The sequence below is a fragment of the Streptomyces sp. NPDC036813 genome (assembly GCF_055609245.1).
Map to the genome: position 1 here is coordinate 418,866 of NZ_JBVJPV010000004.1, position 56,564 is coordinate 475,429.

General features: G+C 73.1%; 53 protein-coding genes and 1 pseudogene (1 of these 54 only partly in view). 28 read left to right on the forward strand and 26 right to left on the reverse strand.

From position 1 onward, the window contains the following. Window positions 1-146: 146 nt before the first annotated feature. Window positions 147-956: an NAD-dependent epimerase/dehydratase family protein gene (locus ACZ67Q_RS11885; RefSeq protein WP_471179816.1), complete on the reverse strand. Its 810-nt coding sequence runs from the start codon at window positions 954-956 to the stop codon at window positions 147-149. Between the two features lie 260 nt (window positions 957-1,216). On the opposite strand from ACZ67Q_RS11885, the gene ACZ67Q_RS11890 reads away from it, so the two are divergent. Then, window positions 1,217-2,158 carry a 5-dehydro-4-deoxyglucarate dehydratase gene (locus ACZ67Q_RS11890; RefSeq protein WP_471179819.1) on the forward strand — a complete coding sequence of 314 codons (942 nt, stop codon included), beginning with the start codon at window positions 1,217-1,219 and terminating at the stop codon, window positions 2,156-2,158. Further along, window positions 2,155-3,312 carry a hypothetical protein gene (locus tag ACZ67Q_RS11895; RefSeq protein ID WP_471179821.1) on the forward strand — a complete coding sequence of 386 codons (1,158 nt, stop codon included), beginning with the start codon at window positions 2,155-2,157 and terminating at the stop codon, window positions 3,310-3,312. Before ACZ67Q_RS11890 ends, ACZ67Q_RS11895 begins: the two co-directional genes overlap by 4 nt. A gap of 137 nt (window positions 3,313-3,449) precedes the next feature. Here the strand turns inward: ACZ67Q_RS11895 and ACZ67Q_RS11900 are convergent, their stop codons facing one another. Further along, window positions 3,450-4,670 (reverse strand): MFS transporter, encoded by a 1,221-nt coding sequence (locus ACZ67Q_RS11900; protein WP_471179824.1) that lies wholly within the window; start codon window positions 4,668-4,670, stop codon window positions 3,450-3,452. A 164-nt stretch (window positions 4,671-4,834) separates the two neighbouring features. Here ACZ67Q_RS11900 and ACZ67Q_RS11905 point away from each other — a divergent pair, with 164 nt between their 5' ends. The 16 genes and pseudogenes from ACZ67Q_RS11905 to ACZ67Q_RS11980 all read left to right on the forward strand — a co-directional run bounded on the left by ACZ67Q_RS11905 (window position 4,835) and on the right by ACZ67Q_RS11980 (window position 20,933). Continuing rightward, window positions 4,835-5,425: a TIGR03086 family metal-binding protein gene (locus ACZ67Q_RS11905; RefSeq protein WP_471179826.1), complete on the forward strand. Its 591-nt coding sequence runs from the start codon at window positions 4,835-4,837 to the stop codon at window positions 5,423-5,425. Between the two features lie 42 nt (window positions 5,426-5,467). Then, window positions 5,468-5,587 (forward strand): annotated as a pseudogene (locus tag ACZ67Q_RS11910) (MBL fold metallo-hydrolase); the annotation flags it as partial. A gap of 391 nt (window positions 5,588-5,978) precedes the next feature. Beyond that, window positions 5,979-6,665, forward strand: a complete 687-nt coding sequence (locus ACZ67Q_RS11915; RefSeq protein ID WP_471179829.1) for a GntR family transcriptional regulator — start codon at window positions 5,979-5,981, stop codon at window positions 6,663-6,665. Then, window positions 6,662-7,573 carry a dihydrodipicolinate synthase family protein gene (locus ACZ67Q_RS11920; RefSeq protein WP_471179832.1) on the forward strand — a complete coding sequence of 304 codons (912 nt, stop codon included), beginning with the start codon at window positions 6,662-6,664 and terminating at the stop codon, window positions 7,571-7,573. Before ACZ67Q_RS11915 ends, ACZ67Q_RS11920 begins: the two co-directional genes overlap by 4 nt. Beyond that, complete coding sequence (gene araD / locus ACZ67Q_RS11925) at window positions 7,570-9,303, forward strand: L-arabinonate dehydratase (protein ID WP_471179834.1); 1,734 nt, start codon at window positions 7,570-7,572, stop codon at window positions 9,301-9,303. The genes ACZ67Q_RS11920 and araD overlap by 4 nt, the downstream gene beginning before the upstream one ends. An 82-nt stretch (window positions 9,304-9,385) precedes the next feature. Further along, entirely contained in the window at window positions 9,386-10,318 is a 933-nt protein-coding gene (locus ACZ67Q_RS11930; RefSeq protein WP_471179837.1) for a carbohydrate ABC transporter permease, read from the forward strand. Next, window positions 10,315-11,199, forward strand: a complete 885-nt coding sequence (locus ACZ67Q_RS11935) for a carbohydrate ABC transporter permease (protein WP_471179839.1) — start codon at window positions 10,315-10,317, stop codon at window positions 11,197-11,199. The genes ACZ67Q_RS11930 and ACZ67Q_RS11935 overlap by 4 nt, the downstream gene beginning before the upstream one ends. A 2-nt stretch (window positions 11,200-11,201) precedes the next feature. Next, window positions 11,202-12,395 carry a Gfo/Idh/MocA family protein gene (locus ACZ67Q_RS11940; protein ID WP_471179842.1) on the forward strand — a complete coding sequence of 398 codons (1,194 nt, stop codon included), beginning with the start codon at window positions 11,202-11,204 and terminating at the stop codon, window positions 12,393-12,395. Next, window positions 12,392-13,237, forward strand: coding sequence for a DUF6807 domain-containing protein (locus tag ACZ67Q_RS11945; protein ID WP_471179845.1), 846 nt, complete (start codon window positions 12,392-12,394; stop codon window positions 13,235-13,237). The genes ACZ67Q_RS11940 and ACZ67Q_RS11945 overlap by 4 nt, the downstream gene beginning before the upstream one ends. Further along, window positions 13,234-14,736, forward strand: coding sequence for a glycoside hydrolase family 43 protein (locus ACZ67Q_RS11950; protein ID WP_471179848.1), 1,503 nt, complete (start codon window positions 13,234-13,236; stop codon window positions 14,734-14,736). The genes ACZ67Q_RS11945 and ACZ67Q_RS11950 overlap by 4 nt, the downstream gene beginning before the upstream one ends. Window positions 14,737-14,769: 33 nt before the next feature. Beyond that, a complete protein-coding gene (locus tag ACZ67Q_RS11955) occupies window positions 14,770-15,249 on the forward strand; it encodes a hypothetical protein (RefSeq protein WP_471179851.1) in 480 nt (159 codons plus the stop codon). Window positions 15,250-15,298: 49 nt separating this feature from the next. Continuing rightward, window positions 15,299-16,639, forward strand: coding sequence for an ABC transporter substrate-binding protein (locus ACZ67Q_RS11960; RefSeq protein WP_471179853.1), 1,341 nt, complete (start codon window positions 15,299-15,301; stop codon window positions 16,637-16,639). A gap of 129 nt (window positions 16,640-16,768) precedes the next feature. Beyond that, window positions 16,769-17,542, forward strand: a complete 774-nt coding sequence (locus tag ACZ67Q_RS11965) for a rhamnogalacturonan acetylesterase (RefSeq protein WP_471179856.1) — start codon at window positions 16,769-16,771, stop codon at window positions 17,540-17,542. A 30-nt stretch (window positions 17,543-17,572) separates the two neighbouring features. Next, complete coding sequence (locus tag ACZ67Q_RS11970; protein WP_471179859.1) at window positions 17,573-18,895, forward strand: pectate lyase family protein; 1,323 nt, start codon at window positions 17,573-17,575, stop codon at window positions 18,893-18,895. Window position 18,896: 1 nt separating this feature from the next. Further along, window positions 18,897-20,000 carry a pectinesterase family protein gene (locus tag ACZ67Q_RS11975; protein WP_471179862.1) on the forward strand — a complete coding sequence of 368 codons (1,104 nt, stop codon included), beginning with the start codon at window positions 18,897-18,899 and terminating at the stop codon, window positions 19,998-20,000. Window positions 20,001-20,135: 135 nt separating this feature from the next. Continuing rightward, entirely contained in the window at window positions 20,136-20,933 is a 798-nt protein-coding gene (locus tag ACZ67Q_RS11980; protein ID WP_471179865.1) for an HAD family acid phosphatase, read from the forward strand. 105 nt (window positions 20,934-21,038) lie between these two features. Here the strand turns inward: ACZ67Q_RS11980 and ACZ67Q_RS11985 are convergent, their stop codons facing one another. From ACZ67Q_RS11985 to ACZ67Q_RS12015, 7 genes are all read right to left on the reverse strand, one after another. Continuing rightward, complete coding sequence (locus ACZ67Q_RS11985) at window positions 21,039-21,182, reverse strand: hypothetical protein (protein ID WP_471179868.1); 144 nt, start codon at window positions 21,180-21,182, stop codon at window positions 21,039-21,041. A 219-nt stretch (window positions 21,183-21,401) separates the two neighbouring features. Beyond that, complete coding sequence (locus ACZ67Q_RS11990) at window positions 21,402-22,853, reverse strand: peptidoglycan D,D-transpeptidase FtsI family protein (RefSeq protein ID WP_471179871.1); 1,452 nt, start codon at window positions 22,851-22,853, stop codon at window positions 21,402-21,404. 54 nt (window positions 22,854-22,907) lie between these two features. Next, on the reverse strand, window positions 22,908-23,567 hold the full coding sequence (locus tag ACZ67Q_RS11995; protein ID WP_471179874.1) for a response regulator transcription factor: 660 nt from the start codon (window positions 23,565-23,567) through the stop codon (window positions 22,908-22,910). Between the two features lie 84 nt (window positions 23,568-23,651). Then, window positions 23,652-24,911: a sensor histidine kinase gene (locus ACZ67Q_RS12000; RefSeq protein ID WP_471179876.1), complete on the reverse strand. Its 1,260-nt coding sequence runs from the start codon at window positions 24,909-24,911 to the stop codon at window positions 23,652-23,654. Further along, a complete protein-coding gene (locus tag ACZ67Q_RS12005) occupies window positions 24,908-25,960 on the reverse strand; it encodes a hypothetical protein (RefSeq protein ID WP_471179879.1) in 1,053 nt (350 codons plus the stop codon). The genes ACZ67Q_RS12000 and ACZ67Q_RS12005 overlap by 4 nt, the downstream gene beginning before the upstream one ends. An 80-nt stretch (window positions 25,961-26,040) precedes the next feature. Continuing rightward, the gene (locus ACZ67Q_RS12010) at window positions 26,041-26,511 is read right to left on the reverse strand and encodes a GNAT family N-acetyltransferase (protein WP_471179881.1); all 471 of its coding nucleotides are present in this window, start codon (window positions 26,509-26,511) and stop codon (window positions 26,041-26,043) included. A 41-nt stretch (window positions 26,512-26,552) separates the two neighbouring features. Beyond that, window positions 26,553-27,326, reverse strand: coding sequence for an IclR family transcriptional regulator (locus ACZ67Q_RS12015; RefSeq protein ID WP_361636390.1), 774 nt, complete (start codon window positions 27,324-27,326; stop codon window positions 26,553-26,555). A gap of 116 nt (window positions 27,327-27,442) precedes the next feature. Here ACZ67Q_RS12015 and ACZ67Q_RS12020 point away from each other — a divergent pair, with 116 nt between their 5' ends. Beyond that, window positions 27,443-28,972, forward strand: coding sequence for an aldehyde dehydrogenase (NADP(+)) (locus ACZ67Q_RS12020; protein ID WP_471179883.1), 1,530 nt, complete (start codon window positions 27,443-27,445; stop codon window positions 28,970-28,972). A 267-nt stretch (window positions 28,973-29,239) separates the two neighbouring features. Here the strand turns inward: ACZ67Q_RS12020 and ACZ67Q_RS12025 are convergent, their stop codons facing one another. After that, window positions 29,240-30,619 carry an MFS transporter gene (locus ACZ67Q_RS12025; protein WP_471179885.1) on the reverse strand — a complete coding sequence of 460 codons (1,380 nt, stop codon included), beginning with the start codon at window positions 30,617-30,619 and terminating at the stop codon, window positions 29,240-29,242. A 71-nt stretch (window positions 30,620-30,690) separates the two neighbouring features. Between ACZ67Q_RS12025 and ACZ67Q_RS12030 the strand changes: the two genes are divergently transcribed. The 3 genes from ACZ67Q_RS12030 (at window position 30,691) to ACZ67Q_RS12040 (ending at window position 33,679) form a co-directional block, all read left to right on the forward strand. Further along, on the forward strand, window positions 30,691-31,680 hold the full coding sequence (locus ACZ67Q_RS12030) for a GlxA family transcriptional regulator (RefSeq protein WP_471179888.1): 990 nt from the start codon (window positions 30,691-30,693) through the stop codon (window positions 31,678-31,680). 116 nt (window positions 31,681-31,796) lie between these two features. Then, window positions 31,797-32,513, forward strand: coding sequence for a DsbA family oxidoreductase (locus tag ACZ67Q_RS12035; protein ID WP_471180114.1), 717 nt, complete (start codon window positions 31,797-31,799; stop codon window positions 32,511-32,513). A gap of 104 nt (window positions 32,514-32,617) precedes the next feature. Further along, on the forward strand, window positions 32,618-33,679 hold the full coding sequence (locus ACZ67Q_RS12040) for an aminotransferase class V-fold PLP-dependent enzyme (protein ID WP_471179890.1): 1,062 nt from the start codon (window positions 32,618-32,620) through the stop codon (window positions 33,677-33,679). 90 nt (window positions 33,680-33,769) lie between these two features. Here ACZ67Q_RS12040 and thpD read toward each other — a convergent pair whose 3' ends face one another. From thpD to ACZ67Q_RS12070, 6 genes are all read right to left on the reverse strand, one after another. After that, window positions 33,770-34,675: an ectoine hydroxylase gene (gene thpD, locus ACZ67Q_RS12045; protein WP_471179892.1), complete on the reverse strand. Its 906-nt coding sequence runs from the start codon at window positions 34,673-34,675 to the stop codon at window positions 33,770-33,772. Window positions 34,676-34,680: 5 nt separating this feature from the next. Further along, on the reverse strand, window positions 34,681-35,085 hold the full coding sequence (locus ACZ67Q_RS12050; RefSeq protein ID WP_361636407.1) for an ectoine synthase: 405 nt from the start codon (window positions 35,083-35,085) through the stop codon (window positions 34,681-34,683). Between the two features lie 64 nt (window positions 35,086-35,149). After that, window positions 35,150-36,421, reverse strand: coding sequence for a diaminobutyrate--2-oxoglutarate transaminase (gene ectB / locus ACZ67Q_RS12055; protein WP_471179895.1), 1,272 nt, complete (start codon window positions 36,419-36,421; stop codon window positions 35,150-35,152). A gap of 13 nt (window positions 36,422-36,434) precedes the next feature. Next, complete coding sequence (gene ectA / locus ACZ67Q_RS12060) at window positions 36,435-36,950, reverse strand: diaminobutyrate acetyltransferase (protein ID WP_471179897.1); 516 nt, start codon at window positions 36,948-36,950, stop codon at window positions 36,435-36,437. Between the two features lie 345 nt (window positions 36,951-37,295). Further along, window positions 37,296-37,823 (reverse strand): DinB family protein, encoded by a 528-nt coding sequence (locus tag ACZ67Q_RS12065; RefSeq protein ID WP_471179899.1) that lies wholly within the window; start codon window positions 37,821-37,823, stop codon window positions 37,296-37,298. 1,279 nt (window positions 37,824-39,102) lie between these two features. After that, window positions 39,103-40,203, reverse strand: a complete 1,101-nt coding sequence (locus ACZ67Q_RS12070; protein ID WP_471179901.1) for a pyridoxal-phosphate-dependent aminotransferase family protein — start codon at window positions 40,201-40,203, stop codon at window positions 39,103-39,105. A 226-nt stretch (window positions 40,204-40,429) separates the two neighbouring features. On the opposite strand from ACZ67Q_RS12070, the gene ACZ67Q_RS12075 reads away from it, so the two are divergent. The 5 genes from ACZ67Q_RS12075 (at window position 40,430) to ACZ67Q_RS12095 (ending at window position 45,092) form a co-directional block, all read left to right on the forward strand. Next, window positions 40,430-41,281 carry a transporter substrate-binding domain-containing protein gene (locus ACZ67Q_RS12075; RefSeq protein ID WP_471179904.1) on the forward strand — a complete coding sequence of 284 codons (852 nt, stop codon included), beginning with the start codon at window positions 40,430-40,432 and terminating at the stop codon, window positions 41,279-41,281. After that, window positions 41,278-42,111: an amino acid ABC transporter permease gene (locus ACZ67Q_RS12080; protein WP_471179906.1), complete on the forward strand. Its 834-nt coding sequence runs from the start codon at window positions 41,278-41,280 to the stop codon at window positions 42,109-42,111. The genes ACZ67Q_RS12075 and ACZ67Q_RS12080 overlap by 4 nt, the downstream gene beginning before the upstream one ends. Beyond that, window positions 42,108-42,899, forward strand: a complete 792-nt coding sequence (locus tag ACZ67Q_RS12085; protein WP_471179908.1) for an amino acid ABC transporter ATP-binding protein — start codon at window positions 42,108-42,110, stop codon at window positions 42,897-42,899. Before ACZ67Q_RS12080 ends, ACZ67Q_RS12085 begins: the two co-directional genes overlap by 4 nt. Before the next feature lie 44 nt (window positions 42,900-42,943). Next, window positions 42,944-44,035, forward strand: a complete 1,092-nt coding sequence (locus tag ACZ67Q_RS12090; RefSeq protein WP_471179911.1) for an amidohydrolase family protein — start codon at window positions 42,944-42,946, stop codon at window positions 44,033-44,035. Window positions 44,036-44,177: 142 nt separating this feature from the next. Beyond that, a complete protein-coding gene (locus tag ACZ67Q_RS12095; RefSeq protein ID WP_471179913.1) occupies window positions 44,178-45,092 on the forward strand; it encodes an SCO1860 family LAETG-anchored protein in 915 nt (304 codons plus the stop codon). A gap of 192 nt (window positions 45,093-45,284) precedes the next feature. On the opposite strand, the gene cobC is transcribed toward ACZ67Q_RS12095, so the two are convergent. From cobC to cobM, 6 genes are read right to left on the reverse strand one after another with little or no spacing between them, the layout of a single operon-like run. Beyond that, complete coding sequence (cobC, locus tag ACZ67Q_RS12100; protein ID WP_471179920.1) at window positions 45,285-46,328, reverse strand: Rv2231c family pyridoxal phosphate-dependent protein CobC; 1,044 nt, start codon at window positions 46,326-46,328, stop codon at window positions 45,285-45,287. Further along, window positions 46,318-47,226: a sirohydrochlorin chelatase gene (locus ACZ67Q_RS12105; RefSeq protein ID WP_471179927.1), complete on the reverse strand. Its 909-nt coding sequence runs from the start codon at window positions 47,224-47,226 to the stop codon at window positions 46,318-46,320. Before ACZ67Q_RS12105 ends, cobC begins: the two co-directional genes overlap by 11 nt. After that, on the reverse strand, window positions 47,223-47,816 hold the full coding sequence (locus tag ACZ67Q_RS12110) for a precorrin-8X methylmutase (RefSeq protein ID WP_471179929.1): 594 nt from the start codon (window positions 47,814-47,816) through the stop codon (window positions 47,223-47,225). Before ACZ67Q_RS12110 ends, ACZ67Q_RS12105 begins: the two co-directional genes overlap by 4 nt. Then, on the reverse strand, window positions 47,813-49,513 hold the full coding sequence (gene cobJ, locus ACZ67Q_RS12115) for a precorrin-3B C(17)-methyltransferase (RefSeq protein ID WP_471179931.1): 1,701 nt from the start codon (window positions 49,511-49,513) through the stop codon (window positions 47,813-47,815). Before cobJ ends, ACZ67Q_RS12110 begins: the two co-directional genes overlap by 4 nt. Continuing rightward, the gene (gene cbiE / locus ACZ67Q_RS12120) at window positions 49,510-50,745 is read right to left on the reverse strand and encodes a precorrin-6y C5,15-methyltransferase (decarboxylating) subunit CbiE (RefSeq protein WP_471179934.1); all 1,236 of its coding nucleotides are present in this window, start codon (window positions 50,743-50,745) and stop codon (window positions 49,510-49,512) included. The genes cobJ and cbiE overlap by 4 nt, the downstream gene beginning before the upstream one ends. After that, entirely contained in the window at window positions 50,742-51,560 is an 819-nt protein-coding gene (gene cobM / locus ACZ67Q_RS12125; RefSeq protein WP_471179936.1) for a precorrin-4 C(11)-methyltransferase, read from the reverse strand. Before cobM ends, cbiE begins: the two co-directional genes overlap by 4 nt. Window positions 51,561-51,673: 113 nt before the next feature. On the opposite strand from cobM, the gene ACZ67Q_RS12130 reads away from it, so the two are divergent. Next, the gene (locus ACZ67Q_RS12130; RefSeq protein WP_471179938.1) at window positions 51,674-52,402 is read left to right on the forward strand and encodes a ZIP family metal transporter; all 729 of its coding nucleotides are present in this window, start codon (window positions 51,674-51,676) and stop codon (window positions 52,400-52,402) included. A 23-nt stretch (window positions 52,403-52,425) separates the two neighbouring features. Here ACZ67Q_RS12130 and cobI read toward each other — a convergent pair whose 3' ends face one another. The 4 genes in view from cobI to ACZ67Q_RS12150 are tightly spaced (each overlapping or abutting the next) and all read right to left on the reverse strand, a layout consistent with a single transcriptional unit that may run on beyond the window. Next, window positions 52,426-53,157, reverse strand: coding sequence for a precorrin-2 C(20)-methyltransferase (cobI, locus tag ACZ67Q_RS12135; protein WP_471179941.1), 732 nt, complete (start codon window positions 53,155-53,157; stop codon window positions 52,426-52,428). Then, window positions 53,154-54,497, reverse strand: coding sequence for a cobyrinate a,c-diamide synthase (locus tag ACZ67Q_RS12140; protein ID WP_471179944.1), 1,344 nt, complete (start codon window positions 54,495-54,497; stop codon window positions 53,154-53,156). The genes cobI and ACZ67Q_RS12140 overlap by 4 nt, the downstream gene beginning before the upstream one ends. Further along, complete coding sequence (gene cobO / locus ACZ67Q_RS12145) at window positions 54,497-55,096, reverse strand: cob(I)yrinic acid a,c-diamide adenosyltransferase (protein WP_471179946.1); 600 nt, start codon at window positions 55,094-55,096, stop codon at window positions 54,497-54,499. Before cobO ends, ACZ67Q_RS12140 begins: the two co-directional genes overlap by 1 nt. Further along, window positions 55,096-56,564, reverse strand: partial view of a putative cobaltochelatase gene (locus tag ACZ67Q_RS12150; RefSeq protein ID WP_471179949.1) — the 3' portion only. Its footprint extends 544 nt past the window's final position; the window shows 1,469 of its 2,013 coding nt (coding positions 545-2,013); its start codon lies beyond the right edge, outside the window — the gene reads right to left on this strand; it ends in the stop codon at window positions 55,096-55,098. The genes cobO and ACZ67Q_RS12150 overlap by 1 nt, the downstream gene beginning before the upstream one ends.

A 56,564-nucleotide genomic window follows, 5' to 3' on the forward strand; every position in this document is an offset into this window, starting at 1 on the left:
CCCGTGGGCGGGGGGGGGGCCCCGCCGCGCCCCCCCGCGGGGGGGGGGGGGGGGGGGGGCCGGGGGCCGGGGGGGGCCCCCACCGGGGGGGGGGGGGGCCCGGTGGGGGCCCCCCCCGCCCCCGGGAGCGACGATTTCCCGCCGGATCAGTACGGCCAGACCGGCGGGTCGGTGACGAAGTGGCCGCCCAGGCGGGCATGCGCCTCGTTGTCCGGCTCCAGCTCGCCCTGCTCGGCGATCAGCTTCGCAGCGTACGGTTCGGAGTCGTCCTGCGGCTCGTAGCCGAGCGCTCGCGCGGAGGTCAGGTCCCACCACAGGCGCGTGTTGGCGGAGGAGCCGTGGACCACGGTGTGGCCGACGTGCTCGGCGGTCAGGGCGGCGTGGAAGAGGCGGGCGCCGTCGGCCGGGCTCATCCACACCGACAGCATGCGCACGCTGGTCGGCTCCGGGAAGCAGGAGCCGATGCGCACCGAGACGGTCTCCAGGCCGTGCTTGTCCCAGTACAGCTGGGCGAGGTCCTCGCCGAAGCACTTGGACAGGCCGTAGAAGGTGTCGGGGCGGTGCGGGGTGTCCACGGGGATCAGCGGATCGTCGCCCTGCGGCCGGGGGGTGTAGCCGACGGCGTGGTTGGAGGACGCGAAGACGATGCGCCGCACGCCTTCCTGCCGGGCGGCCTCGTACAGGTTGTAGGTGCCCTCGATGTTCGCCGCGAGGATCTTGCCGAAGGGGGCTTCCAGGGAGATGCCCGCGAGGTGGATGATCGCGTCGACGCCCCGGACGGCCTCCCGCAGGGCGTCCGCGTCGGCGAGGTCGGCGGTGATCGCCTCCGGTGCGTCCTCGATCGGGCGGACGTCGAGCAGGCGCAGCGCGTAGCCGTGCCCGGGGAGCAGGTCCCGCATCAGGGTGCCGAGTCCGCCGGCGGCGCCGGTGAGCAGAACGGTACGGGGAGCGGGCATCCTCGGTTCTCCTTGCATCAACGGCCGCATGTGTGGCGGGTATTCACATGCGTGGACACGCTAAAGATCGGTGTGTCGCGCCGTCAAGGGGTGCGCGGAGCAGCGGAATCCACGTGAACTCGCGGCGCGACCGGCGTGCCGGCACCGGCCCGCGTGCTTGACCGGCGGCAAGCGGGCTCCCTAGGCTGATGATGTTCATGAATATGGACGTCGATCAGACACATAATCGATCAGAAACGCCAGTGCCCCAGGGAGTGCCCGTGTCGCCAGTCCCCCTCGCCGCTCGACTCGGCGTCCCCGGCGGGCCGTTGTTCTTCCCCGTCACGGCCTACGGCCCCGACGGCTCGGTCGACCTCGACACCTACCGCACCCATGTGCGCCAGGGCGTCGAGGCCGGGGCCGCCGCCGTGTTCGCCTGCTGCGGCACCGGGGAGTTCCACGCGCTGACGCCGCAGGAGTTCGCGTCCTGCGTGCGCACGGCCGTCGAGGCCGCCGACGGACGCGTCCCCGTGCTCGCCGGCACCGGGTACGGCACCGCCCTCGCCACCCACTTCGCCCGGCTCGCCGAGGACGCCGGGGCCGACGGGCTGCTCGTCATGCCGCCGTACCTCGTCGTCGCGGGGCAGGAGGGGCTGCTGCGGCACTACCGCGAGATCGCCGCCGCGAGCGCCCTGCCGGTGATCGTCTACCAGCGCGACAACGCCGTGTTCACGCCGGACACGGTGGTCGAACTCGCCCGCACGCACGGCGTCATCGGCCTCAAGGACGGCCTCGGCGACCTCGACCTGATGCAGCGCACGGTCAGCGCGGTGCGCACCGAAGTACCGGGCTCCTTCCTGTACTTCAACGGCCTGCCGACCGCCGAGCTGACCCAGAGCGCCTACGGTGCCATCGGCGTCCCGCTGTACTCCTCCGCCGTCTTCTGCTTCGCCCCCGAGATCGCCCTCGCGTTCTACCGGGCGTTTCAGGACGGCGACCGGGCGACCGCCGACCGGCTCCTGGACGGCTTCTTCGGCCCCTTGGTCGAACTGCGCGCCCGGGGCCGCGGCTACGCCGTCTCCCTGGTCAAGGCGGGCGTGCGGCTGCGCGGACTGGACGTGGGCCAGGTGCGGCCCCCGCTGCACGAGCCCGCCGAGGACCATGTCAAGCAGCTCGCGCGCCTGATCGAGCGCGGACAGGCCCTGCTGGAGGAGGACAAGTGAAGGCGTCGGCGTTCGTCTACCCCTGGGACGTGGTGGGGGACCCGCAGGCACCGGCCCGGATCGCCGGCCTCGGCGTGGACCAGGTGACGCTGGCCGCCGCCTACCACTCCACGCGCGCGTTGACGCCCCGCCACCCGCACCACCGCGTCGTCACCGCCGAGTACGCCGCCGTGCTCTACCCGCCGGGCGAGGCGTGGCAGGAGCACAGCCTGCGCCCGTACCCGGCCGGGGACTGGGCGCCCGGCGACGCCTACGGCGAGGCCACCGCTGCGCTCGCCGACGCGGGCCTTCAGGTGCACAGCTGGGTGGTCCTCGCCCACAACTCCCGCCTGGGCGCCGAGCATCCGCACACCTCGGTCGTCAACGCCTACGGCGACCGCTACCCGTGGGCCCCGTGCATCGCACAGCCCGCCACGCGCGCGTACCTCGTCGCGCTCGCCGCCGAGGCCGCGGTACGGCCCGGGGCGCGCGGCACCGAGCTGGAGTCCCTCGGCTGGTACGGGCTCGCCCATCTGCACGCCCACGACAAGACGGGCGGCGTCCGGCTGGGGGAGGCCGGGCAGTACCTGATGTCGCTGTGCTTCTGCCCGTCCTGCCGGGAGGGCTACGGCCGCCACGGGCTGGACGCGGAGGAACTGGCCGCCGCCGTGCGCACCGCGCTGGAGCCGGTGTGGCGCGAGGAGCCGTGCGAGCCCGGCTGGGCCGGCGTCGAGAAGCTGCTCGGCGAGTCCCCGGCCGCCGCCACGCGCGCGTACCGCGACGAGACGGCCCGCACCCTCCAGGAGGAGGCCGTCGCCGCCGTCCGCGCCGCAGCGCCCGAGGGCTTCCAGGTGCTGCTGCACGCCGACCCGGTGTCGTACCACTGCGGCGCCAACGCCGGCGTCGACCCGGCGCACATCCTCTCCGTCGCGGACGGCGTGGTCGTGCCCTGCACCGGCGGCCCGGACCTGCTGGCGCCCTTCGCCGAGCAGCGCCGAGGTGTGCTCGCCGCCAACCTCACCGTGGTCACCGGCATGGGCGGCAGCCCGCACACCCTCGTGGCGGACACGGCACGCGCGCGTGACCTGGGCGCGAACGAGCTCCGCCTCTATCACGCGGGACTGGCGTCGGACGCCGACCTGGCGGCGGTGCGGGAGGCGTTGAGCGGGGGCTGACCGGACCCCGCCGGCCGCGCCGCCCCGGCGGCGGCCGCACGGCGCCCACCGAGCGGGCTGCGGGGTCCAGCGCGGTGACGGCGCCCTGCACGGAGGCGACACCGGTGCCGGCCGGGAGCGGCCGAGGCACGGCGGTCTCACACCGGGCTCGCGTCCGGCGGTGAGCCGACAGCCGCGCGGGACGCCCTCAGCAGCCGTCGAGCCGGGCCTGCCAGCAGCGCCACGCCCAGCGCGAGAAGGACCGCCCGGTGGTCCGCCGGCTCCACCAGTGCCGCGCCGAGGGCCAGGCCGGCCACGTTCGGTGCGAAGAGGAGCGTGTGGGCCGTGGCGACCGCCCGGCCCAGCAGCGGGCCTGGCACCTGCCGCTGCACCGCGGTGAGCGCCGCGATCAGCGCGCACGGCAGACCCGCCCCGATCGCCGCGCTGCTCACCAGCGCCACGGCCTCCCGCGGCACCGCCCGCGACGCCACCGCGACCGCCGTGAGCGCGATGCCGTACGCGGCGAACCGCCGTTCGCCCAGCCGCCGCAGCGCGGCCCCCGAGGTCAGTCCCGCCACCACCGAGCCCGCACCCTGTACGGCGGCGAGCACCCCGGCGTACGAGGCGGGCCGTCCCAGGGCGTCCACCACGGCGTACACCTGGGCGCCGTTGAGGCCGGCGAAGAACATCGTCGTGCCGCCCGCGACGACGAGCGGCCGCAGCCCCGGATGCGCCCACAGCGCGCGGACACCCTCGGCCGTGCACGCCCGCAGGCCGGTGCGCGGCCCGGGCGCGGTCTCCTCCACCCGCAGCCGGGCGTAGAGCAGCGTGGCGAGCACGAACGTCGCCGCGTCCAGCAGCGCCACGGCCGGGCCGCCGCACGCCGAGTACAGGCCGGCGCCCGCCAGCGGGGCCAGCAGTTTCATGCCTTCGGTGGCCGTCATCCGCAGCCCGTTGACGTCGCCGAGGAGCTGCGGGCCGACGGCGGCGGCGACCAGTGCCGACTCGGCCGCGTCGTGGACGACGCCGACGGCGCCGTAGACCAGGAGCACCGCGAGCACCAGCCACACGCCGGCGGCGGAATCCACCCACAGCAGGGTGGGCAGGAGGGCGGAAAGGAGCAGGTTGCACCCGATGAGCAGTGGTCTGCGGGGGACGCGGTCGGCGAGGGCGCCCAGCGCCGGGCCGGCAAGGGTGGGCGCCCACATCGCCGCCAGGCACAGCGCCGCCAGGCCGTCCGAGCCGGTGAGGTCCTTCACCCACACCCCCGACGCCAGCCACAGGGCCGACGTGCCGAAACCGGAGACCACCACGGTGGTCAGACACAGGCGCGCGGTGCGGTCGCGCAGCACGCGGCCCACCGTCCAGGTTGTCGTCATGCCTGGTCATCGTGCGGCTAAGGCCCCGGGGACGGGATCGGGAAGGTGCCGTAATCCGTACCGTGGTCCGCCATCCCGGCACCGATGAGTTCCGCGGCCCGCCTCGGTCCACCTTCCGAGTGGCCCACGACCCGCGTGGCCTCGATCCGCTCCGGGAGCACCGCATGAGTGACGACACGCCGACCTTCGACTTCGGACCGCAGGCCCGGCTCGTGGCCCGCCTCGCGGAGGGCGTGCGCGACGAGCAGCTCGCGGATCCCACGCCCTGCCCGGACTACGCGGTCCGCAACCTGCTCGGCCACCTCGCCGGCCTCGCCGTCGCCTTCCGGGACGCCGCGCGCAAGGATCTCGGGCCGACCACGGACACCCCGCCGGACGCGCACGTGCCGGACATCGGGCCCCACTGGCGCGCGGCACTGCCCAAGGCCCTCGACGAACTCGCCGACGCCTGGCGCGACCCGGCCGCATGGACCGGCATGACCCGCGCCGGCGGCGTCGACCTGCCCGCCGCGGTCACGGCGGCCGTCGCCATCGACGAACTGGTCGTCCATGCCTGGGACCTGGCCCGCGCCACCGGCCGGCCGTACGAGCCCGACCCGGTCGCGCTCCGGGCGGCGCACACCTTCCTCCAGGCGTCCACCGACGGCAACGGCAACGGCATCTTCGGCCCGGTGATCCCGGTCCCCCAGGACGCCCCGCTCCTGAACCGCGCGGTCGCCCTGAGCGGCCGCGACCCGCAGTGGACGCCTCGGTGACCTGAGTCGGTCGAAGAGGGCAGCGAGCCCCTTCACTCAGAATGGGTGAGCGCCGGGTTCGGTACGTTCGCGGAGTTGCGGCGGCACACCGATCCGGCGCGGCTCACCGCCGTATGGATCTCCCATCTGCACGCCGACCACAGCGCCGACCTGCTCGCCGCGGACAGCTTCGCCGACTGACCGGGCGACCGCCGCAGGGCTTCCGCCGTCGCTGAAGTGCGGGCGCGTGATGGCTGGTCGCGCAGTTCCCCGCGCCCCTGAGGCGCTGCATCCGGCGTACATCCGCCACCCTCGTCGAGACCGCACGGAGCTCCAGGCGCCCCACCCTCCACCGAACTCGCCCGCGACGGGCGACCTGTTCCTGACGGCCACCGCCCGGGAAGGCGACACCCGCACCGTCTGAGAGCACCTCGACCCTCTTTTGTCAGAAGCATTGACGAAACACGCGCGCGCTCCTACCTTCATCGCGTCGTACCTCGTACGTCATATATGAGACGCGATATGTGAGATCCCATACGCGGACCCCGGTCCCGCGAAGATCCGAGAGGCGCGCATGACCTCTGTGCCCACGCCGATCCCCTCCCGTACGCAGTTCGTGCTGGAGGAGATCAAACGCCGCATCCTCACCGGCCGGTTGACGCCGGGTCAGGCCCTTGTCGAGACCGAGCTGGCCGCGCAGTTCGGGGTGTCCAAGACCCCGGTGCGCGAGGCGCTGAAGACGCTCGCCGGGACAGGTCTCGTCGTGATGAGCCAGTACAAGGGCGTCACGGTGCGCATGGTGGACGCGGACATGGCGCGCGAGGTCTACGACGTGCGACTGCTCCTCGAACCCGAGGCGCTGAAGCGGGCCGTGCGGCGCGGCGCCTCCCTCGACGCCGCCCAGGCCGCGCTGACCCGTGCCGACGACGCCACCGACACCGCCGAACGCTCCCTCGCCAACCGCGAGTTCCACCGCGCCCTGTACCTGCCGTGCGGCAACCCGCTGCTCGGCCGGATGCTCGACGAGGTCCGTGACCAGGCCGCCCTGGTCTCCGCCGTCGCCTGGGCCGCCGACCCCTCCTGGGAGCGGGAGGCCGCCGAGCACCGCGAGATCCTGCGGCTCGCCCTCGCGGGCGACGCGGACGGCGCGGGCCGGGCCCTGCACGCCCACATCGCGTCGTTCGTCCGGCGCGCGTTCCCCGAGGCCGGCCCCCTCACCGAAAACCAGGCCCAGGACCAGGACCAGGAAGGTCAGGCATGAGCAGCGTGGCGTTCGAGATCCAGCGGGCGGCCCTGGCCGACGTGGTGGCGATCCCGGTGACCCCGTTCGCCGAGGACGGCACGATCGACGCCGCCACCCACCGGTTGCTGCTGCGCCGCCTGCTCGACGGCGGCATCACCACCCTCACCCCGGGCGGCAACACCGGCGAGTTCTACGCCCTCACCCCCGACGAGCGCCGCCAGGTCACCGAGCTGACCATCGAGGAGGCCGGCGAGCGCGCCGTCATCCTCGTCGGCGTCGGCCACGACGTGCCCACCGCCGTCGCCTCCGCCCGGCACGCCCGTGAACTCGGCGCGCAGATGGTGATGGTCCACCAGCCGGTCCACCCCTACGTCTCGCAGTCCGGCTGGGTCGACTACCACCGCGCCATCGCCGAGGCCGTGCCCGAGCTGGGCGTCGTGCCCTACATCCGCAACCCGCAGCTCACCGGTGCCCGCCTGGCCGAACTCGCCGACGCCTGCCCGAACGTCATCGGCGTCAAGTACGCCGTCCCGGACGCCGCCCGCTTCGGCGCCTTCGCCCGCGACGCCGGCCTCGACCGCTTCGTATGGGTCGCCGGACTCGCCGAGCCGTACGCGCCGTCCTACTTCTCCGCCGGCGCCACCGGTTTCACCTCCGGGCTCGTCAACGTCGCCCCGGCCGTCTCCCGGAACATGATCGAGGCCCTGCGCGCCGGTGACTACCCGGCCGCCATGAAGGTCTGGGAGCAGATCCGCCGCTTCGAGGAGCTGCGCGCCGCCAACGGCAGCGCCGACAACGTCACGGTCGTCAAGGAGGCCCTCGCCTCCCTCGGCCTGTGCCGCCGCGACGTACGCCCGCCGAGCCGCCCGCTGCCCGAGCACGAGCGCGCCGAGGTCGCCGCCATCGCCGCCGGATGGTCCATATGAACACACCCCGCAAGAAGCCCGAAGAACTCAGAAGCCACCAGTGGTACGGCACCGACGGGCTGCGCTCCTTCAGTCACCGCGCCCGCACCCGTCAGCTCGGCTACCTCCCCGAGGAGCACCTCGGCAAGCCGGTCATCGCCGTCCTCAACACCTGGTCCGACATCAACCCCTGCCACGTCCACCTGCGGGAGCGCGCCCAGGCCGTGAAGCGGGGCGTGTGGCAGGCCGGGGGCTTCCCGCTCGAATTCCCGGTCTCCACCCTCAGCGAGACCTTCCAGAAGCCGACCCCGATGCTCTACCGCAACCTCCTCGCCATGGAGACGGAGGAGCTGCTGCGGTCGTACCCGGTCGACGGGGCCGTGCTGATGGGCGGCTGCGACAAGTCCACGCCGGCCCTCCTCATGGGCGCCGCGTCCGCCGGTCTGCCCGCCGTGTTCGTGCCCGCCGGGCCCATGCTGCCCGGCCACTGGCGCGGCGAGGTCCTCGGCTCCGGCACCGACATGTGGAAGTACTGGGACGACAAGCGGGCCGGCCTCATCGGCGACTGCGAGATGCAGGAACTGGAAAGCGGCCTGGCCCGCTCGCCCGGCCACTGCATGACCATGGGGACGGCGTCCACGCTCACCGCCGCCGCCGAGGCCCTCGGCGTCACCGTGCCGGGCGCGTCCAGCATCCCGGCCATCGACTCCGGACACGACCGGATGGCCGCCAGGGCCGGCATGACCGCCGTCGACCTGGTCCACAAGGACCGCAGGATCGGCGACCTCCTCACCCGGGAGGCGTTCGAGGACGCCGTCACCACCGTCCTCGGCCTCGGCGGCTCCACCAACGCCGTCATCCACCTGATCGCCATGGCCGGCCGGGCCGGCGTCGCCCTCACCCTCGACGACTTCGACCGCATCGCCCGCACGGTCCCGGTCCTCGCCAACGTCCGCCCCGGCGGACAGACGTACCTGATGGAGGACTTCCACTTCGCCGGCGGCCTGCCCGGCTTCCTCTCCCGCATCCCGGACCTGCTGCACCTGGACCGGCCGACCGTCTGCCACGACACCCTGCGCGAGCAGATCGCCGGGGCACGGGTGCACCACGACGAGGTCATCCGGCCACGCGACAACCCGGTCGCGAGCGAGGGCGGCGTCGCCGTACTGCGCGGCAACCTGTGCCCGGACGGCGCCGTCGTCAAGCACATCGCCGCCGAACCGCATCTGCTCAAGCACACCGGCCCCGCAGTCGTCTTCGACGACTACCGGACCATGCAGCGCACCATCGACGACCCCGCGCTCGGCATCACCGCCGACAGCGTTCTCGTGCTGCGCAACGCAGGCCCCAAGGGCGGCCCCGGCATGCCCGAGTACGGCATGCTGCCCATCCCGCGGCACCTGCTCAAGCAGGGCGTGCGCGACATGGTGCGGATCTCCGACGCCCGCATGAGCGGCACGAGCTACGGCGCCTGCGTGCTGCACGTGGCCCCCGAGTCGTACGTCGGCGGACCCCTCGCGCTGGTCGAGACCGGCGACCTGATCACCCTCGACGTCGACGCCCGCTCCCTCCATCTGCATGTGGACGACGACGAGCTTCAGCGCCGCCGGGCCGCGTGGACGCCGCCGCCCACCCGGTACGAGCGCGGTTACGGCGCGCTCTACAACGACCAGATCACCCAGGCCGACACCGGCTGCGACTTCGCGTTCCTCGCCCGGCCCGGCACGGTGCAGGACCCGTACGCCGGCTGAACTCCCCGCCACCGCACGCCTGCTCGACGCCTGCACCCCGAGAAAGCGCTTCCCGCACGACGTACCAGAACGGAGAACAGTCATGGCCCAAGCCGCAGCCGTGGCGAAACCGCCCGCGCCACCGAGGCGGCGCCGTGCCTCCGCCACGCCGCGCAGGCTGCCGTACCTGCTGATCGCGCCCGCCGCCCTGCTGATGCTCGGCTTCATCGCCTACCCCGTCATCAGCGTCTTCTACTACAGCCTGCAGAACTACAACCCCACCAAGCCCTGGCGGAACGGCTTCGCGGGCCTCGGCAACTTCGTCCACGCCTTCACCGACGACCCGCAGTTCTGGGACACCCTCACCTTCAGCGCCAAGTGGGTCGTCGTCGAGGTCGGGCTGCAACTGCTGCTGGGCCTGGCGCTGGCCCTCATCGTCAACCAGACCTTCGCGGGCCGGGCGCTGGGACGCGCCCTGGTGTTCTCCCCGTGGGCGGTCTCCGGCGTGCTCACCTCCGCGATCTGGGTACTGCTCTACAACTCCCAGACCGGCATCACCCGGTACCTGGCCGACCTCGGTATCGGCTCCTACGGCACCAGCTGGCTGTCGGACACCTCCACCGTCTTCCCGGCGGCCGTGGTCGCCGACCTGTGGCGCGGCGTGCCGTTCTTCGCGATCCTCATCCTCGCCGACCTCCAGTCCGTCTCGAAGGACCTGTACGAGGCCGCCGAGGTCGACGGGGCGAGCCGGCTCAAGCAGTTCTGGCACATCACGCTGCCGCACCTGAAGGACGCGATCGTCCTGTCCACGCTTCTGCGCGCGGTGTGGGAGTTCAACAACGTCGACCTGCTCTACACCCTCACCGGCGGCGGCCCGGCCGGCGAGACCACCACGCTGCCCCTCTACATCGCCCGCACCTCCGTCGACGCCCACAACTTCGGCTACGCGTCCGCCCTGACCACGGTCGCGTTCGTGATCCTGCTCTTCTGCTCGATGGTCTATCTGCGGCTGAGCAAGTTCGGAGGCGACAAGTGATCACCGAGATCGCTCCGGCACCCGAGCGCGTGGTGCCCGAACCCGCCCGGCCACGCGGGCGGCGCCGCGCATGGGACCAGGTCCCGCGCCGGCAGATCTACCTGCCCCTGTCGGTCTACCTGGTCTTCACGCTGGTCCCCTTCTACTGGATCCTGCTGTTCGCGCTGCGCCCCGCGGGCTCCACCTCGCTGGTGCCGTGGCCGCTGACCTTCGACCACTTCGAGAAGGTGTGGACGGAACGGTCCTTCGGCACCTACTTCGGCAACAGCGTGCTGGTGGGTCTGGCCACCCTGGTGATGACCACCGTCGTGGCGCTGGCCGGCGGCTACGCCCTCGCCCGGTTCGACTTCAAGGTCAAGCGGGGCTTCATGCTGGCGCTGCTGTGCTCGCAGTTCGTGCCCGGTGCGCTGCTGCTGGTGCCGCTGTTCCAGATCTTCGCCGAGCTGAAGATGATCAACTCGCTGGGCAGCGTGATCATCGCCGAGACGGTCTTCCAGCTGCCGCTGTCGATGATCCTGATCAGCAACTTCATCAAGAACGTGCCGTACTCGCTGGAGGAAGCCGCCTGGGTCGACGGCTGCAACCGGCTGCGGGCCTTCCGGGTCGTCGTGCTGCCGCTGCTGCGCCCGGGCCTGATCGCCGTCGGCTCCTTCGCCTTCGTGCACTCCTGGAACCACTTCCTGTTCGCCCTGATGTTCCTCAACAACCAGGACAAGCAGACCATCCCGGTCGGCCTCAACTCCCTGATGAGCGCCGACAGCGTCGACCTCGGCGCCCTGGCCGCGGGCGGCATCATCGCCGCCGTCCCCGTGGTCGTCGTCTTCGCGTTCATCCAGAAGTGGCTCATCACCGGATTCAGTGCGGGGGCGGTGAAGGGGTGAGCGTGCGACACTTCGCGCCGCGTGGGGAGGACACGGTGACCTGCGACGAGCCCCTTCCCGTCGTGCTGGCCGGCGCCCGCGGCCACGGGCTCTGGCACCTGGCGAACATCCGCCGCCTCCAGGACCGGGGCGTGGTCCGGCTCGCCGGTGTCTGCGAACTCACCCCCCTCACCGAGGAGGAATTCGGTGGCGGCCTGCCGCCCCAGTCGTCCGACCTCGCCGCCCTGCTGGACTCCACCGGCGCCCGGATCGCCGTCGTCTGCACCCCGATCCCCACCCACACCGACCTCGCGCTCGCCGCCGCCGAGCGGGGTGTGCACCTGCTGCTGGAGAAGCCGCCCGCACCCTCGTACGCCGCGTACCGCCGGATGGCCGACGGGGTCGCCCGGGCCGGTGTCGCCTGCCAGATCGGCTTCCAGTCGCTCGGTTCGCACGCCCTGCCCGCCATCCGCGAGATGATCGCCGACGGCGTCATCGGCGAGGTGCGGGGCGTGGGCGGCGCCGGCGCCTGGGCCCGCGCCGAGAGCTACTTCCGGCGGGCGCCCTGGGCGGGCCGGCGGCGGCTGGACGGCACCGACGTGGTCGACGGGGTGCTCACCAACCCCCTCGCGCACGCCGTCGCCACCGCCCTGGCGCTGGACGGCTCGACGGGCGCCGGCGACGTCACCGGCGTGGAGACCGAGTTGCTGCGCGCCAACGCCATCGAGTCCGACGACACGTCCTGCGTGCGGATCACCACCGCACACGGCCGCCCCGTCGTCGTCGCCGCCACGCTGTGCGCCGAGCAGCCCGACGAACCGTATGTCCTGGTGCACGGCAGCCGGGGCCGGATCACCTTCTGGTACAAGCAGGACCGGGTGCTGCTCCAGCGCGCCGGTCACGGACCGGAGGAGTTCGAGTACGGCCGCACCGACCTGCTCGCCAACCTCGTCGACCACCTCACCGACGGCGCCGGACTGCTCGTCCCGCCGGACGCCACCGGCGCCTTCATGAAGGTGGTGGAGGAGATCCGGCTGGCCCCCGACCCCCTCCAGCTGCCCGCCCACGCCTGGCATCTGCTGCCCGAGGAAGGCCGCCGGGTCGTCCACGGCGTGGACGGCCTGGTCGCCGCCGCCGCCGACACCCTCGCCCTGTACTCCGAACTCGGCGCCCCCTGGGCCCCGAGCGCACCGCCGAGAGAGGTGAGCACCCGATGACCGCCCACGACGGCCCCGTCCTGCGGGTCGCCGGCCGCCCCGTCGGCCGCTACGTCATCCGCCCCGAGCTGCCCGCCCGGCTCTCCCCGCGCCCCTACCTGCACCCCGTCACCACCCTGGCCGGCACCACGGTCACCGAGCTGACCCCCGCCGACCACGCACACCACCTCGGCGTCGGTGTCGCCGTTCCCGACGTCGAGGGGCACAACTTCTGGGGCGGACGCACCTTCGTACGCGACCGGGGCCCGACCGAGCTGGACAACCACGGCGCGCAGCGGCACACCGCGTTCCCGCTGCGCGACCCGGACGGCTTCGTGGAGGAGCTGCGCTGGGTGGCGGCCGGTGCGGAGCTGCTGCGTGAGCGGCGCACGGTCGCGGCCACCCACCTCACGTCCACCGCGTGGGCGCTGGACTTCACCTTCTCCCTCACCAACGTCACCCCCGGCCCGCTGTCCTTCGGCAGCCCCGCCACCAACGGCCGCCCCGGCGCCGGGTACGGCGGCTTCTTCTGGCGCGCCCGCAAGGAGGCCGAGCCGCCGGCGGTGTTCACCGCCGGCGCCGAGGGCGAGGACGCGGTGCACGGCCGCCGCGCCGACTGGCTGGCCCTCGCCGGCTCCGGCTGGACGCTGGTCTTCGCCGGCGCCACCGACGTGACCCGGCGCGATGCGTGGTTCGTGCGCGCCGCCGAGTATCCCGGCGTCGGCTCCTGCCTGGCGGCCGCCGGACGGCTCACGGTCCCGGCCGGTGACACCGTCGTACGGCGGATCGTCACCGTCGTCGCGGACGGCCGGCCGGACCGGGACGAGGCGGCGGCCCTGGTCAGAAAGGCGGTGGCCCAGTGACCACGTACGCCAACCCGGTCCTGAACGCCGACTGGTCCGACCCGGACGTGGTCCGCGTCGGCGACGACTTCTACCTCACCGCTTCCAGCTTCGGCCGCGCCCCCGGCCTGCCCCTGCTGCACTCCCGTGACCTCGTCAACTGGACCCTCGTCGCTCATGCCCTCGAACGCCTGGAACCGGAAGCCGAGTTCGCGCGGCCCCGGCACGACTGCGGCGTCTGGGCGCCGTCGATCCGCCATCACGACGACCGGTTCTGGATCTTCTGGGGCGACCCCGACCAGGGCATCTTCCAGGTCAACGCGCCCGGGATCCGCGGCCCGTGGACCCGTCCGCACCTGCTGAAGGGAGGAAAGGGCCTGATCGACCCCTGCCCGCTGTGGGACGACGAGAGCGGCGAGGCCTACCTCGTCCACGCCTGGGCCAGGTCCCGCGCCGGCGTCAAGAACCGCCTCACCGGCCACCGCATGCACCCCGACGCCACCTCGCTGCTCGACGAGGGCAAGCTGATCGTCGACGCCGACCGCATCCCCGGCTGGTTCACCCTGGAGGGTCCCAAGCTCTACCGGCACGACGGCTGGTTCTGGATCCTGGCGCCCGCCGGGGGAGTGGAGACCGGCTGGCAGGGCGCCTTCCGCGCACGGGACTTCTTCGGCCCGTACGAGGAGCGGATCGTCCTGGAACAGAAGGACACCGACGTCAACGGCCCGCACCAGGGAGGCTGGGTGCGCACGGCGGCCGGCGAGGACTGGTTCCTGCACTTCCAGCAGCGCGGCGCCTACGGCCGGGTCGTCCACCTCCAGCCGATGCGCTGGGGTGCCGACGGCTGGCCGGTGCTCGGCAACGACGGCGCCCCCGTCGCCGTACACACCCGGCCCGCCGTGGCGCCGCAGCCGCCGTCCGCGCCCGCCGGCGACGACGACTTCCCCGGCGGACGGTACGGACGCCAGTGGCAGTGGACCGCCAACCCCCAGGACGGCTGGGCCACCCAGCACTCCGGCGACGGCCTGCGCCTGACCTGCGTCCGTTCGGCCGACGCGCACGACCTGCGCACCCTGCCGAACCTGCTCACCCAGCGGCTGCCCGGCCTGCCCAGCGCCGTCGAGGTCGAGCTGCGCCTGGACGCCGAGGAGCCGGGGGCCCGGGCCGGGCTCGCGGTGCTCGGGGACGCGTTCGGCTGGATCGGGCTCGAACGGGGCGCCGACGGCGGTGTCCACCTGGTGCACCGGTTCGCCGAGCCGGTGGCGGAGGCCGAACGCGACGCCTCCCACCCGCGCCCCGCGCCCGAGGGCCGGGCCCGGCTGCGCATCGAGATCGGCGCCGGCGCGCGCTGCCGCTTCCTCTACGACACCGGGGCGGGCCTCACGCCCTCCGGCCCCGTCTTCGCCGCCACCCCGTGGCGCTGGGTCGGTGCACTGCTCGGCCTGTTCGCGCTGGCGCCCGAGGGCACGGGACACGCCGGCGCGGCGACCTTCACGCAGTTCCGCATCACCGCTCTGTAACCCCCTTTCTTCGTACGCCTGTTGGGAGCCGCCATGACACACGTCCCTGGCAAGCGCTTGCCGAGACCGGGAGTCGCCCTGGCCGCCGTCGCCGGCCTGCTCGCCGCACTGGGCCTCGGCGCGGCCGGCGAAGCGAAGGCCGGCACAGCCGGTGCCGCGGGGTCCGTCCCGGTTCCCGCCGCGGAGCGCTGGACCGACCAGCCGCACGGCTTCGCCACTCTCGCCGCCGGCACCACCGGCGGTGCCGGCGGCAAGGTCGTCACCGTCACCGACCAGGCCTCGCTCGCGCGGGGCACGGCCTTCGAGTCACGTAAGTTCTGCGCCTACCGCCTGGACCCGGCGGCCGCCGTCCCGGCCCTGGTCCAGCGCTTCTCCGGCCCGCAGAAGCAGATCGGCGACGCGGTGACACCACGGGTCCCCGGCACCTGTCCGACCGCGCAGTCCGCGGTGGACGCCGTGCCCGCCCCCACCGCCGGCAGCCACCCGGTGCGGGCGCCGCAGACCCGTCACTGATTGCCACCCCCTCATGTCCGACCCGGATCCGGAAGAAGAGAGCCGACCAATGAAGAGCAGCAATCGCAGAAGCAGGCGTGCCGCGCTGGCCGTCGCCCTGGGCTCCGCGCTCGCCCTGACCGCCACCGCCTGCGGCGACGACGGCAGTGGCGCGGGCGGGGACAAGGGGTCCGAGGGCAGCGGCAAGGGGGAGATCGTCTTCTGGGACAACAACGGCGGTGTCCGCACCGACATCTGGAAGGAGGTCATCGCCGACTTCGAGAAGGCCAACCCCGGCATCAAGGTCAAGTACGTCGGCATCGCCGCCAAGGAGTACCAGTCCAAGGTGGACACCGCGATCCAGGGCGGCGGCCTGCCGGACGTCGGCGGGGTCGGCGCGGCGACGCTCGCGGAGTTCTCCGCGCAGAACGCGCTGGAGCCGCTGGACGAGAGGCTCGCCAAGTCGTCGCTGAACGGCAAGCTGAACAAGGACATGGTCGCCTCGCTGAAGGCCGCGGGCGGCGGTGACGGCACCCTGTACTCCATCCCGGCCTCCGCCAACAACGGCGTGCTGTACTACCGCACCGACCTGTTCCAGAAGGCCGGGCTGGACGCGCCGACGACCTGGGAGAAGTTCTACGAGGCGGCGCAGAGGCTCACCGACGCCAAGAAGAACGCGTTCGGCTACACCATCCGAGGCGGCGCCGGGTCCATCGCGCAGGCGCTGGACGCGATGTACGGGCAGTCCGGGATCACGTCGTTCTGGAACGGCGACAGGACCACGGTGAACGACCCGAAGAACGTGGCGGCGCTGGAGAAGTACGCGGCGCTGTACAAGAAGGTCACTCCGGCCGCCGACGTGAACAACGACTTCACGAAGATGGTCGCCCAGTGGGACTCCGGCACGATCGGCATGCTCAACCACAACCTGGGCTCCTACCAGGACCATGTGAAGGCGCTCGGCGCCGCGAAGTTCCGCGGCATTCCACAGCCGACGGGGCCGGGCGGGAAGCGCGTCCAGGTCTCCAATCCGGTCGACGGGCTCGGGCTGTTCAAGAGCTCGAAGAACAAGGAGGCCGGCTGGAAGTTCATCGAGTTCGCCCTCTCGCACGCGGAGAACTCCAAGTTCAACGAGTCGGCGGGGCAGGTGCCGGCCAACACGGAGGCCTCCGGCGATGCGTGGATCCAGAAGGCGGAGCCGACGAAGCTGGCCGCTGCCGCGTTGAGTGACGGGTCCACGGCGATCGTGCAGTTGCCGTACTACCTGCCCGACTGGAACACGATTTCCAAGGCGGACAACGAGCCGGGCTTCCAGAAGGTGCTGCTCGGGAAGATGTCGGCGAAGGAGTTCCTGGACACGCTCGCCGATCAGCTGAACAAGGCTCAGGCCGATTGGAAACAGAATCACTGAGAGCTCGGGTGGTTCCGGTTCGTGGGCGGGCTCTTTGTGGTCGATCGCGCCCCGCGGTGGCGCCGCACATCGATACCGCCCCGCGCCCCTGAGGTCAGTTGCCCGCCCCTGCGCCGAAAGGCACTCCCTGTGTCCCTCAGCCGTAGATCCGTCCTCGCCGCCGTTCCTCTCACCGTTGCCGCAACTCCCTCCCCCAAGGAATCCCGCACCCTCTACATCGCCGGTGATTCCACCGCCGCGCAGAAATACGCCGATGCCGCGCCCGAGACCGGGTGGGGAATGGCGTTGCCGTTCTTTCTGCGCCACGACATCGCCGTCGCCGATCAGGCGATGAACGGGCGCAGTTCCAAGAGCTTCGTCGACGAGGGCCGGCTCGACGCCATCCTCTCCGTGATCCGGCCCGGTGACCTTCTGCTCGTCCAGTTCGCACACAATGACGAGAAGGCCACCGATCCCACGCGCCACACCGAGCCGTGGACGACGTACCGGGACTACCTGCGCCGGTATCTCGACGGGGCCCGGCGGCGCGGCGCGCGGCCTGTGCTCGTCACGCCCGTGGAGCGGCGGCGGTTCGACGCCGCGGGCAACGCCCAGCCGACGCACGGCGACTACCCGGCGGCCATGCGGGCGCTCGCCGAGGCGGAAAGGGTGGCGCTGCTGGACGTCCAGCGGCTGTCGCTCGCGCTGTGGCAGGAGCTGGGCGTCGAGGAGACCAAGACGTACTTCAACTGGACCGCGACCGAGCAGGACAACACCCACTTCAATCCGCCCGGCGCGATCGCCGTGGCCCGGCTCGTGGCCCGTGAGCTGCTGCGCACCCGGGTGCTCGCACCGCGCGACACGCGCCGGCTGGACGACGAGATCCCCGCGTCCTGGATCACCTGGCCGGACGCCACCGCCTGACCCGCCCCCTTCGAGAAGGAGAGCCGCACCATGCACGCACAACTATGGCATGTACATGCTATGAAGAGAGTCGCCGCGCTCGTCGGCTGCACCGCGCTCGTGCTGTCCGTCGCCGGGACCGCCTCCGCCCACGGGCAGCACCGCGACCCGGCACGGCAGGTGCTCGGCGCGCGGGACGGCTGGGGTGCCTTCGGGACCGGCACCACCGGCGGGGCCGCTGCCGACGCCGCGCACGTCTACAGCGTCGGCACCTGGGCGGAGTTCAAGGCCGCGCTCGCCGCCGGCGGCGACGCACCGAAGATCATCAAGGTGACGGGGACGATCGACGCCGTCTCCGAGGGCTGCGACGCCTTCGCCGCGCCCGGCTACGACTTCGCCGCCTACCTGGACACGTACGCGCCGGAGAAATGGGGGTACGACACCGACCTGGAGAAGGAGCCGGCCGACAGCCCCGAGGGCCTGCGCCGGGTGTCCGCCGCCGCCCAGGCCAACGAGATCAAGGCGACCGTGCCCGCCAACACCACGATCATCGGGACGGGCCCGGGCGCCGGCTTCAAGGGCGCGAGCCTGCAGATCAGCGGCGTCGACAACGTCATCGTCCGCAACCTCACCTTCGAGAGCCCGCTCGACTGCTTCCCGCAGTGGGACCCCACCGACGGCGCGAGCGGGAACTGGAACTCCGAGTACGACAGCGCCGTCGTCCACGGCTCCACCCATGTCTGGCTGGACCACAACACCTTCACCGACGGCGCGCACCCGGACTCGTCGCTGCCGGTGTACTTCGGCATGACCTACCAGCAGCACGACGGCGAGCTGGACATCGTCAAGGGCGCCGACTACGTCACGGCCTCCTGGAACGTCTTCGCCGACCACGACAAGACGATCCTCATCGGCAACAGCGACAGCGCCGCGACGGCCGCTGTGGACCGCGGGCATCTGAAGGTCACCTTCCACCACAACCTGTTCCGCGACCTGGTCGAGCGGGCGCCGCGTGTACGGTTCGGCCAGGTCGACTCCTACAACAACCACTTCGTGGCCGGCGACGGCTACTCCTACAGCTACGGCATCGGCATGGAGTCCCAGCTGGTCGCCGAGCACAACGCCTTCACGCTGCCCGCGAGCACCCCGGCCGGGAAGATCCTCAAGAAGTGGAAGGAAGCCCCGGTCACCGCCGCGGACAACTACGTCAACGGCCGCCCGACCGACCTGATCGCCGTGCACAACGCACAGATCCCGGGCGAGACACTCGTCTCCGGTGCCGGCTGGACGCCCGCCCTGCGTACCCACGTCGACCCGCCGCGCGCCGTGCCCGGCATCGTCGACCACGGCGCGGGCGCCGGAAAGGTCCGCTGACATGGAACCCCTCGTCACCGGACGCAGAGGCTTCCTGGCCGCGAGTGCCGGCGCCGCCCTGGCGCTGGGCCTCGCGGCCCCCGCGGGCGCGGCCCGGCGCACGCCCTTCGGCCGGTTCGGTTCGCCCGACGCCCGGCTCACCGAGCGCACCCTGTACGTCCACCCCGGCGGCGCCGGTGACGTGCCGAGCGTCGGCGCCGCCCTCGCCGCCGCGACCGGTCCCGGCTGGACGCTCGTCCTCGCGCCGGGCACCTACCGGGAGACCGTCACCGTCGACGCCGGCCGTACGGGGACGACCTGGATCGGCGCTTCGGAGAACCCGCGCGATGTCGTGATCGTGTACGACAACGCGGCCGGTACGCCCAAGCCCGGCGGCGGCACCCACGGCACCAGCGGCTCGGCCACCGTCACCGTGCAGGCCGACGCCTTCACGGCCCGCTGGATCACCTTCGCCAACGACTGGCTGCGCGCCGACCACCCCGGCGTCGACGGCACCCAGGCAGTGGCGCTGAAGGCGCAGGGGGACCGCGGCGCGTTCCACCACTGCCGCTTCCTCGGTCACCAGGACACCCTGTACGCCGACACCATGGCCCTCGGCACGTTCGCCCGCCAGTACTTCGCCCACTGCTACGCCGAGGGGGACGTCGACTTCGTCTTCGGGCGGGCGACGGCGGTGTTCGAGCACTGCCACTTCCGCACGCTCGAGCGGACCGATCTGCCCGCGCCGCCCTACGGCTTCGTGTTCGCCCCCTCCACGGCACGTGCCAACCCGCGCGGCTACCTGGTCGTGCGAAGCCACGTCACCAGCGCCGCCCCGGACGGCTGCTACAAACTGGCCCGCCCCTGGGTGCCCGGTTCCGACCCGAGCGCCCGCCCCATGCTCACCGTCCGCGACACCTGGCTCGGACCCGGCATCGACGCGGCCGCACCCTACGCGAACATGCGCGACACCTACCCCTGGCAGAGCATGCGCTTCTCCGAGTACCGCGACACCGGGCCCGGCGCCGTCGTCTCCGTGCCGGAGAACCGGCCGCAGCTCGACGCGGAGGCGGCCCGGCAGCACACCCGGCAGACCTACCTGGGCGACTGGAGACCGTACGCCTAGCGGTGTCACCGTCCTCGCCCGACGCCCCAAGGGCGCGGCGCAACCGTCGGCTTGACCGGATTTTTGCCTCCGAAAGAGGTATCGATCGGGCCACGGGCCTCGCGCCCGAGGGGGTGACGCGCGTAGAAACCTGTCATGCATAAGCCACTGCGTTTCGCGGCCGCCGCGGCCGCCTGTGCCGTCGCCGGTGCCGCCCTCTACGGCGCCGGCGCGGCCACCGCCGACCAGTCGACCGCCAACTCCACGCACGAGCCGTACAACATCGGCGTCCTGGTCAAGGACATCGACGCCTACTACGGCACGGCGCTCGACGGCAACGGCGTCTACCAGGCCTCGCCCACCAGCCCGTACGCCGACGACCTCGCCCGGATCGACGCGGCCGCCCGGAAGTACATCGACAAGGCCGCCCGCAAGGCGCTGAAGAAGGGCGAGAAGCCGGCCGTCGTCTTCGACATCGACGACACCCTGCTGCTCAGCCTCGACTACGAGAAGAAGACCAACTACACCTACAACGGCGCCACCTGGAACGCGTACGTGGACAAGGCCGACCGGCCGGCCGTCTTCGGCAGCCCCGAGCTGGTCCGCTACGCCGCGTCCAAGGGTGTCACGGTCTTCTACAACTCCGGCCTGAGCGAGGCCCAGCGCACCGCCGCCGTCGACAACCTGAAGAAGGTCGGCGCCGACGTGAACCTGGACGCGGGCCACATGTTCCTCAAGGACAAGGCCAACCCGCCCGCCTACCTCGGCGACTGCGCCACCCCCGGCAGCTGGAACTGCACCACCGTGCAGTACAAGGCGGGCACGCGCCGGCACATCGAGGACGACCTCGGCTACGAGGTCATCGCCAACTTCGGCGACCAGTACTCCGACCTCGAGGGCGGCTACGCCGACCGGACGTACAAGCTGCCCAACCCGACGTACTACGTGGGCTAGTCCCCGGGCACGTCAGCAGCGGGAGCGCCCCCGCCGGTCGTCACCGGCGGGGGCGCCCGTGCGGTCGCCGTCGGTGAGGACGGGGTTGCCGTGTCGGTGAGGTTTCTACGAGCCGCCGCCGTCCGGCGGGTGGGCCGCGAAGGCGCCGCCGACGGTGTACGGCCGCCCGGCCGCCGTCGCCGTGATCGTGTAACGGTCGCCCCCGGCGTCCCGGCCACCGCACCGGTGGTCGTACTGTCCCGCGAACACCCAGTCGCCGGCGCAGCGCCTGACGTACGTCGAACACGCCGGCGACGTCCGGGTTCTCGGGCAATCGAACGCGGGTGCGCCGGGAAGAGATCGGGAACGGGACCAGCGGTGTACGGGAATTCGAACACCGTATGGCGGACCGAACCTACCGCGGGAGTGCGGGCACGACATAGGGGGCAGCCCCCGAGCGGCTGCCCCCAAGTCCCCCCGTTCTGCGCCCTAGCTCTTCAGCGCGGCCTTCATCATGGCCTTGGCCACCGGCGCGGCCAGCCCGTTGCCGCTGACCTCGGAGCGCGCCGCGTCCGACTGCTCGACCATGACCGCCACCGCGACCTCCTTGTCACCGGCCTTGGCGTACGAGGTGAACCAGGCGTACGGCGTCTTGCTGTTGTTCTCGCCGTGCTGGGCCGTACCGGTCTTGCCGCCGACGGTCGCGCCGGGGATCCGGGCGTTGGTGCCCGTGCCGTCCTCGACGACCGTCTGCATCGCCGACTGGAGCTGCTCAGCGGTGCGGGAGCTGACGATCTCCTCGCTCTGCGCGTCCTCGTCGTAGTTGTGCAGCACGTCGCCGCCGCTGTCGGTGACCTGGGCCACCATGTGCGGCGAGACCAGCTTGCCGCCGTTCGCGATCGCCGCCGACACCATCGCCATCTGCAGCGGCGTCGCCGTCACGTCGAACTGGCCGATGCCGGTCAGCGCGGTCTGTGCCTTGTCCATGTCCTTGGGGTACACGCTCGGGTACGCCCGCACCGGCACGTCCTGCTGCTCGTCGTCGAAGCCGAACTTCTCGGCCATCGCCCGCACCTTGTCCTGGCCGAGGTCGACCGCCATCTTCGCGAAGACGTTGTTGCAGGAGTACTGCAGGGCGACCCGGATGGAAGCGTTCTCGCAGGGCGCCGACGGGTTCTCGTTGCTCAGGTCCCGCGTGGTGCCCGGCAGCCGGTACGGGTCCGGGCTCACCGTGCGCTGGTCCACCGAGGAGTACAGCCCGTCCTCCAGTGCGGCCGCGGCCACCACCAGCTTGAACGTGGAGCCCGGCGGCAGCGGCTGGCGCAGCCCCCGGTTGTTCAGCGGCTTGTCCGCGTCGGCGTTCAGCTCCTTCCACGCCGAGCCCGCGGTGTTGGCGTCGGTGAGCGCGGACGGGTCGTACGACGGCGCCGACACGACGGCCAGGATCCGGCCCGTCTTCGGGTCGATGGCGACGGCCCCGCCCTTCTTGCCGCCGAGCGCCTTGTACGCCGCCTTCTGCACGTCCGGGTCGATGGTCGTCAGGACGTCGCCCGGGTCGGCCCGCTTGCCGGTGACCGTGTCCATCACCGTCCGCAGCCGCGGGTCCGTGCCGTTGAGCAGCTGTGAGTAGATGCCCTCCAACTGGGTCGGGGCGTACGCCTGCGAGGCATAGCCCGTCACCGCCGCGTACAGCCTCCCGTCCGTGTACGTCCGCTTGTACGCCAGATCACCGCCCGACGTCCGCGTCGAGCCGGTCACGGAGCGTCCGGCCACGATGATGTTGCCGAGCGGCTCCGCGTACGTCTGGATCGCGTTGCGCCGGTTGTCCTTGTCGTCCGCGAGCGCCGTGCCGTCGTAGAACTGCACCCAGGTCGCCCGCACCAGCAGGGCGAGCACCAGGAGCAGCGCGAAGACCGATGCGCGCCTGATCGTCTTGTTCATCCCGATCAGAAGACGAGCGGGCGGGCGTCGATCGTTCCCTCGTGCCCGGTTTTCTCATCGTCCGCTCAGGAAGCCCGCCTCGTACGCCGCGATCACCGCCTGGGTGCGGTCCCGGGTGCCGGTCTTGGCCAGCACCGACGCCACGTGCGTCTTCACCGTCGCGGGGCCGACGCCCATGCGCCCGGCGATCTCCGCGTTGGTCAGCCCGGCCGCCATCAGGCGCAGCACCTCGCGCTCGCGGTCCGTGAGCCGCGTCACCCAGGGCGGGGGCGCTGCGGGGGCACCCGCGTGGGCGGACGCGAGCGTGCGCACGGCGGAGGGGAAGAGCAGGGTGTCGCTCCGCGCGACCAGCCGTACCGCCTGGACGAGTGTGTCGGCGTCCGCCCGCTTCAGCAGGAACCCGGCGGCTCCGGCGCGCAGGGCGTCGTACACATAGGAGTCGTTCTCGAAGGTCGTGACGACGACGATGCGGGGCCCGTCGGGGAGCGTGGCGAGGATCTGCTCGGTGGCGCGGATGCCGTCGATCTGCGGCATCCGCACGTCCATCAGCACCACGTCGGGCCGCCGGTCGCGCACGACGGCCACCGCCTCGGCGCCGGTCGCCGCCTCCCCGACCACCTCGAGGTCCGGCTCCGCGGACAGGATGGCGTGCAGCGCGGTGCGGACCATGCGCTCGTCGTCGGCGAGGACGATCCGGATCGGCTCACGGCTCATACGGGTCCCTTCGTCGGAGTCGTACGGTCACGCCCGGCACGGTCGTGCGCCGGCCCGGGCGGGCATGCGGTCGCTCCGGCGGGGTCATGCGGTGCCCCGCAGCGGCAGGTGGACGTGCAGCCGCCAGGCCTCGCCGGCCGGGCCGGCCTCGGCGCCGCCGCCCAGCAGCCGGGCCCGGTCGGCGATGCCGCGCAGGCCGTGGCCGCCTCCGGGCCGGGCGGCCGGGGCGCGGCGGGTGCCGAGGGAGTTGGTCAAGGTGATCTCCAGATGCGCGCCGGCGGCCACGATCCGCACGTCCACCGCGTTCCCGGCATCGCCGTGCTTCAGCGCGTTGCTCAGCCCCTCCTGCACGATCCGGTACGCCTCCCGGGAGACCAGGTCGGGCAGCGCGGCCGGATCCACGCCGACCTCGGCCCGCACCCGCAGCCCACCGGCGCGGGTGCGGCGCAGCAGGGCGCCGAGGTCGGCGGCGAGGGTGGGCGCGGGCGCCGTACCGGGGGCGTCACCGGCGCGCAGCACGCCGAGGACGGCGTCGAGTTCACCGACGGTGCGCCGGGTGGTGTCCTCGATCGCGGCGAGCGCCTCGCGGACGAACTCCGGGTCGCTGTCCAGCACCCGGCGGGCCGCGCTCGCCTGCAGGGTGACCGCGCTGAGGGCGTGCCCGACGGAGTCGTGCAGTTCGCGGGCGAGCCGGTTGCGCACGGCGAGGTCGGCGGCGCGCGCCTGGGCGGCCGCGAGCCGGTCCTCCGGGGTCGGCCCGAGCAGCGCGGGCGCCCACCGGGCCAGCAGCGCCCCGCAGCCGGCCGCGCACCCGGCGAGCGCCACCAGCATGGCCAGACCGGCGAGCGGGGCGAGCGCCAGGCCCCAGCCGTGGACGAGGGCTTCGGGAAGCCCCAGCCCGCTTCCGCGCAGCCCCGCGAACAGCGGCAGCACCATCAGGACGACCGCGAACGGCGGCACGGCCAGCGACATCCCGGACAGGATGCCGCCGAGCCCGAGATGCAGCGTGAACCAGGCCGCCGACCGGCCGCGCGCGGCGCGGCCCCGGGCCGGCGTGGGGGAGAGCGCGTCGGGGTCGATACCGCACAGGGCGCGCGCCGCGCCCGCCTCGAGCGGCCGGGTCATCGGGAACACGGCGGCGGTGAGCGCGGCCAGCGGCAACCCCACGGCGAACGACAGCAGTTGCAGCGGCAGATCGCCGAAGACGTACCGGGAGTCCATGGCCGGCCCGACGATCACCTCACCGACGAAGACGTACGGCATGGCGAGCGCACCACCGAGGATCAGATGAATCCAACGGCGCCGCGCCCGCCGCCCGAACAGCAGCCGGGCCCCGGATGTCACGCGCCGGGCTCCGCGGCCGCCGCCGGTCCGGCGAGAGCCGTCGCTCGCCCGGCGCCCGGCGTAGCCCCTCCGCCGAGCAGCGCGGACCGCTCCGCGAGGAACCACACGCCGACGGCGGCGACCAGCAGTCCGATGATCATGTGGCCAGCGTAGGTGAGGTTCATCAGCGCCGTGGGCCGGTCGGCCGCCTTCTCCACACCGGTCAGCGAGGCCAGCGCGAGCCAGCCGCCCCAGCAGGCCGTCGCGCCGGAGCCGAGCCAGGCCGCCGCGAGCGGCACCACGACGGGCAGCCGGCGGCCCCGGCGCAACGCCAGCAGCAGGCCGCCGACGACGGCCGACGCGAGGAAGACGACGTACAGGGCCTCCATGACGTGGAAGCCGCTGTCCCGGCCGGCGGCGCGGCCCGTGCTGAGGCCCGCCGTGCTGCCGCACAGCCACAGCAGGTGCGGTGCGACGACGGCGGGCGCGAGCACCGCGGCGGCACCCGCGGCCACCCGCTGGGCCCACCCCCGCGCCCCGGACGTCAGGTCGCCCACCCGGCCCCGCCACAGGCCGCCCCAGCGGTCGCGGGCGTACCGCACGAACAGCGTCCCCAGGCACAGGCCCTGCACGATGAAACCGGTGTACACCACGGCGAACACCCAGGCGTCCAGGAAGGGTTCGCCGCCACCGGCCGTGTGCGTGCGCCCGCCCACCGCCGTGACCAGCAGCTGGAGCGGGAACCCGGCCATGATCGGCGCGAGCAGACCGGTGGCCACCCACGCGGGGAGGGCCAGCGGCCAGGCCGGCACCCGCACCCCCCACGGCCGGGTCAGCAGCAGCGCCAGCACGATCACCGCGCCGTCCATGAGCACGGTGACCGCGTTGGCCACGACCATGGTCGTGCGGTGGTCCAGCAGCGGACTGCCGTCGGGAATCCCGAGGCGGCTCCCGGCGATCCAGGCGGCCTTGAGCGCGAGATACGGCACGCAGGCCGCGATCGTGACGGCCCGCAGGACGCGGCGCGGGCGGTCCGGGGCGCCGGACGTGAGGGCGAGTGACTGACTCATGCGCCCAGGCTCGCGCGCCCGGCCCGTCCCCGGCCTCCTGCGCGGTGACGATCCGCCTCCGCCGCGCGGGGGAGACCGCCTCAGACCGGCAGCCGGAGCACGACCTCCTCGATCTCCTCGCCGCGCGCCTGCGCGAACCCCGTGGCCCGGGCCGTCTCCTGGAAACCGCACTTGCCGAGCACCCGCAGCGAGCCCGCGTTGTCCGCCGCCGCCCGCGCGTACAGCGGGCGTTCGGGCACCTCGCCGACCAGGGCCCGCAGCGCGGCCGTGGCCACCCCGCGTCCCCAGTACGCCCGGTCCACCCAGTACGTCACCTCGCGCTCACCCGGCTCCCCGTACACGGCCGCCGAGCCGACCACGTCACCGTCGGCGAGGATCGTGCGCAGCACGACGGGGGACGCTCTCATCCGCCGCCAGTGCGCGTCGAAGGCGTCCCGGTCGGCCGGGTCCTTCGGCGTGAAGGCGGCCATGCGCAGCGCCTCCGGGTCGTTCATCTGCCGGAAGAACACCGGCAGATCACTGTCGTGGACCTCACGGAGTACGACATCCATGCCCCAGAGCCTACGGGCCGCCCCGGAGGAATGCCCACGTCTCAGAGCCGGCGGGTGGCCAGGGTCAGCCGGTCGCGGGCGTCGAACAGGGCGTCCTTCACCAGCTGTTCATGGGCGGGCGTGAGGCGTGCGACCGGAACCGAGCAGCTGATGGCGTCCCGGGCCGGGGTGCGGTAGGGGATCGACACACCGAAGCAGCGCAGCCCCAGCGTGTTCTCCTCGCGGTCCACGGCGAAGCCCTGTTCGCGCACCTGGTGCAGCTCCTCGATGAGCTTCTCCCGGTCCGTGATGGTGTTCTCGGTCAGCGCCGGCAGCGTCTCCGGAAGCATCTTGCGCACCTGCTCGTCGCTGTACGTCGCGAGGATCGCCTTGCCCAGCGACGTGGAGTGGGCGGGCAGCCGGCGGCCGACCCTGGTGAAGGGCCGCAGGTAGTGCTGCGACTGCCGGGTGGCGAGGTAGACGACGTTGGTGCCGTCCAGCCGGGCCAGGTGGATGGTCTCGGTGGTGTCGTCGGAGAGCCGGTCCAGCGTCGGCCGGGCCGCCGCGACCACCTCGTCGCCGTCGATGTAGGAGGTGCCGACCAGCAGCGCCCGCACCCCGATGCCGTACCGCGTGCCCGTGGCGTCGGTCTCCACCCACCCCAGGTCCACGAGGGTGCGCAGCAGCATGTAGAGGCTGGACTTGGGATATCCGACCGCTTCCTGCACCGACGCCAGGGAGTGCATGCCGGGGCGCGCCGCGAAGTACTCCAGCAGCTCCACCGTCCGTACCGCCGATTTGACCTGCGCCCCGCCGCCCGTCTCGCCTGCCGACATCGCCCTTGACCCCTTCGTTGGACGGGAAATAGTCTCCGAGCTGTTCATCATCAGAGACAGTGTTCAGTATATCGAACGCCCCTGGTGGGGCGGCGACGTACTGGGAGGGACCCACGGTGGCAGCAGCACCAGTCTGGAGTGTCGACCCCCGAACCGGGAAGCAGCGGGAACAGGTTGCGGTGGAGGCCACAGCCCAGGAGGTGGACGCCACCGTCCGCGCCGCGCACGCCGCCCGCGACTCGCTCGCCGACCGCACCGTCCGCGCCGCCTTCCTGCGTACCGCCGCCGACCGGCTGCACGCGGCGAAGGACCACCTCGTCGAGGTCGCCGACGCGGAGACCGCGCTCGGCCCGGTCCGGCTCACCGGCGAACTCGCCCGCACCTGCTACCAGCTGCGCGCCTTCGCGGACATCGTCGATGAGGGCGCCTTCCTCGACGTCGTCATCAACCACCCCGACGACACCGCGACCCCGCCGGTCCCGGACCTGCGCCGCTACAAGATCCCGCTCGGCGTCGTCGCCGTCTACTCCGCGTCCAACTTCCCCTTCGCCTTCTCCGTGCCCGGCGGTGACACCGCGAGCGCGCTCGCCGCGGGCTGCCCGGTCGTCGTCAAGTCCCATCCCGACCACCCGGCGCTGTCCGAGCTGGTCGCGAAGGTGCTGCGCAACGCCGCCGCGGAGCACGGCATCCCGGCGGGAGTCCTGGGTCTCGTCCACGGCTTCGAGGCGGGCGTCGAGCTGATCAAGCACCCGCTGGTCTGTGCCGCGGGCTTCACCGGGTCGGTGCGCGGCGGCCGGGCGCTGTTCGACGCGGCCGCGGCCCGTGAGGTGCCGATCCCGTTCCACGGCGAGCTGGGCTCGCTGAACCCGGTCGTGGTGACCGAGGCCGCGGCCGCCGAGCGCGCGGAGGCGATCGGTAGCGGGCTCGCCGGGTCGATGACGCTCGGGGTCGGCCAGTTCTGCGTCAAGCCGGGTCTGGTGCTGGTGCCGGCCGGCGGCGCGGGCGACCAGCTGGTGAAGTCGCTGACCGACGCCGTCAGCGACACCGACGCCGGTGTCCTGCTCGACCACCGGATGCGGGACAACTTCGTCGCCGGGGTGGCCGAGCGCGCCGGGCTCCCGGGTGTGGAGACGCCGGTGACGCCGGGCGCGGGCGGCGAGCACACGGTCAGCGCGGGCTTCCTCACCGTCCCGGCGAGCAAGCTGACCGAGGAGGGGGCGTACGACCTGCTGCTCGAGGAGTGCTTCGGCCCGGTCACCGTCGTCGCCCGCTACGAGGACGACGCGGAGGTCAAGGGCGTGCTGTCCCGGCTGCCGGGCAACCTCACCGCGACCGTACAGCTGTCGTCGGAGGAGGCCGCGGGCGAGGGCCGCGGGGCGGAGATCCTGCGGGAGCTGACCCCCCTCGCCGGACGCGTGCTGGTCAACGGCTGGCCGACAGGCGTCGCGGTGGCGCCCGCCCAGCATCACGGGGGGCCGTACCCGGCGACGACGTCCACGTCCACGTCGGTCGGCGGGACCGCCATCGAGCGGTGGCTGCGGCCGGTGGTGTACCAGGGGGCGCCCGAGGCGCTGCTGCCGCCGGAGCTGCGGGACGACAACCCGCTGGGGCTGCCGCGGCGGTTCAACGGGCGGTTGGAGCGGTAGGGCTTCGCCGGGCGGGTGGGGGTTCGCCGGGGCGGGTCCGGGTTCGCCGTGGGGGTGCGGGTGCGGTGCGGGCTGCGGGGTGTGGTGGGTTGCTCGCGCAGTTCCCCGCGCCCCTGAGGGTGTTGTCGTGGGCCTGGCGCCCGATGCATTCCGCACCCCTGAGGGCGGTGCTTGGGCCTGCGCCCGAAGGGGCCGTATCCCGCGCCCCTTGGGGCGGTGCGTGGGCCTGCGTCCGAAGGGGCCGTGTCCGGCCGTGTCCCGTCCTCCTCAGGGGCGCTGCCGCAGGCGCGTGCTGGCTGATCCGGTCAGGGCGAAGAGGGATGCCCCGATGACCAGGCTCCAGCGCATGCCCGCCTCGAAGCCGTCGGAGACCAGCGTGCCGAACAGTGCGATCCCCAGGCCCCCCGCCACCTGCCGGGCCGAGTTGAGGACGCCCGCCGCCAGACCCGCGCGCTCCGCCGGGACCGCGTCCATCATCACCGCCGTCAGCGGGGGGATCGTCAGGGCACAGCCCAGGGCCATGGGGACCAGCAGCAGCGCCGCCACCGCCGGGGCAGTGCGGGCGTCCACGGTGAGCAGGGCCAGCAGGCCCAGCGCGGCCAGGCTCTGGCCGAGCAGCATCGGCACCCGGGGGCCGTAGCGGGCGGCCAGTTTGCCCGAGGCGATGTTCGTCACCGCGATCAGGGCCGACATCGGCAGGAACAGCAGCCCCGAGTAGAGCGCCGAGTGGCCCTGGACCCGCTGGAAGAAGAGGGCGAAGACGAACAGCACGCCGTAGAAGGACACACTGCACGCCGACCCCGCGGCCACCGCGATCGTCACGGCCCGGTCCCGGAACAGGCCGAGCGGTACGACCGGATGGGTGCTGCGCGCCTCCACGCGCAGGAAGACCACGGCGGCCACGACCGCCACCGCGAGCGCCGCGAGGCCGACCCGGCCCCCCTCGATCACCGCGAACGTCAGCGCGGTCAGGGCCACGACCGCCGTCAGCTGGCCCGGTACGTCCAGCGGGGCCGGGCGGCGTTCGGAGCGGGGCGCGCGCAGCAGCAGGGCGAGGGCCGCCGCGCCCAGCGGCAGGTTGATGAAGAAGATCCCCCGCCAGTCCCACGCGGTGGTCAGCGCGCCGCCCGCCACCGGGCCCAGCGCCACGGCCACGGAACCGCCCGCCGCCCACAGCGACACCGCCCGCGCCCGCCGGCCGGGCTCGGGATAGGCCTGCCGCACCAGCGCCAGCGAGGCCGGCAGCACCACGGCCGCCGCCACGCCCTGCGCCACCCGGGCGCCGATCAGCGCAGGCAGGCCAGGGGCCAGGCCGCAGGCCGCCGAGGCCAGGGTGAACACCGCGGTGCCGAGAGCGAAGGCGCGGCTCGCCCCCGCCCGGTCCGCGAAGGCGCCGGTGGACAGCATCAGCGCCGCGAAGGCCAGGGTGTAGGCGTCCACGACCCACTGCAGGCCGGACAGTCCGCCCCCGAGGTCCCCGCCGATCGCGGGCAGGGCCACGTTCACCACGGACGCGTCGAGGGTGATCAGCGCGAAACCGAGAAGGGCGGCGGTGAGGGTGAGCACGGGGGAGGACGGGCGGTCGTCCCTCAACTCCCGGTCGTGTACGAGGAGTTCTTCGCCCTGTGGGGCGTGCTGCGTCGTCATGCCGTCGATCATGCGGTTCCGGGCCGTCGTACAGTAGTGGCCTGAATGCCATACCTCCGGAGGTTCTGGCCATGCCTGTCGTGCCGCACCGCATCGCCGTCGTCGCGCCCTGGCGGGTGTCCATGTTCAACCTCGCCATCCCCGAGCTGCTGTTCGAGAAGGCGCGGGTGGACGGCGTCCCCGGGTACGAGGTGACCGTCTGCACGCCGCAGCCCGGGCCGATCGTCACCACCGGCGGCCTCGACCTGCACGTGGGAACCGGTCTGGAGGCGGTCCGGGGTGCCGACACCGTGCTGATCGCCGGTACCGGTGAGCGCTACGCGCCCGATCCGCTGACCGTCGCCGCCGTCACCGAGGCCCACGCCGCCGGCAAGCGGATCGCCTCCATCTGCAGCGGCGCCTTCGTGCTCGCCGAGGCGGGACTATTGGCCGGCCGCAGCGCCACCACGTACTGGGAACTCGCCGCCGAACTACGCGTGCGCTATCCCTCGGTCGACCTCAAGGGCGACGTCCTCTATGTACAGGACGGCCGCATCCTCACCTCCTCCGGCTACGCCGCCGGCATCGACATGTGCCTGCACATGATCCGCACCGACTACGGCGCCGCCGTCGCCAACGAGGTCGGCCGGCAGGCCCTGGTCGCGCCGGTACGGCCGGGCGGGCAGACCCAGTTCACCCAGACCCCGCTGCCGCCCGAGCGCGGCACCGCCTGTGCCGACACCCGCGGCTGGGCCATGCGCAACCTCGACAAGCCGCTCACCCTCACGGACCTGGCCCGGCACGCGGGCGTCTCGGTGCGGACCCTGACGCGGCGCTTCCATGCCGAGAGCGGGGTCAGCCCGTTGCAGTGGCTGCTGCACCAGCGCATCGAGCGGGCGAAGGAGCTGCTGGAGACCACCGCCCTTCCGATGGACCAGGTGGCCCGCGCCTGCGGTCTGGGCACGGCGGACTCGCTGCGCGCCCACCTGGTCCGGCGCACGGGACTGACCCCCAGCGCGTACCGCGCCCAGTTCAGCCGCCTGGGCGCCGACGGCACCCGGGCCGCCTCCGCGGTCGCATGATGATCCGCCCAGGTAACGAACGCTCGGGGAATGAACCCCGCTGCTTGAACGTTCACACATCAAAGGCGGAGGGACACTCCGCACCCCGCACGACCTGGAGTGAGTGAGCCGTGACCCTGCGCGTCGAGATCTGGAGCGACATCGCCTGCCCCTGGTGCTACGTGGGCAAGGCCCGCTTCGAGAAGGCGCTCGCTGCCTTCCCGCACCGCGACGAGGTGGAGGTCGTGCACCGCTCCTTCGAGCTGGACCCCGGCCGGGCCAAGGACGACATCCAGCCCGTGCTCACCATGCTCACCAAGAAGTACGGCATGAGCGAGGCGCAGGCGCAGGCCGGCGAGGACAACCTCGGCGCCCAGGCCGCCGCCGAGGGCCTGGACTACCGCACTCGCGGCCGCGACCACGGCAGCACCTTCGACATGCACCGCCTGCTGCACTTCGCCAAGGAGCAGGGCAGGCAGGACCAGCTGCTGGACGCGCTGTACAAGGCCAACTTCGCCGAGGAACGGTCCGTCTTCGACGACGACGGGCGACTCGTGGACCTGGCCGTCGCCGCCGGGCTCGACGCGGACGCCGCCCGCGCGGTGCTCGCCGACCCGGACGCCTACGCCGACGCCGTCCGTGAGGACGAACGCGAGGCCGCCCAGCTCGGCGCGCGCGGTGTGCCGTTCTTCGTGCTCGACCGCACCTACGGCGTCTCCGGCGCCCAGCCCGCCGAGGTCTTCACGCAGGCGCTCACCCAGGCGTGGGGAGACCGCTCCCCGCTGACCCTCCTCGACGACGGCGGCGCCCAGGCGTGCGGTCCGGACGGATGTGCGGTGCCGCAGCACGGCTGAGCGGTAGAAAGCCGCAGGTCAGCTGCCACACATAAGCAGTCCTTGGCGGTACCGCGCAAAAAATCGCAATGGACGGGGAGTACGCGGAGCCGCACAGTGGTCCCATGGAGACCTTCGAGAGCGTCGTCCGCGCCGAGTTCGCCACGAGGAACACCTATCTGAACACCGCGAGCAACGGTCTGCTCCCGGCCCGCACCGTGACCGCCCTGCATCGGGCGATACGGCTGCGCGCCGAGGGCAGGCCGCTCGGTTCCCTGTACGAGGACGTGGAGGCCGTCCGCGCCTCCTTCGCCCGGCTGACCGGTGTCCCGGTGGAGCGGGTGGCGACCGGCGCGTCGGTCGCCGAGTACGGCGCGCTGATCGCCGCCTCGCTGCCCGCCGGAGCCGAAGTCCTCACCGCCGAGGCCGACTTCTCCTCCCTGGTGAACCCCTTCCACGTGCGCGCCGACCTCACCGTGCGCGCCGTACCGCTGGAGAAGCTCGCCGCCTCCGTGCGTCCCGGCACCGCGCTGGTCGCGGTCAGCGTCACGCAGTCCGCCGACGGCCGCCTCGCCGACCTGACCGCGGTGCGGGAGGCGGCCCGCGCACACGGGGCCCGCGTCTACCTCGACGCCTCCCAGTCGGCCGGCTGGCTGCCCGTCGACCCGGACGCCTACGACTTCCTCGCCGCCGTCGGCTTCAAGTGGCTCATGGGCCCGCACGGTGCCGCGTTCTTCGTCGCCCCGGACGCCACGCGGGACTTCGGCGGACTCACCCCGCTGCTCGCCGGCTGGTCCGCGGGCGAGCGTCCCTGGGACAGCTGCTACGGGCCGGTCACCGAACTCGCCCAGGCCGTCCGGCGGTTCGACGTCAGCCCCGCCCTCTTCAGCTACGCCGGGCTGCGCGCCTCGCTCGAACTGATCGAGGAGCTGGGCGTGGACGCCGTCCACGCACACGATGTGGCGCTCGCCGACCGCTTCCGCAAGGGGCTCGGCTCGCTCGGCCACGAGCCGATCGCGGCGCCGGGCTCCGCGATCGTGTCCGTGCCCGGACTGGGCCGCCGCCAGGGCGAGTTGAGCGACGCGGGCATCGAGGTGTCCGACCGCGCCGGCAACCTGCGCGCCGCCTTCCACCTCTACAACACGCTCGCGGACGTCGACCGTCTGCTGGACGTACTGGCCGGCTGAACGCGCCTGCCCCGGCCCGGCACACGACCGGGCCGGGACCCCCCGTCCCACACGAGGAGGTCCCGGCCCGGTGGTCGGTGTCCGGTCAGCTCACCGGACGGGAGTGAAGTCCCGCGCGCCGATGAACTCGGGGCGTCGGATGGGCGCCGCGAACGGCTCCACCGCCGTGTTCTCCACGCTGTTGAACACGATGAAGACGTTGCTGCGCGGGTACGGCGTGATGTTGTCGCCGGAGCCGTGCATGGCGTTGCAGTCGAACCAGGTCGCCGAGCCCGGCTTGCCGGTGAACAGCCGGATGCCGTACTCGCTCGCGAGCTGGGTGAGCGCCTCGTCGGACGGCGTGCCCGCGTCCTGCATCTGCAGCGACTTCTTGTAGTTGTCCTTCGGCGTCTCGCCCGCGCAGCCGAGGAACGTCTTGTGCGACCCCGGCATGATCATCAGACCGCCGTTGGTGTCGAAGTTCTCGGTCAGCGCGATCGACACGGACACCGTCCGCATCCGCGGCAGACCGTCCTCCGCGTGCCAGGTCTCGAAGTCGGAGTGCCAGTAGAAGCCGCTGGCGCCGAAGCCCGGCTTGACGTTGATCCGGGACTGGTGGACGTACACGTCCGAGCCGAGGATCTGCCGGGCGCGGCCGACCACCCGCTCGTCGCGCACCAGCTTCGCGAAGACCTCGCTGATGCGGTGCACCTCGAAGACGGAGCGGATCTCCTTGGACTGCGGCTCCACGATGGACCGCTCGTCCTCGCGGATCGCCGGGTCGCTGACCAGCCGGTCGAGCTCGCGCTTGTACTCGGCGACCTCGTCGGGGCGGATGAGCTGGTCGACGGCGATGAAGCCGTCACGCTCGAAGGCGCCGAGGTCGGCCGGCTGGAACGGGCCCGGGGCGTCGGGGGCGCCCCAGACGACCGGGTCCTGCCGGGGCACCGTCACCTCGGTGGTGCCGCGGGTGGGGTACAGGTCCGTGACGGTGGTCGGGGTCGTGGTGGCCGTCATGCGGTTCACACCTCCTCGGGTTCGGTGAGCAGCGGGTAGACGCCGTTCTCGTCGTGGTCCTCCCGGCCGGTGACGGGCGGGTTGAACACGCAGATGCAGTGGAAGTCCTCCTTGACCTTGAGCGTGTGCCGCTCGTGGCCGTCCAGGAGGTACATGGTGCCCGGGGTGATCGTGTGGGTCTTCCCGGTCTCGTGGTCGGTCAGCTCCGCCTCGCCCCGCGTGCAGACCACGGCCTCGATGTGGTTGGCGTACCACATCGACGTCTCGGTCCCGGCGTACAGGATCGTCTCGTGCAGCGAGAAGCCGACGCGCTCCTTGGCGAGCACGATGCGTTTGCTCTCCCAGGTGCCTGACGCGGCCTTCACATGGCGGTCGGTGCCTTCGATCTCCTTGAACGAACGGACGATCACGGTGGTGCGATGCCTCCTAGGTCGGGGTGTTCGGCGGTGGGGGAGGGGTTGTGCGAGGTGCGGCTCAGGCGGTCTCGCGGACGGCGCGGGCCAGGGTCTTCAGCCCCTCGTCCAGCTCGTCCGGGGTGATGGTCAGGGCCGGCAGCAGCTTGACGACCTCGGACTCGGGGCCGGAGGTCTCCACCAGCAGCCCCAGCTCGAAGGCGCGGTGCGCGATCCGTCCGGCGCGGGCCTTGTCGTGGAACTCCATGCCCCACACCAGGCCCCGGCCGCGGTACTCCTTGATGTCGGCGAGGTTCTCCTCGGTGATGGCGATCAGCCACTGCTCGACCTGCTCACCGCGGGTGCGGGTCTGCTTCTCCATGGCGGCGCCGTCGGCCCAGTACGTCTCCAGCGCGGCGGTGGCGGTGACGAACGCGGGGTTGTTGCCGCGGAAGGTGCCGTTGTGCTCGCCCGGCTCCCACACGTCCAGCTCGGGCTTGAACAGGCACAGCGACATCGGCAGGCCGTAGCCGCTGATGGACTTGGAGACGGTGACGATGTCCGGCGTGATGCCCGCCTCCTCGAAGGAGAAGAAGGCGCCGGTGCGGCCGCAGCCCATCTGGATGTCGTCGACGATCAGCAGCATGTCCTGCCGCTCGCACAGCTCCTTGAGCGCGCGCAGCCACTCGGGCCGGGCGACGTTGATGCCGCCCTCGCCCTGCACGGTCTCCACGATCACCGCGGCCGGCTTGTTCAGGCCGGAGCCCTGGTCCTCCAGCAGCCGCTCGAACCACAGGAAGTCCGGGACCGTGCCGTCGAAGTAGTTGTCGAACGGCATCGGCGTGCCGTGCACCAGCGGGATGCCGGCGCCGGCCCGCTTGAAGGCGTTGCCGGTGACGGCGAGGGAGCCCAGCGACATGCCGTGGAAGGCGTTCGTGAACGACACGATCGACTCGCGGCCCTTCACCTTCCGGGCCAGCTTCAGCGCCGCCTCCACGGCGTTGGTGCCCGTCGGCCCCGGGAACATGACCTTGTACGGCAGGTCACGGGGGCGCAGCACCAGGTCCTGGAAGGTCTGCAGGAACGACCGCTTGGCCGTGGTCGACATGTCCAGGCCGTGCGTGACGCCGTCCCGCATGAGGTAGTCGATCAGCGCCCGTTTCAGTACGGGGTTGTTGTGGCCGTAGTTCAGTGACCCGGCACCGGCGAAGAAGTCGAGGTACTGGTGACCGTCCTCGTCGTACATGCGGCTGCCCTGCGCGCGGTCGAAGACGGTGGGCCAGCCGCGGCAGTAGCTGCGCACCTCGGACTCCACGGTCTCGAAGACGCTCAGGTCGGGCTGGGTGATGGTCACGACGAATCGCTCCTCAGTGGGAAGTCAGGGTCAACGGGCCGATGCGGTACAGCACTTCGGGGTCGTGCGGGCCGTCCGGGAAGAGTCCGGCGTCGAACAGGACCTCCCGTTCGACCCGCGCGCCGTGCCGGGCGGCGAAAGAGGTGAACAGCCGCTCGGAGGCGGTGTTGCCCGGGGTGATCGTGGTCTCGACGTCGGTGATCCGGTGCTCGGCGGCGAGCCGGGCGGTCAGCCCGTCGAGCAGCGCGGCGGCGAGGCCCTTGCCGCGGTACGCGGCGTCGACGGCCACCTGCCAGACGAGCAGGGTGTGCGGCCGCTCGGGCCGCACGTACCCGGTGATGAAGCCGACCGGCTCCCCGTCCTCCCGGCGCACGACGGCGGAGGTGCCGGCGAAGTCGCGGCACCACAGCAGGTAGCTGTAGGAGGAGTTCAGGTCGAGAGCGTCGGAGTCCCTGGCGATACGCCACAGGGCGGCTCCGTCAGCCACCGACGGGCGGTCTATGAGCAGGTCTGCTGGTGCGGCGGTCATGCAAATTGAATTTACCGAGCGAAATTGAAAAATGCATGGAGGGTGGGGGTTTCCTGCGGGCCCGTTCTGTGTTATCGCGCGGGCGCGGGCAGGTACGCGAGCTGCCGGAAAGTTGTCCGCATTTGCCCGGGATGAAGGTGGCAAAAAGGACGCGGTGTGTAACGCGTCACAACCATGTAACCCCCGCGAGATCTGCCCGAATTACCCCGCTCGGTGTTCGCGAAATCTTTGCGTTTAGGGTCGTGAGAAGCGGGCAGAAGAAGACGGGAAGCTACCCACAAGAATAGGGCTGGAATAAGGGAACGCAATTCCCGGAATAGATGTGTGTCGTTCGGTATCGTTAATTCAGGCGCCGATCGTGCCGTCGATGCGCTCGCGCAGGATGTCCGCGTGGCCGTTGTGCCGGGCGTACTCCTCGATCATGTGGATCAGCACCCAGCGCAGGGAGACCTCCAGGCCGGCCATCGGCCCGTCCACGATGCGCCCGGTGGCCTCCAGCGAGCGTCCGGCGCACAGCTCCTGCCCGCGCGCCACCTCGCGGCGCCAGATCGCCAGTGCCTCATCGAGCCCGCGCTCGGGGTCGAGGCCGTACCCGGTCTCCTCGCCGAAGACCGGCGGGACGTCGAGGCCCGCGAACACCCGCTGGAACCAGTTGCGCTCCACCTCCGCCAGGTGCTGCACCAGCCCGAGCAGGGTCAGCGAGGACGGCTCGGCCGCCGCCAGCCGCACCTGCCCGTCGTCCAGCCCCGCGCACTTCAGCTCCAGCGTGGCCCGGTGGAAGGCGAGCCAGCTCTCCAGCATGGGCCGCTCCTCCCCGGTCAGCAGCGGCACGGGGCGCCCGTCGGGCAGGATCTGGTGCGCGTCGTTGGCCATGCCTGGAGCATGACACGCCCCCCGAACTCCCGCCGACACGACCGCCGCCCCCCCTCTCCGGCGCACCCCCGCCGACGCCCACCCCAGCACCCGGCCTCCGGCCGGCGGTCCGGGCGTGGCGCCTGCGGCCTGCGGTCGCGGTGTGGGGCCGGCGGCCCCGGCGTGTGGCCTCCGGCCTGCGGTCGCGGTATGGGGCGTGTGGCCTCCGGCCTGCGCGCCAGTCTCGGCGAGCGGTTTCCCCCCGGTCTCTGGCCGGGCCCCGGCGCTCGGCCACTCGCGCGCCCGGTGCAGATCCCCGGCAGCCGGCCCAGGGCTGAGGCATTCGGCCCGCCCCCGGTGTCTGGCCTCCGGCGCTGGCCCCGGCGTGCGGCCTTGGCCGCCGGTCCCGGCGTCCGGTCTCCGCCCCTGGCCTCCGACCTCGGCGCCCGGACGCTCGCGCGCCTGGCGCACACCCCGGCGTTCGGCCCCGGTGTGCGGCCTTCGGCCCCGTGCCTGCCATGGGGCCCCGGCGTGCGCGTGCGGCGTGCGGCCTGCGGCCCTGGCGGGCGGCCTCCGGCGGCCTTCGGCACCGGTCCGGTGTCTGGCCTCCGACCCTGGCCGCCGGCAGCTCGCGTGCCCGGCGACACCCGGGCGTCCGGCCCCCGTATGCGGTCTGCGGCCCAGGTGTGCGGCCTTCGGTCCTGGCGACTGAGCTTTCGACGCTGGCTCTGGGGTCTGGGTCTCGGCCCTGGCCTTCGTCGACCCCGGCAGCCGACCCCGGCCTGCGACCCTGGCCTCCGCCCTTGGCGCCCGGCCGCTCACGTCCCGGCCACGGCGCTCAGTCGCTTGCGCGCCCGCGCACACCCCCCCGTGTCCGGCCCGGGCACGCGGGGGCTTCGGCCCGCGGCCCCCGGCCCTCCGGCTCAACCGTCCTCCGGCTCCGGCTCCGGCTCGGGCTCCAGCCCCGGGGTACGGCCTGTGGCCCGGGCTCGGCCGCTCACCGCGACCCTTGGCCCCCTGGGCCCGGCCGCTCCCGGCGGCCCTCGGTGCCCCGGCCGCTCGCGCGCCCAGCGCACACCCGGGCCCCATCCGCGGCCGCTCACATCGGCCCTCGGCGCCCCGGCCGCTCGCGCGCCCAGCGCACACCCGGGCCCCATCCCCGGCCGCTCACATCGGCCCTCGGCGCCCCGGCCACTCGCGCGCCCACCGCACCCCCGGCCCCCGGCCCCAGCGCACCCCCCGGCCCCCCGCCGCTCCCGGGCCCGGTGCATGCGGGTGCGTCCGCCCCCCCCCGGCGTGGTCAGCGCCAGGTGTTGTCTGCGGCTCGCAGGGCTGCCGGCAGGTCCGCCTTCAGGTTTTTGTCCGACAGGGCCGCGCCCAGGGCCGTCAGGCAGCCTCGTACCGTGCCCGGGGTGGCGGCCGGGCCGTAGTGGTTGACGCGGATCATTTCCTTGGCCAGCGCGCCGCCGCCCGCGGCCAGCGGCAGTGCCGGGTCGCCGGCCAGGGCGCGGGCGACCAGGTCCGAGGCGTCCACGCCGGACGGGGCCCGCAGGGTCGTGGCCACCGGGGCCGACTCCGCCGCCTCGTACACGTACGGCTCGAGGCCGGCGCCCAGCGCCACCGCGCCCGCGCGTGTGGCCGCCGCGGCACGCGCGTGCCGGGCCATCACCGCGTCCAGGCCGTCCGCCTCGATGCGGTCCAGGCACGCCTCCAGCGCCAGCATCTCCAGTTGCGCCGGCGCGTGCGGCAGCGCCTTGCGGCCGCCGTCGAGCCAGCGCTCCTTCCAGTCCAGGAGGGAGAGGTAGGACCGGCGCGGCGCGCCCGGGTTGGCCGCCATCCGCGCCCACGCCCGCTCGCTCACCGACACCGCCGACACCCCGGCAGGCCCGCCCATCGCCTTCTGCGCCCCGATGACGCACAGGTCGACGCCCCATGCGTCCACCAGCACCGGTTCGGCGCCGACGGAGGCCACCGCGTCCAGGTAGAACAGCGCGCCGTGCTCCCGCACCACCGGCCCGATCTCGGCGACCGGGTTGGTGTTGCCGGTCGCCGCCTCCGCGTGCACCAGCGACACGAAGTCGATCTCCGGGTGCTCGGCGAAGGCCTCACGGATCTGCCCGGCGCTCACCGCCGTGTGGAACGGCACCGACAGGTCGATGACGGTCGCGCCGCAGTCGCGCAGCCAGTTGCCGAAGGTCTGCCCGTACGGACCCGTGATCACGTTCAGTGCGGTCGTGCCCGGCCCGGCGGTCGCGCGGATCGCGCCCTCCAGCGGCAGCAGCGCCTCTCCCTGCATGATCAGCACGTCCTGCTCGGTGGAGAGCAGCCGCGCCACCCGGTCCTCGATGGAGGCGAAGCGGGCGGCGCTCAGCGGGGCGAGGTCCAGGAAGGGGTGGGTCACGGCGGTGCTCTCTTCACATCACGGGTACGACTCACGGGTACAGGCATCGTCGAGGGTAACCGTCACCCCCTGGGCCCCTTCCGCCACGGCGTCTTGGGCGGGTTGGTCCCCCTTGCCCGGCGCGTCTTTCTAAGGTGAGACCGCCCCGTAACCATGGGTTTGGTTTGAGAGGCCCAAACCTCTCCTTATAATCGGAACTCTCAGTTCCAACACAGGAGGCTCCCCCGTGAACACGCTCCTCGGGCGCCGGACCCGCGTTCTGGCCGCCACCACCGCGACGGCCGGGCTGATGCTCGTGGCCGCGTGCACCTCCACCAACAACGGCGGCAGCGGCTCCAAGACCGCTGCCGGCGGGGTCGAGCTGGTCAAGGCCGGGCAGCTGACCACCTGCACCCACCTGCCCTACCCGCCGTTCCAGTCGGAGATCGACGGCAAGGTGCAGGGCTTCGACGTCTCCCTGATCGACCTGGTCGCCAAGGACCTCGGCGTGAAGCAGGAGATCCTCGACACGCCGTTCGAGAACTTCAAGACCGGCGCCTTCCTCAACGCAGGCAAGTGCGACCTGGCCGCGGCCGGCATGACCATCACCGCCGAGCGCAAGAAGAACGTCGACTTCTCCGACCCCTACTTCGACGCCACCCAGGCCGTCCTGGTCGACAAGAGCAGCGGCGTCAACTCCCTCGCCGACGTCAAGGCCAAGGGCATCAAGCTCGGCGCCCAGGCGCAGACCACCGGCGAGGACTACGCCAAGAGCAAGGGCTTCGACCCGGTCTCCTTCGAGTCCTCCGACGCCGTCATCAACGGTCTGCGCACCGGCCAGGTCAAGGCCGTCATCATCGACTACCCCGTGGTCCAGGGCTGGCTGAAGGACAAGGCCAACGCGGACAAGTTCAAGGTCGTCGACAACCTCAAGACCGGTGAGCAGTACGGCTTCACCGTCAAGAAGGGCAACACCAAGCTGCGCGAGGCCATCAACAAGGCGATCGCGAAGGCCAAGTCCGACGGCACGTACAAGAAGCTGTACGAGCAGTGGATCGGCCCGTACGACGCCTCCGTCGCCTCGCCCGCCGCCTCATGACGTCGACCGACACGGAAGTCCAGCCTCGCAAGAAGGGCCTGACCCGGCGTCAGAAGCGCAGCGTGTCCCGCGGCGCGCAGTACGCCGTGTTCGTCGCCGCCGTGATCGCGCTCGCGGTCACGGCGGACTGGGGGCGGCTGAAGAACCAGTTCGCGCAGGGCAGCATCGCGCGCCAGATGTTCCCGGACGTCATCACGCTCGCGCTGAAGAACACCGTGCTCTACACGGTCTCCGGCTTCGTCGTCGGACTCGCGCTCGGCATGGTGATCGCGCTGATGCGGCTGTCGTCCGTCGGCCCCTACCGCTGGGTCGCCGGCATCTACATCGAGATCTTCCGCGGCCTGCCCGCCCTGCTGATCTTCATCTTCATCGGGGTCGCCGTACCCCTCGCCTTCCCCGGCACCGAGATCATCGGCGGTACCTACGGCAAGGTCGCCATCGCACTGGGCCTGGTCGCCGCCGCCTACATGGCGGAGACCATCCGGGCGGGCATCCAGGCGGTCCCCAAGGGCCAGATGGAGGCGGCCCGTTCGCTGGGCTTCTCGCCCGCCCGCGCCATGATCTCCGTGATCATCCCGCAGGCGTTCCGGATCATCCTCCCGCCGCTGACCAACGAACTCGTCCTGCTCTTCAAGGACTCCTCCCTCGTCCTCTTCCTCGGCGTCACCCTGGAGGAGCGCGACCTGTCCAAGTACGGCCGCGACCTCGCCAGTACGACCGCCAACTCCACCCCGATCCTGGTGGCCGGCCTGTGCTACCTGCTGATCACGATCCCGCTCGGCTTCGTCGTGCGCCGCATGGAGGCCAAGGCCCAGGAGGCCGTCAAGTGAGCCGACCCGAGATCGAGATCAGGGACCTGCACAAGTCCTTCGGCGACAACGAGGTGCTGCGCGGCATCGACCTGGAGATCGGCCAGGGCGAGGTCGTCTGCGTCATCGGCCCCTCCGGCTCCGGCAAGTCCACGCTGCTGCGCTGCGTGAACCTCCTCGAGGAGCCGGGCAAGGGCCAGGTCTTCGTCGGCGGCACCGAGGTCACCGACCCGGACGTCGACATCGACGCCGTACGCCGCCGTATCGGCATGGTCTTCCAGCAGTTCAACCTGTTCCCGCACCTGACGGTGACCGAGAACCTCACGCTGCCGCAGCGCAGGGTCCTCAGGCGGGACAAGGCGAGTGCGGCCAAGGTGGCCGCCGAGAACCTGGAGCGCGTCGGCCTGTCGGAGAAGGCGGACGCCTACCCGTCCTCCCTCTCCGGCGGCCAGCAGCAGCGCGTCGCCATCGCGCGGGCGCTCGCGATGGGCCCCGAGGTGATGCTGTTCGACGAGCCGACCTCCGCGCTCGACCCGGAGCTCGTCGGCGACGTCCTCGCCGTCATGCGGATGCTCGCCCGCGAGGGCATGACGATGATGGTCGTCACCCACGAGATGACGTTCGCCCGGGAGGTCGCCGACCGGGTCGTCTTCATGGACGGCGGCGTGATCGTCGAGGACGGCAGCCCCGAACAGGTCATCACCCACCCGCGCCACGAGCGCACCCGCCACTTCCTCTCCCGCCTCCTCGACCCGGCGATGGCCGAGGTGGAGGAGGAGACGTCCGACCAGGTGGGCAAGGGCGAGTAGGGGCTCCCTGCGAAGCCCCGCGGGAGCTGATTACAGTGCCGTGCATGAGCGATGGCGCGGTGCTGCACGTGAAGGGGCGGGTCCTGGTGGGACCCGACGACGTCCGGGACGAGCTGTGGGTGGTCGACGGACGGATCTCCTACGACCGCCCGGCCGGCGCCCGTGACGTGCGCACGGCCGAGGGCTGGGTGCTGCCCGGCCTGGTCGACGCCCACTGCCACGTCGGGCTCGACGCGCACGGCCCGGTCGAGCCGGAGACGGCCGAGAAGCAGGCGCTCACCGACCGCGACGCCGGCGCCCTGCTGCTGCGGGACGCCGGCTCGCCGTCCGACACCCGCTGGATCGACGACCGCGACGACCTGCCGAAGATCATCCGCGCGGGCCGGCACATCGCCCGCACCCGCCGCTACATCCGCAACTACGCCTGGGAGATCGAACCCGACGACCTCGTCGCGTACGTCGCCCAGGAGGCCCGGCGCGGCGACGGCTGGGTCAAGCTGGTCGGCGACTGGATCGACCGCGACCTCGGCGACCTGTCCGCCTGCTGGCCGCGCGAGGCCGTGGAGGCGGCGATCGCCGAGGCCCACCGCCTGGGCGCCCGCGTCACCGCGCACTGCTTCGCCGAGGACTCCCTGCGCGACCTCGTCGAAACCGGCATCGACTGCGTCGAGCACGCCACGGGGCTGACCGAGGACACCATCCCGCTCTTCGCCGAGCGCGGTGTGGCCATCGTGCCGACGCTCGTCAACATCGCCACCTTCCCGCAGCTCGCGGCAGGCGGCGAGAGCCGGTTCCCGCGCTGGTCGGCCCACATGCGCCGACTGCACGAGCGGCGCTACGACACCGTGCGCGCCGCCTACGACGCCGGCATCCCGGTGTTCGTCGGCACCGACGCCGGCGGCTCCCTCCCGCACGGGCTGGTCGGCGCGGAGGTCGCGGAGCTGGTGACGGCCGGCATCCCGCCGCTCGAGGCGCTCTCGGCGACGACCTGGGGCGCCCGCGCCTGGCTGGGCCGCCCCGGCCTCGACGAGGGCGCACCGGCCGACCTGGTGGTGTACGACAGCGACCCGCGCGCGGACGTGCGCGTGCTGGTCTCCCCGCGCCGGGTCGTGGTGAACGGGACACCGGTGAGCTGAGCGTCTCCCTGAGGCGTGGGATTCGAAGGCGTGCGCGACGAACACCCTTTGGGGTGAAGTCCCGTCTCCACGCTGACCGCCCCACGTTCGAGCCGTAATCCTTGCGGGGTCCCGAAGCGTTCCTTCTCTGGGGGTCCCACCCTTGAACGGCAACACCTTCCGCATGCCCGCACGCCGCCGACGCCTGACCGCCGTCGCGGCCGCCACGGCCCTCGCCGCCGCTCCCGTGGTCCTCGCGGGCGCCGGCCCGGCCCACGCGACCGGTGACCAGGGCCGGGCGAGTGCCGTGGTCCTGCGCACCGGCCTCGACGTGTCCCTGCTCAACAAGACCGTGAACGTCCCGCTCGTGGTCTCCCTCAACGAGGTCCAGGCGCCGCAGAGCGCGCAGAAGACCGCGCTCTCCGTCCGCCTGGACGGTGTGAACAACGGCAATCCGTTCAGCGTGCTCAGCGCCGAGGTGGCCACGGCGAAGGCGACGACGACCGCGCACAGGGCGGAGGGTTCCACCCGCCTCGCGCACGCCCGGCTGCACGTCCCCGGCCTGCCGCTGCTGTCGCTGATCAAGGTCGAGGACGTCACGGCGAAGGCGACCTGCGAGGCCGGGAAGACCCCGGTGGCCACGTCGAACGTGCTGGGCGCGGTGACGGTCCTCGGCAAGCGCGTCACGCTGACGTCCGGCGGCACCACCGACCTGAAGGTGCCCGGCGTGGGCGAGGTCCGCCTGGACCTGTCCCGGAGCGGGACGACCTCCCGCACGGCGGCGGCGACGGCCCTGGAACTGAGAGTCTCGGTGAACCCGCTGAAGCTCAACGTGGCCGAGGTGACCGGCACGGTGACCCTGGCGAAGGCGACCTGCGAGACGCCGAAAGCGGCCGCGCCCGCGCCGAAGCCGGCCGCCGCCGAGCCCGCCCCGGACGTCAAGCCGCAGGGTGCCCCCGCGCAGGCCGACCTCGCGGAGACCGGCGGCAACTCCCTGACGCCGTACATCGCGGGCGGTTCCGTGGCCCTGCTCGCGGCGGGCGCCGGAGCGTTCGCGCTGGCCCGCCGCCGGAACTGACCCGGCCGGGCCCGGCGTGGGGGACCGGGTGGGCGCCGCCGGGGAGGGCGCCCACCCGCCGTCGGGATGGGGCGCGCACGTTCGGCCGTCGGGATGGGGCGCGCACCTTCGGCCGTCGGGAGGGGCGCCCACCACCGCCCGGGATGGTGGGCGCCACCGTCGGCAGCCGGTGAGCGCGCCCACCTCGTGGTCCTACTGCTCCGCCACCGACGCCAGCGCCCGCAGGAAGCCGTCCGTCGTCGACCGGTCCCGTACCGCCAGCCGCAGCCAGTCCTCGCCCAGCCCCGGGAACGTGTCCCCGCGCCGGACCGCGTACCCGAGGGCGCGCAGCCGGTGCCGTACCGCCGCCGCGCCCGGGAGCCGGATCAGCACGAAGGGGCCCTCGGCCGGGGTCATCACGCGCACGCCCAGGCGGTCCAGCCCGGCGACGAGATACGCGCGGTCCGCCGCGATCGTGTCCGCCGCCCGGGCCGCCTCCTCCAGCGCCGCCGGCTCCACACAGGCCCGCGCCGCGGCCAGCGCCGGGGTGGACACCGGCCACAGCGGCTGGGCCCGCTCCAGATCGGCGATCACCTCGGGGGAGGCGAGGACGTATCCGATGCGCAGCCCGGCCAGCCCCCAGGTCTTGGTCAGGCTGCGCAGCACCACCAGGCCGGGCACGTCCGTGCGCCCGGCCAGCGCCTCCCGCTCACCCGGCACGGCGTCCATGAACGCCTCGTCCACCACGAGCGTCCGCCCGGGGCGGGCCAGGGCGGCGATCGTGGCGGCCGGGTGCAGCACCGACGTCGGGTTGGTCGGATTGCCGACCACCACCAGGTCCGCGTCCTCGGGCACCAGCGCCGGGTCCAGCCGGAAGCCGTCCGGCTCGCGCAGCAGCACCCGGTCCACGGTGTGCCCGGCGTCCCGCAGGGCCGCCTCCGGCTCCGTGAACTGCGGGTGCACGACGACCGGCCGGCGCACCTTCAGCGCCCGCGCCAGAAGTACGAACGCCTCCGCCGCCCCGGCCGTCAGCAGCACCCGCTCGGCCGGCAGCCCGTGCCGCGCCGCCACCGCCGCCCGCGCGTCCCGTCCGTCCGGGTAGGCGGCGAGCGAGGACAGCGAGTGCGCGATCCGCTCCCGCAGCCAGGCCGGCGGGGTGTCCGCGCGGACGTTCACCGCGAGGTCGACCAGCGCCGCCCCGTCGTCGCGCACCTCGGCGTCCCCGTGGTGGCGCAGATCGTGTCCGTCAGTGCGCATGGGAGTGCGTGTGCCCGTGGCCGTGGCCGTGGTGGTGGTGTCCGTCGTCGTCCGGGTGGAAGTGCGGCTGCTGCGGCAGCCCCACCTTGTCCTCGAAGCCGGGCAGCGCGATCCGGTACATGCACGAGTCGCAGTTCATGCGCAGGTCGCCCTTGACGGCTTCCGCGTACCGCTCCATCACGAGGTCCAGCAGCTCCGGCTCCGGCCCGATGACGTCCGCCGACCGCACGTCGAGGCCGGGGTGCGCCGCCGCCCACTCCTCGGTCTGCTTGCGCACCCGGTCCGGCAGGATGCCGGTGAACAGGAAGTAGGGCAGGACCACGATCCGCCGGGCGCCGAGCTTCGCGCACCGCTCGAGCCCGCTCGGCACGTCCGGCGCCGCGAGCGACACGAACGCCGTCTCCACGGCGCCGTATCCTCGCCCCTCCCACAGCAGACGGGCCGCCTTGAAGACCTCGGCGTTGGCGTCCGGGTCGGTCGAGCCGCGCCCGACCAGCAGCACCGTCACCTCGGAGCGGTCGACGCCGTCCAGCACCTGCTCCAGGCGCCGCTCCAGGACGTTCAGCAGCGAGGGGTGCGGGCCCAGCGGGCGGCCGTAGGTGTACGTGATGCCGGGGTGCCGTTCCTTCTCGCGGGCCAGCGCCGCCGGGATGTCGCCCTTGGCGTGCCCGGCGGACACCAGCATCAGCGGGACGGCGGCGAAGCGGCGCACCCCGCGCTCCACCAGCTCGGCCACGGCCTCGCCGAGCGGCGGCGGGGACAGCTCGATGAAGCCGCCCGCGACGGGCAGCTCGGGGTGGCGGCGGCCCAGCTCCCGGACGAAGTCGCGGAACGCCTCGGCTCCGGCGTCGTCCCGGGTGCCGTGGCCGGCGATCAGCAGGGCGGGCGGGGTGGTCACGCGTTCTCCTCGGACGAAGACGAAAGGGGGTGGTACAGCAGGGCGTTGAGGGCGGCGGAGGCGACCGCCGACCCGCCCTTCTCGGACACGTTGCTCACGGCGGGCAGCCCGCTCTCGCGCAACGCGGCCTTGGACTCGACGGCCCCGACGAAGCCGACGGGCAGGCCGATGACGAGCGCCGGGGCGGCGTCCAGCGTCAGCAGCTCCTCCAGCGCGGTCGGCGCGTTGCCGATCACCCAGAGGGCACCGGGCCCGACCTGCTCGTAGGCGAGCCGGATGCCGTGCGCGGAACGGGTCAGCCCCGGGCCGGCGACGCCGTCCCTGAGCCGGCAGACGGTCTCCCGGCGGGTGATGCCGGCTCCGACCATCTCGACGTCGACCACGACGGGCGCCCCGGCGTGCAGCGCGGCGTGCGCCTTGACCAGGTCGTCCTCGTCCATGACGAGGTCGCTCGCGTACTCGAGGTCGGCGGCGGAGTGGATGACCCGCTCCACCACGGCCCGGGTCAGCGGCGGGAAATGGGAGGTGTCGAGCCGGGCGCGCAGCCGCCGGTAGGACTCCTCCTCGATGGGGTGGACCACGCGGTTCACCGGGCCTCCTCCTGGGTGGTCTGCCAGCGGTAGCCGCGCGGGGTCACCATGCGTCCCGCGATGTTCCGGGTCGCGGTGTTGCCCACGGTCACGACCGTCATCATGTCGACCGTCGCCGGGTCGAGGTCGCCCAGCGCCGTCACCCGGCTCGACTCGTCCGGCCGCGAGGCGTTGCGGACGACACCCACCGGCGTCGTCGGCTCACGGTGCTCGGCGAGGATGGCGAGAGCCTTGGGCAGCTGCCAGTCGCGGCCCCGGGAGCGGGGGTTGTAGAAGGTCACCACGAGGTCCGCCTCGGCCGCGGCCCGCACCCGCCGCTCGATGACCTCCCAGGGCGTGTGCAGGTCGGACAGCGAGATGGACACATGGTCGTGGCCCAGTGGCGCGCCGAGGATCGCCCCGGCGGCGAGCGCGGCGGTCACGCCGGGCACGCCGATCACGTCGATGTCGTCGGACGCCTCGGCGAGCGCCGGCGAGGCCATCGCGTACACCCCGGCGTCACCGCTGCCGATGAGCGCGACCGCCTGGCCGCGCCGGGCCTCGGCGACGGCCGTACGGGCCCGCTCCTCCTCGGCGCCCAGCCCGGACTCCAGGATGCGGGTGCCGGGGCGCAGCAGGTCGCGGATCTGGTCGACGTACTGGTCGAGGCCCACGAGCACGCAGGCACGGCGCAGTTCGGCCCTGGCGCGCGGGGTGAGCAGGTCGCGGGCGCCCGGCCCGAGGCCGACGACCGCGAGCCGCCCGCGCCCCGGACGCCGTACGACGGCGCAGGTGGCCATGGCGGGGGAGCCGTCCGCACGTTCCGACTTCCGCTTGGGGACGAGGAGTTCACCGCCCCGCGCGAGCGCGGCGGCCTCCGCCACGGACGGCGTGCCGACGGCGGCGAGCGGCGCGTCCGACGGGTTGGGCACCTCGATCGCCGCCAGCTCCTCGGCGGGATACGTCACCAGGGGAACGCCGAGCCGTTCGGCGGCCTCGACGAGGCCCGGCTCGTCCGCCTTGGCGTCCACGGTGGCCAGTTCGGCGAGCGACCGCACCGACAGCCCGGCCTGAGCCAACGCGTCCTCGACCAGCGTCAGCACCTCGTCCACCGGGGCGCCCTTGGACGCACCCACGCCCACCACCAGCGTCGGCGGGCGCAGCAGCACCTCGCGCTCCCCGGCGGTGACCGCACGGTCGGTGACGCGGATCGTGTACGCGCCCTCCTCGGCCACCGGCAGCGGCGGCAGCGGCCACGCCACCTCCGCCGTCAGCGCGACCGGCTCCCCGTCCAGCAGCGCACGCGACACCGCCGCGACCGCACCCTCGACGGGCAGGCCCAGGGTGTCCAGGCCGGCCAGCCCGACGGCGTCCGTCGCCGTCGTCACCACCGGCACCGCACCCAGCACCTCGGCCACCTCGTCGGCGAGGTCGTTGGCGCCGCCGCCGTGCCCGCCGAGCACCGGCACGGCGAACCGCCCGCCCTCGTCGACGCAGACCACGCCCGGGTCACTCGCCTTGTCGCCCAGCAGCGGGGCGACCAGCCGGACGACCGCGCCGGTCGCCAGGAAGCACACCAGCTGCTCGCACTCCGCGAACGCGCGGCGCACGGCGTCCGCGACAGCGCCGTCGTACACGCGGGTGCGCTCCGGCCATGCCGCGGCCAGCCGGTCCCGCGCCGCCGCCCCCGCCGCGGTGGCGGAAATGAGGCCGATCACTGGGCAACTCCTTCGTCAGCAGATGCCGGGGGCCGCTCGCCCCACAGCAGGAAAACGGGATTGGCCGCCGCGAGCCGGGTCACGTCCCCGGGCAGCGGTGCGAGCCGCGACGACTGCAGCAGCACGCCGTCCACGTCGAACCCGGCGTCCGCGAGCGCGGCACGCGCTGCCGGCACCCGGTCGAGCGCGGCCAGCGCGACCACCACGGTGCGCCGGGCGCGCCGCGCGCACGCCGTGACGACGGCGGGCAGCTCCCGCCCGCCACCGCCGACGAACACCGCGTCGGGCTCGTCCAGATCGGACAGCACGGTCGGCGCCGCCCCGTGCACCACGTGCACGTCGACCCCGTGCGCGGCCGCGTTGGCGCGGATCCGCTGCACGCCGTCCACGGTCTTCTCCACCGCGGTGACGGCGGCCCCGAGCCGCGCGCACTCCACGGCCACCGAACCGGAACCGGCTCCGACGTCCCACACCAGATCGCCCGGGCGCGGCCCGAGCCGGGCCAGCGCCAGCGCCCGCACCTCGAACTTGGTGATCATCGAGTCGCGGTGCGCGAACGCGTCCTCGGCGAGCGCCCATCCGGCGGGCCCCGCGCCACGCCCCGCCAGCGTCCGTACGGCGCCCAGCGCCCGGCGCTGGTCCAGGCTGACGACGACGCTCACCGCCGTACCCCAGTCACGGGCGGCCGCCTCGGCGGGCGTCACCCGCTCCAGCCGCTCCTGAGGGGAGCCGAGCGCGGTGGCCACGACGAGGATCCGGTCGTACGACCGCAGCGCGGCGCCGATCTCGGCGGGGCCCGCGCCCGGCCCGGTCAGCACCGCCACCTTCGGCTGCGCCCGGCACACGTTGACAGCTGTGCGCAGGTCGCGGCCGTGGGCGCTGACGACGACGGCGTCGTCCCAGGGCAGCCCGAGCCGTGCGAACGCCGTCGCCACGGACGACACCCCGGGCCGCACCTCGAGCCGGTCCGTGCCGAACCGGTCCGTGAGCACCCGCACGATCCCGAAGAACCCGGGGTCGCCGGAGGCCAGCACGACCACCCGCCGCTCCTTGCGGACGTACTCCTCGATCGTGTCCAGCGCCGGGGCCAGCGGCCCGAGCACGATCTGCTCGGCCGTCTCCGGCACCGCCACCGCGTCAAGATGCCGCCGGCCGCCCACGACCAGCTCCGCACCCGCGAGGACGTCCGCGCCGACCGGCTCGCCGGTGCCCGCGCCCACGACCGTGATCACGTGCTCGCACCCCGCTCGCGCAGCGCCCTGCGGGCCTCGGGGTCCGCCTTGCGGAAGCCGTGGAAGTGACCCGGGTGGTACAGGTGCGAGCGGGTGCCGTGCGCGGCGAGCGCCGGGCCGACCAGGAAGAGCGTGTGCTTCCAGAGCTTGTGCTCCTTGACCGTCTCCTCCAGCGTGCCGATCGTGCACGTCACGATCAGCTCCTCCGGCCAGGTCGCCTGGTACGCCACGACGACCGGCGTGTCCGTCGGGTAGCCGCCCTCCAGCAGCTCCCGCACCAGCTGCCCGCTGCGCGCCGCCGACAGGAACACCGCCATGGTGGTGCCGTGCTTGGCGAACTCGCGGACCTCCTCGCCGGGCGGCATCGGCGTCTTGCCGCCGCCCAGCCGGGTCAGCACCACCGACTGCGCCACCTCGGGGATCGTCAGCTCCCGCTGCGCCAGCGCGGCCACCGCCGAGAACGACGACACGCCCGGTACGACCTCGGTGGCGATGCCGATCTCCTGGCAGCGGTCCAGCTGCTCCTGCGTGCCGCCCCACAGGGCGGGGTCGCCGGAGTGGATGCGGGCCACCTTCAGTCCCTCGTCGAACGCACGTCGGTACACGGCGACCACGTCCTCCAGGGACATGGTGGCCGAGTCCAGGATCTCGGCGCCCTCGCGGGCGTGTTCGAGGACCTCCGCCTGGACCAGGCTCGCGGCCCAGATCACGACGTCGGCCTCGGCGATGGCGCGTGCGGCACGGAACGTCAGCAGATCGGCGGCGCCGGGGCCGGCACCGACGAAGGTCACCTTGCCGGTGGGGGCATCGGCCATGGGAATCGGTCCTCTCCTACAAGTGGCACATCTCGGAACAAAGTCGGTACGAGTCAGTGGGGCGGCGGCTGTCGGACGTGCGCGCACGCCGGTGAATCGGATAGCAAGGGCCTATGGCGGTCTTCGTGGCGATCGGCGCGTTCCTGATGACGCTGGTCGGCGGCTGGACGGCACAGCGTGTGACCGACCGCCGCCACCTGGTGCTGGGCCTGGCGGGCGGGCTGATGCTCGGCGTGGTCGGCCTGGACCTGCTGCCGGAGGCCCTGAAGGCGGCCGGCACGGAGGTCCACGGTGTCCCCGCCGCCCTGCTGCTGTTCGTGGCCGGCTTCCTGCTGGCCCATCTGGTGGAACGCCTGCTGGCGGCCCGCCGCGCCTCCCACGGAGGGGACGAGCACAACCACCGGGCGCCCGAGGTGGGCCTGACGGCCGCCGCGGCCATGGTGGGGCACAGCCTGATGGACGGCGTGGCGATCGGCGCGTCCTTCCAGGTCGGCGGCGGCATGGGAACGGCCGTGGCGCTCGCCGTCATCGCCCACGACTTCGCGGACGGCTTCAACACCTTCACCCTGACCAGCCTGTACGGCAACGCCCGCCGCAAGGCCTACGCGATGCTGTTCGCGGACGCCGTCGCCCCGGTCGCCGGAGCGGCCGCGTCGGCGTACGTCAGCGTCCCGAAGGGTGTCCTCGGCGGCTATCTCGGCCTGTTCGGCGGTGTCCTGCTCTACCTGGCTGCCGCCGAGATCCTGCCCGAGGCCCACCACGAACACCCCGCCCGGTCCACCGTGCTGTGCACGGTCGCCGGCGCGGCGTTCATCTGGCTGGTGGTGGGCTTCACCGGGTGACGGTGTGCGTCCCGGGGCGGGTCTCACAGCTTGCCGCCCCGGCCGCCGTCCCGCCGCGCGGGCGCGATCAGCGTCGACAGATACGGCAGCGGGGCGCCGTCCAGCTCGCCGGCCGGCCGGATCGACTCCTCCGGCAGGCCCAGCGCCGAACCCCACACCGCGTCGGCGAGCCGCCCGGTCTCCCGCAGCGCCTCGGCGACCTCGGCGGCCTGCCGCCCGAACTTGTACGCCACGACCGTGCCGGGCCCGTTCAGCGCGTCCTTCAGCACCGCCGAACCGGCCGTCACCGGCACCAGCGTCAACGGCTCGGTGCCCTCGGTCAGCACCGCGCCCGAGCGTGCCGCCAGATCCTGCATCGCGGTGATGCCGGGCACCGTCTCCACGACCGTGCCGGGCACCAGCTCGGCGATCGTCTGCGCGAGGTAGGTGAACGTCGAGTACACGTTGGGGTCGCCGATCGTCGCGAACGCCACCGTGCCGTGCTCCCGCAGCAGCGCCGCGACCCGCTCGCCGGCCGCGTCCCAGGCCGCCTCCCGGCGCCCCCGGTCGGTGCGCTCGTTCAGCGCGAACACGACCCGGACGATCTTCTCCTGCTCCACGTAGTGCAGCACGGTCGCCTCGGCCCGCCCCCGCTCACCGGTGTCCAGCACGGGGACGACGACGACATCGGCGGCGCGCAGCGCGTTCACGCCCTTGACGGTCACCAGTTCCGGATCGCCCGGACCGACTCCGACCCCGATCAGCCTGCTGCTCATGACGTCCGGCACCTCTCCACGAACCGACGGGCGACACCGGGCACGGACGCCCAGTGGGTGTGCAGGTAGCTCGCGTGCACACCGCCCTGTACGAAACCTTCGACCCGCCTGACGGGAGTGCGTACTCCCCAGGCGGGAGCCGCTCCGGCGCCGGGTTCGACGACCGTGCGGTGGAACTCGTGCCCCCGCATCCGTGTCCCGGCCGGCGCGAGCACACTGTCGCCGACGGCCACGGCGTCCCGGTAGCCGAGCGTCAGCCGCTCGGTCATCCGCGCGGAGGCGTCCAGCACCCCGCACATGGGCTGCCCGTCCAGCTCCCGGCACAGATACAGCAGCCCGGCACACTCGGCGGCGACCGGGGCACCGGAGAGAGCGAGCTCGGCGATCGCCTTCCGCAACGGCTCGTTGGCGGACAGCTCACCGGCGTACACCTCGGGGAACCCGCCACCGACCACCAGCCCGGCGGTGCCTTCCGGCAACCGCTCGTCCCGCAGCGGATCGAAGGTCACGACCTCGGCCCCGGCGGCGGTCAGCAACTCGGCGTGCTCGGCGTAGGAGAAGGTGAACGCGGGCCCACCGGCGAGAGCGACCACGGGGCGCTGCGCCACGGAGGTGACGGGCGCCTCCCACGGTTCGTCCGTCAGCGCCCCTGCGCTGTGCGCCAACGCGAGCAGGGCCTGGAGATCACACCCTGCGGCGACCTGCGCCCCCATGGCCGCGACGGCCTCCACCGCGGCGGAGCCCCGCTCGGCCACTGGCACCAGGCCCAGATGCCGGGAAGGCGTCGACACCTGATCGGCCCGCCGCAGTACGCCCAGCACCGGCACCCCGGCCGCGTCCAGGGCCTCCCGCAGCAGCGCCTCGTGCCGCTCGGAGCCGACCTTGTTCAGGATCACGCCCCCGACCCGCACCTCGGGGTCCCAGGACGCGAAGCCGTGCACCAGCGCCGCCACCGACCGCGACTGCGACGACGCGTCGACGACCAGCACGACCGGCGCCCGCAGCAGCTTCGCGACCTGCGCGGTGGACGCCAGCTCGCCCTCTCCGGCCGCGCCGTCGTACAGCCCCATCACGCCCTCCACCACGGCCAGGTCGCAGCCCGAGGAGCCGTGCAGGAACAGCGGAGCGACCAGCTCCGGCCCGCACAGGTACGCGTCGAGGTTGCGGCCCGGTCGCCCGGTGGCCAGGGCGTGATACCCGGGGTCGATGTAGTCCGGGCCCACCTTGTGCGGGGACACGGCGAGCCCCCGCGCGGCGAACGCGGCCATCAGCCCCGTGGCGACGGTGGTCTTGCCGCTGCCCGAGGAGGGCGCGGCGACGACCAGCCGGGGAACGGACATCACCACTCGATGCCCCTCTGGCCCTTCTGCCCGGCGTCCATCGGATGCTTGACCTTGGACATGTCGGTGACCAGGTCGGCGAAGTCCACGAGCTTCTCGGGCGCGTTGCGCCCGGTGATCACCACATGCTGGGTGCCCGGCCGGTCGCGCAGCACGTCGATCACCTCGTCGGTGTCGACCCACCCCCAGTGCATCGGGTAGGCGAACTCGTCCAGCACGTACAGCTGGTACGTCTCGGCGGCCAGGTCCCGCTTGACCTGCTCCCAGCCCTCGCGGGCCTTCTCCTCGTTGTCCATCTGCGCGTCGCGCTGGACCCAGGACCAGCCCTCGCCCATCTTGTGCCAGTCGACGGTGCCGCCCTCGCCGGAGGCGCCGAGGACGCGCAGCGCGTTCTCCTCGCCGACCTTCCACTTCGCCGACTTGACGAACTGGAACACCCCGATCGGCCAGCCCTGGTTCCACGCTCGCAGCGCCAGCCCGAAGGCGGCCGTCGACTTGCCCTTGCCGATACCGGTGTGCACGACGACCAGCGGACGGTTGCGACGCTGACGGGTCGTCAGACCGTCGTCCGGTACGACACTCGGCTGTCCCTGCGGCATTACGCGGCCCTCCTCGAAGTCCCCTGCACGTCCTTGACCAGCCCGGCGATCGATTCCGCCCGCAGCTCGTCGAGCGTGACGGCGGTGCCGCCCAGATCGGCGGCGAGCTGCCCGGCGAGAGCGAGCCGCACCGGCCCCGACTCGCAGTCCACGACCACCGAGGCGACCGAGTCGGCCGCGAACAGCCGCGCCGCGCGACCGGCGAGCGCCACCGGCTCCGGGCCGCCCGTCGCACGGCCGTCGGTCACGACCACGACCAGGGGCCGGCGCGCCGGGTCCCGCAGCCGCTCCACCCGCAGCACCTCGTGCGCCTTGAGCAGCCCGGCCGCCAGCGGCGTACGGCCGCCGGTCGGCAGCGACTCGAGGCGCGCGGCGGCCGCGTCCACGGACGAGGTCGGCGGCAGCGCGACATCCGCGGCCGACCCCCGGAAGGTCACGAGCCCCACCTTGTCCCGCCGCTGGTAGGCGTCCAGCAGCAGAGACAGCACGGCGCCCTTCACGGCGCTCATCCGCTGCCGCGCCGCCATCGACCCGGAGGCGTCCACAACGAACAGCACGAGGTTGCCCTCACGCCCCTCGCGGGCCGCCTGCCGCAGATCGTCCCGGCGGATCACCAGCCCGGGCCCGGAACGGCCCCGCGCCCGCTGGTGCGGGGCGGCCGCCTGCACGGTCGCCGCCAGGTGCAGCTTCGTCAGCGCGCCCTGCGGCCGGCGCGCCCCGGTCGTGCGCCCCTGCTCGGTGCGCGCCCGCGAACGCCGCCCGGCCGCGCCCTCGCCGATCCCGGGCACACTCAGCACCTTGGTGCGGAAGGGCTCGGAGGCCCGTGCCGCCGGCTGCTCGGCCGCGCCCGCGCCGGACGTCTGCGGCTCGCCGCCGTCGCCCTCCTCGGGCCGCGCCCCGGTGTCGCCGCCCTGCGGACCGGAGTCGGGAGACGGCTGCCCGCCGCCCCCACCGGGCCCGTCGGGGCCGGGATCGGGGTCCGGGTCGTCGTCGGGGGACTCGCCGGAGAACTCCTCCAACGTCTGGTCGAGCTTGTCCTCGTCGAGGCCGGGGGCGTCGAAGGGGTTACGGCGCCGCCGGTGCGGCAGCGCCAGCAGCGCCGCCTGCCGCACGTCCTCGGCGAGCACGTCGGTCCGCCCGGCCCACGCGGCCAGCGCGGTCGCGGTGCGGGCCATGACGATGTCGGCGCGCATGCCGTCCACCTCGAACGCCGCGCAGGTCGCCGCGATCTGCCGCAGCGCCCCGTCACCGAGGCGCACCTGCGGCAGCAGAGCCCGCGCCGCCGTGATCCGCTGCCGTACGGCGCTCTCCTCCTCGGCCCAGCGCTCGGCGAAGGCGGCCGGGTCGGCGTCGTACGCCAGGCGCCGCTTGACGACCTCCACCCGCTGGTCGGGCTCACGGGAGGCGGCGACCTCCACGGTCAGCCCGAACCGGTCGAGCAACTGCGGCCGCAGTTCGCCCTCTTCCG

Coding starts and splice junctions, on each gene's coding strand:
- ACZ67Q_RS12025 (WP_471179885.1), bottom strand. CDS start 30,619: ATGACGACGCAGCACGCCCCACAGGGCGAAGAACTCCTCGTACACGAC.
- ACZ67Q_RS11945 (WP_471179845.1), top strand. CDS start 12,392: ATGACCGCCCACGACGGCCCCGTCCTGCGGGTCGCCGGCCGCCCCGTC.
- ACZ67Q_RS11905 (WP_471179826.1), top strand. CDS start 4,835: ATGAGTGACGACACGCCGACCTTCGACTTCGGACCGCAGGCCCGGCTC.
- ACZ67Q_RS11995 (WP_471179874.1), bottom strand. CDS start 23,567: ATGAGCCGTGAGCCGATCCGGATCGTCCTCGCCGACGACGAGCGCATG.
- ACZ67Q_RS12065 (WP_471179899.1), bottom strand. CDS start 37,823: ATGGCCAACGACGCGCACCAGATCCTGCCCGACGGGCGCCCCGTGCCG.
- ACZ67Q_RS11885 (WP_471179816.1), bottom strand. CDS start 956: ATGCCCGCTCCCCGTACCGTTCTGCTCACCGGCGCCGCCGGCGGACTC.
- ACZ67Q_RS12010 (WP_471179881.1), bottom strand. CDS start 26,511: ATGGATGTCGTACTCCGTGAGGTCCACGACAGTGATCTGCCGGTGTTC.
- ACZ67Q_RS11980 (WP_471179865.1), top strand. CDS start 20,136: ATGCATAAGCCACTGCGTTTCGCGGCCGCCGCGGCCGCCTGTGCCGTC.
- ACZ67Q_RS11960 (WP_471179853.1), top strand. CDS start 15,299: ATGAAGAGCAGCAATCGCAGAAGCAGGCGTGCCGCGCTGGCCGTCGCC.
- ACZ67Q_RS12090 (WP_471179911.1), top strand. CDS start 42,944: ATGAGCGATGGCGCGGTGCTGCACGTGAAGGGGCGGGTCCTGGTGGGA.
- ACZ67Q_RS11920 (WP_471179832.1), top strand. CDS start 6,662: ATGAGCAGCGTGGCGTTCGAGATCCAGCGGGCGGCCCTGGCCGACGTG.
- ACZ67Q_RS11915 (WP_471179829.1), top strand. CDS start 5,979: ATGACCTCTGTGCCCACGCCGATCCCCTCCCGTACGCAGTTCGTGCTG.
- cobI (WP_471179941.1), bottom strand. CDS start 53,157: ATGAGCAGCAGGCTGATCGGGGTCGGAGTCGGTCCGGGCGATCCGGAA.
- ACZ67Q_RS12030 (WP_471179888.1), top strand. CDS start 30,691: ATGCCTGTCGTGCCGCACCGCATCGCCGTCGTCGCGCCCTGGCGGGTG.
- ACZ67Q_RS12005 (WP_471179879.1), bottom strand. CDS start 25,960: ATGAGTCAGTCACTCGCCCTCACGTCCGGCGCCCCGGACCGCCCGCGC.
- cobO (WP_471179946.1), bottom strand. CDS start 55,096: ATGCCGCAGGGACAGCCGAGTGTCGTACCGGACGACGGTCTGACGACC.
- ACZ67Q_RS11955 (WP_471179851.1), top strand. CDS start 14,770: ATGACACACGTCCCTGGCAAGCGCTTGCCGAGACCGGGAGTCGCCCTG.
- ACZ67Q_RS11990 (WP_471179871.1), bottom strand. CDS start 22,853: ATGAACAAGACGATCAGGCGCGCATCGGTCTTCGCGCTGCTCCTGGTG.
- ACZ67Q_RS12140 (WP_471179944.1), bottom strand. CDS start 54,497: ATGTCCGTTCCCCGGCTGGTCGTCGCCGCGCCCTCCTCGGGCAGCGGC.
- ACZ67Q_RS11930 (WP_471179837.1), top strand. CDS start 9,386: ATGGCCCAAGCCGCAGCCGTGGCGAAACCGCCCGCGCCACCGAGGCGG.
- ACZ67Q_RS12040 (WP_471179890.1), top strand. CDS start 32,618: ATGGAGACCTTCGAGAGCGTCGTCCGCGCCGAGTTCGCCACGAGGAAC.
- ACZ67Q_RS12080 (WP_471179906.1), top strand. CDS start 41,278: ATGACGTCGACCGACACGGAAGTCCAGCCTCGCAAGAAGGGCCTGACC.
- ACZ67Q_RS12015 (WP_361636390.1), bottom strand. CDS start 27,326: ATGTCGGCAGGCGAGACGGGCGGCGGGGCGCAGGTCAAATCGGCGGTA.
- ACZ67Q_RS11975 (WP_471179862.1), top strand. CDS start 18,897: ATGGAACCCCTCGTCACCGGACGCAGAGGCTTCCTGGCCGCGAGTGCC.
- araD (WP_471179834.1), top strand. CDS start 7,570: ATGAACACACCCCGCAAGAAGCCCGAAGAACTCAGAAGCCACCAGTGG.
- ACZ67Q_RS11900 (WP_471179824.1), bottom strand. CDS start 4,670: ATGACGACAACCTGGACGGTGGGCCGCGTGCTGCGCGACCGCACCGCG.
- thpD (WP_471179892.1), bottom strand. CDS start 34,675: ATGACGGCCACCACGACCCCGACCACCGTCACGGACCTGTACCCCACC.
- ACZ67Q_RS12130 (WP_471179938.1), top strand. CDS start 51,674: ATGGCGGTCTTCGTGGCGATCGGCGCGTTCCTGATGACGCTGGTCGGC.
- ACZ67Q_RS11970 (WP_471179859.1), top strand. CDS start 17,573: ATGCACGCACAACTATGGCATGTACATGCTATGAAGAGAGTCGCCGCG.
- cobC (WP_471179920.1), bottom strand. CDS start 46,328: ATGCGCACTGACGGACACGATCTGCGCCACCACGGGGACGCCGAGGTG.
- cobM (WP_471179936.1), bottom strand. CDS start 51,560: ATGGCCGATGCCCCCACCGGCAAGGTGACCTTCGTCGGTGCCGGCCCC.
- ectA (WP_471179897.1), bottom strand. CDS start 36,950: ATGACCGCCGCACCAGCAGACCTGCTCATAGACCGCCCGTCGGTGGCT.